General features: G+C 47.6%; 57 protein-coding genes, 1 pseudogene and 1 riboswitch (1 of these 59 running past the window's edge). Of the genes and pseudogenes, 3 read left to right on the top strand and 55 right to left on the bottom strand.

Annotated features, from left to right (window positions below; genetic code table 11):
- From P364_RS0130190 to pth, 28 genes are all read right to left on the bottom strand, one after another.
- Window positions 1-787 carry the 5' portion of an anthranilate synthase component I family protein gene (locus tag P364_RS0130190; RefSeq protein WP_024633738.1) on the bottom strand. It extends 785 nt beyond the left edge of the window, so 787 of the gene's 1,572 nt are visible here — the first part of the coding sequence; the start codon lies at window positions 785-787; its stop codon lies beyond the left edge, outside the window.
- A complete protein-coding gene (locus P364_RS38540; RefSeq protein ID WP_256984815.1) occupies window positions 784-915 on the bottom strand; it encodes a hypothetical protein in 132 nt (43 codons plus the stop codon). The genes P364_RS0130190 and P364_RS38540 overlap by 4 nt, the downstream gene beginning before the upstream one ends.
- Window positions 916-927: 12 nt before the next feature.
- Window positions 928-1,866, bottom strand: a complete 939-nt coding sequence (cysK, locus tag P364_RS0130180; protein ID WP_024633737.1) for a cysteine synthase A — start codon at window positions 1,864-1,866, stop codon at window positions 928-930.
- 339 nt (window positions 1,867-2,205) lie between these two features.
- Window positions 2,206-3,156 carry a peptidyl-prolyl cis-trans isomerase gene (locus P364_RS0130175; RefSeq protein ID WP_024633736.1) on the bottom strand — a complete coding sequence of 317 codons (951 nt, stop codon included), beginning with the start codon at window positions 3,154-3,156 and terminating at the stop codon, window positions 2,206-2,208.
- Between the two features lie 24 nt (window positions 3,157-3,180).
- Window positions 3,181-4,071 carry an Hsp33 family molecular chaperone HslO gene (gene hslO, locus P364_RS0130170; protein ID WP_024633735.1) on the bottom strand — a complete coding sequence of 297 codons (891 nt, stop codon included), beginning with the start codon at window positions 4,069-4,071 and terminating at the stop codon, window positions 3,181-3,183.
- A gap of 95 nt (window positions 4,072-4,166) precedes the next feature.
- Window positions 4,167-4,937 carry a type III pantothenate kinase gene (locus tag P364_RS0130165; RefSeq protein WP_024633734.1) on the bottom strand — a complete coding sequence of 257 codons (771 nt, stop codon included), beginning with the start codon at window positions 4,935-4,937 and terminating at the stop codon, window positions 4,167-4,169.
- Between the two features lie 6 nt (window positions 4,938-4,943).
- Complete coding sequence (nadC, locus tag P364_RS0130160) at window positions 4,944-5,810, bottom strand: carboxylating nicotinate-nucleotide diphosphorylase (RefSeq protein WP_024633733.1); 867 nt, start codon at window positions 5,808-5,810, stop codon at window positions 4,944-4,946.
- Window positions 5,807-7,426, bottom strand: a complete 1,620-nt coding sequence (gene nadB, locus P364_RS0130155) for an L-aspartate oxidase (RefSeq protein ID WP_024633732.1) — start codon at window positions 7,424-7,426, stop codon at window positions 5,807-5,809. Before nadB ends, nadC begins: the two co-directional genes overlap by 4 nt.
- A 36-nt stretch (window positions 7,427-7,462) precedes the next feature.
- Window positions 7,463-8,401: a quinolinate synthase NadA gene (nadA, locus tag P364_RS0130150; RefSeq protein ID WP_024633731.1), complete on the bottom strand. Its 939-nt coding sequence runs from the start codon at window positions 8,399-8,401 to the stop codon at window positions 7,463-7,465.
- Between the two features lie 297 nt (window positions 8,402-8,698).
- The gene (gene ftsH / locus P364_RS0130145) at window positions 8,699-10,744 is read right to left on the bottom strand and encodes an ATP-dependent zinc metalloprotease FtsH (RefSeq protein ID WP_024633730.1); all 2,046 of its coding nucleotides are present in this window, start codon (window positions 10,742-10,744) and stop codon (window positions 8,699-8,701) included.
- Between the two features lie 101 nt (window positions 10,745-10,845).
- A complete protein-coding gene (gene hpt / locus P364_RS0130140; protein ID WP_024633729.1) occupies window positions 10,846-11,385 on the bottom strand; it encodes a hypoxanthine phosphoribosyltransferase in 540 nt (179 codons plus the stop codon).
- A 53-nt stretch (window positions 11,386-11,438) separates the two neighbouring features.
- Entirely contained in the window at window positions 11,439-12,878 is a 1,440-nt protein-coding gene (gene tilS / locus P364_RS0130135) for a tRNA lysidine(34) synthetase TilS (protein WP_024633728.1), read from the bottom strand.
- Window positions 12,879-12,922: 44 nt separating this feature from the next.
- Window positions 12,923-13,870: a serine/threonine protein kinase gene (locus P364_RS0130130; protein WP_024633727.1), complete on the bottom strand. Its 948-nt coding sequence runs from the start codon at window positions 13,868-13,870 to the stop codon at window positions 12,923-12,925.
- A complete protein-coding gene (locus tag P364_RS0130125) occupies window positions 13,854-14,606 on the bottom strand; it encodes a VWA domain-containing protein (protein WP_024633726.1) in 753 nt (250 codons plus the stop codon). The genes P364_RS0130130 and P364_RS0130125 overlap by 17 nt, the downstream gene beginning before the upstream one ends.
- 85 nt (window positions 14,607-14,691) lie before the next feature.
- On the bottom strand, window positions 14,692-17,199 hold the full coding sequence (gene spoIIE, locus P364_RS0130120; protein WP_024633725.1) for a stage II sporulation protein E: 2,508 nt from the start codon (window positions 17,197-17,199) through the stop codon (window positions 14,692-14,694).
- Between the two features lie 501 nt (window positions 17,200-17,700).
- A complete protein-coding gene (locus tag P364_RS0130115; protein ID WP_024633724.1) occupies window positions 17,701-18,228 on the bottom strand; it encodes a S1 domain-containing RNA-binding protein in 528 nt (175 codons plus the stop codon).
- 198 nt (window positions 18,229-18,426) lie between these two features.
- Window positions 18,427-18,762, bottom strand: coding sequence for an FtsB family cell division protein (locus tag P364_RS0130110; RefSeq protein ID WP_024633723.1), 336 nt, complete (start codon window positions 18,760-18,762; stop codon window positions 18,427-18,429).
- Window positions 18,763-18,774: 12 nt separating this feature from the next.
- A complete protein-coding gene (gene yabQ / locus P364_RS0130105) occupies window positions 18,775-19,344 on the bottom strand; it encodes a spore cortex biosynthesis protein YabQ (RefSeq protein ID WP_024633722.1) in 570 nt (189 codons plus the stop codon).
- Entirely contained in the window at window positions 19,341-19,625 is a 285-nt protein-coding gene (yabP, locus tag P364_RS0130100; protein ID WP_024633721.1) for a sporulation protein YabP, read from the bottom strand. The genes yabQ and yabP overlap by 4 nt, the downstream gene beginning before the upstream one ends.
- 179 nt (window positions 19,626-19,804) lie before the next feature.
- Window positions 19,805-20,083: an RNA-binding S4 domain-containing protein gene (locus tag P364_RS0130095; protein WP_024633720.1), complete on the bottom strand. Its 279-nt coding sequence runs from the start codon at window positions 20,081-20,083 to the stop codon at window positions 19,805-19,807.
- Window positions 20,083-20,355 (bottom strand): HU family DNA-binding protein, encoded by a 273-nt coding sequence (locus tag P364_RS0130090; protein WP_017691362.1) that lies wholly within the window; start codon window positions 20,353-20,355, stop codon window positions 20,083-20,085. The genes P364_RS0130095 and P364_RS0130090 overlap by 1 nt, the downstream gene beginning before the upstream one ends.
- 299 nt (window positions 20,356-20,654) lie before the next feature.
- Window positions 20,655-22,145 carry a nucleoside triphosphate pyrophosphohydrolase gene (gene mazG, locus P364_RS0130085; RefSeq protein WP_024633719.1) on the bottom strand — a complete coding sequence of 497 codons (1,491 nt, stop codon included), beginning with the start codon at window positions 22,143-22,145 and terminating at the stop codon, window positions 20,655-20,657.
- Between the two features lie 252 nt (window positions 22,146-22,397).
- Window positions 22,398-24,215, bottom strand: coding sequence for a putative polysaccharide biosynthesis protein (locus P364_RS0130080; RefSeq protein WP_024633718.1), 1,818 nt, complete (start codon window positions 24,213-24,215; stop codon window positions 22,398-22,400).
- Window positions 24,216-24,404: 189 nt separating this feature from the next.
- A complete protein-coding gene (gene spoVT, locus P364_RS0130075; RefSeq protein ID WP_024633717.1) occupies window positions 24,405-24,947 on the bottom strand; it encodes a stage V sporulation protein T in 543 nt (180 codons plus the stop codon).
- A gap of 319 nt (window positions 24,948-25,266) precedes the next feature.
- Window positions 25,267-26,409 (bottom strand): peptidylprolyl isomerase, encoded by a 1,143-nt coding sequence (locus P364_RS0130070; RefSeq protein ID WP_024633716.1) that lies wholly within the window; start codon window positions 26,407-26,409, stop codon window positions 25,267-25,269.
- Window positions 26,393-29,920 carry a transcription-repair coupling factor gene (mfd, locus tag P364_RS0130065; RefSeq protein ID WP_024633715.1) on the bottom strand — a complete coding sequence of 1,176 codons (3,528 nt, stop codon included), beginning with the start codon at window positions 29,918-29,920 and terminating at the stop codon, window positions 26,393-26,395. The genes P364_RS0130070 and mfd overlap by 17 nt, the downstream gene beginning before the upstream one ends.
- A gap of 276 nt (window positions 29,921-30,196) precedes the next feature.
- Window positions 30,197-30,427: an anti-sigma-F factor Fin family protein gene (locus P364_RS0130060; RefSeq protein WP_024633714.1), complete on the bottom strand. Its 231-nt coding sequence runs from the start codon at window positions 30,425-30,427 to the stop codon at window positions 30,197-30,199.
- A 98-nt stretch (window positions 30,428-30,525) separates the two neighbouring features.
- A complete protein-coding gene (gene pth, locus P364_RS0130055; protein WP_024633713.1) occupies window positions 30,526-31,086 on the bottom strand; it encodes an aminoacyl-tRNA hydrolase in 561 nt (186 codons plus the stop codon).
- A 362-nt stretch (window positions 31,087-31,448) separates the two neighbouring features.
- On the opposite strand from pth, the gene P364_RS0130050 reads away from it, so the two are divergent.
- Window positions 31,449-31,649 carry a hypothetical protein gene (locus P364_RS0130050; protein WP_024633712.1) on the top strand — a complete coding sequence of 67 codons (201 nt, stop codon included), beginning with the start codon at window positions 31,449-31,451 and terminating at the stop codon, window positions 31,647-31,649.
- A gap of 109 nt (window positions 31,650-31,758) precedes the next feature.
- Here the strand turns inward: P364_RS0130050 and P364_RS0130045 are convergent, their stop codons facing one another.
- The 13 genes from P364_RS0130045 to P364_RS0129980 all read right to left on the bottom strand — a co-directional run bounded on the left by P364_RS0130045 (window position 31,759) and on the right by P364_RS0129980 (window position 44,747).
- Entirely contained in the window at window positions 31,759-32,712 is a 954-nt protein-coding gene (locus tag P364_RS0130045; RefSeq protein WP_017691370.1) for a ribose-phosphate diphosphokinase, read from the bottom strand.
- A gap of 101 nt (window positions 32,713-32,813) precedes the next feature.
- On the bottom strand, window positions 32,814-34,205 hold the full coding sequence (gene glmU / locus P364_RS0130040) for a bifunctional UDP-N-acetylglucosamine diphosphorylase/glucosamine-1-phosphate N-acetyltransferase GlmU (protein ID WP_442952314.1): 1,392 nt from the start codon (window positions 34,203-34,205) through the stop codon (window positions 32,814-32,816).
- 391 nt (window positions 34,206-34,596) lie between these two features.
- A complete protein-coding gene (spoVG, locus tag P364_RS0130035) occupies window positions 34,597-34,881 on the bottom strand; it encodes a septation regulator SpoVG (RefSeq protein ID WP_017691372.1) in 285 nt (94 codons plus the stop codon).
- Between the two features lie 188 nt (window positions 34,882-35,069).
- A complete protein-coding gene (gene purR, locus P364_RS0130030) occupies window positions 35,070-35,897 on the bottom strand; it encodes a pur operon repressor (protein ID WP_024633710.1) in 828 nt (275 codons plus the stop codon).
- A 98-nt stretch (window positions 35,898-35,995) separates the two neighbouring features.
- On the bottom strand, window positions 35,996-36,850 hold the full coding sequence (ispE, locus tag P364_RS0130025; protein WP_024633709.1) for a 4-(cytidine 5'-diphospho)-2-C-methyl-D-erythritol kinase: 855 nt from the start codon (window positions 36,848-36,850) through the stop codon (window positions 35,996-35,998).
- 149 nt (window positions 36,851-36,999) lie between these two features.
- On the bottom strand, window positions 37,000-37,173 hold the full coding sequence (locus tag P364_RS0130020; protein WP_024633708.1) for a small, acid-soluble spore protein, alpha/beta type: 174 nt from the start codon (window positions 37,171-37,173) through the stop codon (window positions 37,000-37,002).
- Between the two features lie 246 nt (window positions 37,174-37,419).
- Complete coding sequence (gene veg / locus P364_RS0130010) at window positions 37,420-37,695, bottom strand: biofilm formation stimulator Veg (RefSeq protein ID WP_024633707.1); 276 nt, start codon at window positions 37,693-37,695, stop codon at window positions 37,420-37,422.
- A gap of 153 nt (window positions 37,696-37,848) precedes the next feature.
- Window positions 37,849-38,745, bottom strand: a complete 897-nt coding sequence (gene yabG / locus P364_RS0130005; protein ID WP_024633706.1) for a sporulation peptidase YabG — start codon at window positions 38,743-38,745, stop codon at window positions 37,849-37,851.
- A gap of 60 nt (window positions 38,746-38,805) precedes the next feature.
- Window positions 38,806-39,708 (bottom strand): 16S rRNA (adenine(1518)-N(6)/adenine(1519)-N(6))-dimethyltransferase RsmA, encoded by a 903-nt coding sequence (rsmA, locus tag P364_RS0130000; protein ID WP_024633705.1) that lies wholly within the window; start codon window positions 39,706-39,708, stop codon window positions 38,806-38,808.
- A gap of 4 nt (window positions 39,709-39,712) precedes the next feature.
- The gene (gene rnmV, locus P364_RS0129995; protein WP_024633704.1) at window positions 39,713-40,258 is read right to left on the bottom strand and encodes a ribonuclease M5; all 546 of its coding nucleotides are present in this window, start codon (window positions 40,256-40,258) and stop codon (window positions 39,713-39,715) included.
- Window positions 40,259-40,413: 155 nt separating this feature from the next.
- Window positions 40,414-41,598, bottom strand: coding sequence for a 3D domain-containing protein (locus P364_RS0129990; RefSeq protein ID WP_024633703.1), 1,185 nt, complete (start codon window positions 41,596-41,598; stop codon window positions 40,414-40,416).
- A gap of 273 nt (window positions 41,599-41,871) precedes the next feature.
- Window positions 41,872-42,125, bottom strand: a riboswitch (cyclic di-AMP (ydaO/yuaA leader).
- Window positions 42,126-42,366: 241 nt separating this feature from the next.
- The gene (locus P364_RS0129985; protein WP_024633702.1) at window positions 42,367-43,137 is read right to left on the bottom strand and encodes a TatD family hydrolase; all 771 of its coding nucleotides are present in this window, start codon (window positions 43,135-43,137) and stop codon (window positions 42,367-42,369) included.
- Between the two features lie 329 nt (window positions 43,138-43,466).
- On the bottom strand, window positions 43,467-44,747 hold the full coding sequence (locus P364_RS0129980; RefSeq protein WP_024633701.1) for an HD domain-containing protein: 1,281 nt from the start codon (window positions 44,745-44,747) through the stop codon (window positions 43,467-43,469).
- A 318-nt stretch (window positions 44,748-45,065) separates the two neighbouring features.
- Between P364_RS0129980 and P364_RS0129975 the strand changes: the two genes are divergently transcribed.
- Window positions 45,066-45,320, top strand: coding sequence for an AbrB/MazE/SpoVT family DNA-binding domain-containing protein (locus P364_RS0129975; protein ID WP_024633700.1), 255 nt, complete (start codon window positions 45,066-45,068; stop codon window positions 45,318-45,320).
- A 287-nt stretch (window positions 45,321-45,607) separates the two neighbouring features.
- Here the strand turns inward: P364_RS0129975 and rsmI are convergent, their stop codons facing one another.
- From rsmI to P364_RS0129915, 12 genes are all read right to left on the bottom strand, one after another.
- On the bottom strand, window positions 45,608-46,489 hold the full coding sequence (gene rsmI, locus P364_RS0129970) for a 16S rRNA (cytidine(1402)-2'-O)-methyltransferase (RefSeq protein ID WP_024633699.1): 882 nt from the start codon (window positions 46,487-46,489) through the stop codon (window positions 45,608-45,610).
- Window positions 46,490-47,269 carry a tRNA1(Val) (adenine(37)-N6)-methyltransferase gene (locus P364_RS0129965; protein WP_024633698.1) on the bottom strand — a complete coding sequence of 260 codons (780 nt, stop codon included), beginning with the start codon at window positions 47,267-47,269 and terminating at the stop codon, window positions 46,490-46,492.
- Between the two features lie 85 nt (window positions 47,270-47,354).
- Window positions 47,355-47,723 (bottom strand): DNA replication initiation control protein YabA, encoded by a 369-nt coding sequence (gene yabA, locus P364_RS0129960; RefSeq protein ID WP_024633697.1) that lies wholly within the window; start codon window positions 47,721-47,723, stop codon window positions 47,355-47,357.
- Window positions 47,724-47,751: 28 nt separating this feature from the next.
- Entirely contained in the window at window positions 47,752-48,552 is an 801-nt protein-coding gene (locus P364_RS0129955) for a PSP1 domain-containing protein (protein ID WP_024633696.1), read from the bottom strand.
- Window positions 48,553-48,669: 117 nt separating this feature from the next.
- Window positions 48,670-49,641, bottom strand: coding sequence for a DNA polymerase III subunit delta' (gene holB, locus P364_RS0129950; protein WP_024633695.1), 972 nt, complete (start codon window positions 49,639-49,641; stop codon window positions 48,670-48,672).
- Window positions 49,642-49,650: 9 nt separating this feature from the next.
- Window positions 49,651-50,094, bottom strand: a complete 444-nt coding sequence (locus tag P364_RS0129945) for a YaaR family protein (RefSeq protein ID WP_024633694.1) — start codon at window positions 50,092-50,094, stop codon at window positions 49,651-49,653.
- 264 nt (window positions 50,095-50,358) lie between these two features.
- On the bottom strand, window positions 50,359-50,688 hold the full coding sequence (locus P364_RS0129940) for a cyclic-di-AMP receptor (RefSeq protein WP_017691391.1): 330 nt from the start codon (window positions 50,686-50,688) through the stop codon (window positions 50,359-50,361).
- Window positions 50,689-50,748: 60 nt separating this feature from the next.
- Window positions 50,749-51,396, bottom strand: a complete 648-nt coding sequence (gene tmk / locus P364_RS0129935) for a dTMP kinase (RefSeq protein ID WP_024633693.1) — start codon at window positions 51,394-51,396, stop codon at window positions 50,749-50,751.
- 225 nt (window positions 51,397-51,621) lie between these two features.
- Window positions 51,622-52,314, bottom strand: a complete 693-nt coding sequence (locus P364_RS0129930; RefSeq protein ID WP_024633692.1) for an LrgB family protein — start codon at window positions 52,312-52,314, stop codon at window positions 51,622-51,624.
- A complete protein-coding gene (locus P364_RS0129925) occupies window positions 52,284-52,661 on the bottom strand; it encodes a CidA/LrgA family protein (protein ID WP_268870915.1) in 378 nt (125 codons plus the stop codon). Before P364_RS0129925 ends, P364_RS0129930 begins: the two co-directional genes overlap by 31 nt.
- Before the next feature lie 103 nt (window positions 52,662-52,764).
- Entirely contained in the window at window positions 52,765-54,576 is a 1,812-nt protein-coding gene (locus P364_RS0129920) for an aminotransferase class I/II-fold pyridoxal phosphate-dependent enzyme (RefSeq protein ID WP_024633690.1), read from the bottom strand.
- A gap of 341 nt (window positions 54,577-54,917) precedes the next feature.
- The gene (locus P364_RS0129915; protein ID WP_024633689.1) at window positions 54,918-55,103 is read right to left on the bottom strand and encodes a sigma factor G inhibitor Gin; all 186 of its coding nucleotides are present in this window, start codon (window positions 55,101-55,103) and stop codon (window positions 54,918-54,920) included.
- Window positions 55,104-55,695: 592 nt separating this feature from the next.
- Here P364_RS0129915 and P364_RS0129905 point away from each other — a divergent pair.
- On the top strand, window positions 55,696-56,220 hold the full coding sequence (locus P364_RS0129905; protein WP_024633687.1) for a hypothetical protein: 525 nt from the start codon (window positions 55,696-55,698) through the stop codon (window positions 56,218-56,220).
- A gap of 301 nt (window positions 56,221-56,521) precedes the next feature.
- On the opposite strand, the pseudogene P364_RS38820 reads toward P364_RS0129905, so the two are convergent.
- Together P364_RS38820 and P364_RS0129895 are read right to left on the bottom strand one after the other, a co-directional pair.
- Window positions 56,522-56,611, bottom strand: a pseudogene (locus P364_RS38820) (dTMP kinase); the annotation flags it as partial.
- A gap of 359 nt (window positions 56,612-56,970) precedes the next feature.
- Entirely contained in the window at window positions 56,971-57,408 is a 438-nt protein-coding gene (locus P364_RS0129895) for a hypothetical protein (protein WP_024633686.1), read from the bottom strand.
- Window positions 57,409-57,671: the final 263 nt, after the last annotated feature.

Here is a 57,671-nt window from a genome sequence, read left to right as displayed (position 1 = left end):
ATTCCTGCACGGTACGTACTGCCTGCTCAAAATCTTCTTTCGGAAAAGAAGTATGCCACCCTTCGGTTTCTCGCTCCGAGTCCGCTGTCAGTGGAGTACGATGGATCTGACTGTTGCGATGCTCCAGTGCCTGCTGTTGATCTTCTGCCTGCGCAAATCCCAGAATAAGCAGCCAGCGCTGCTGCATGGCTGCTGCTCGCTCTTCTGCTTCCGTGTAAAGTCTGCGCAGATCGGCCTCCGTCTGATTTGGCTGCACAGGCATGTGCACCATACAGAACAAGGCCTGCTGCTCATGATCATATGCCCACACTTCTTCAAAACGCATCCACCAATAATCTGGCAGAGCCGGATTATCTTCAGCCAAGGTCGGCAGCTTCTCGAGGGATCTGGCTACGTCATAACTTAGATACCCTGCACAACCACCGCCAAAGTCTGGGGCACCGCTCACCTTTGGTGCGCTGTATGGCGCAGCCCATCTTTTTAATACTTCAAGAGGCTTACCCTTGTCTGTCGACGTGGATCCCTCTTTCAGATCGTGAATAACAGCTTCATTTCCTTTGCCGGAAATAACGGATACAGGGTGTAATCCAAGGAAGGTGTACCTGCCGCCCTTGCCGTTCTCCAGCACCATTGCATAAGGGGATGCCTGCTGCCAGGCCCCTTCCCACGTTAACGGTAAACCGCCATGATACGGCCCCTTATCCGACTTGATCATGTAAGGCATCATGGTCCAGCCTTGTCCTGCCCATTCGGTCCAGTCGGCGTATGTTGTCATCAGGTGTGTCATTGCGGTTTGCCGCCTCCATCTGTCGCTAGTTCTATTGTCTGATAGTATACTAAAGCACCGCTGCTTTTAAAAGCATTCAGCAAAAAATCCTCCACACCCGGCATGCGGGCAAGGAGGATTTGTTTCATCTCTTGTTAATCTTAAGATTCGAAGTTGTAAAGTGGTGTGCTCAGGTAACGTTCGCCGTTACTTGGTACGATAACCACAACACGTTTGCCTGCACCCAGCTGTTTAGCCACTTGCAGACCTGCACGAATGGCTGCACCGGAAGAAATACCGGATAGGATACCCTCTTCCTTCGCTACCTGACGAGCAGTCTCGAATGCATCATCATTTTCAATGTGAATGATTTCGTCATAGATTTCCTGATCCAGAATCTCAGGGATAAAGTTGGCACCAATCCCCTGGATTTTGTGAGGACCTGGTTTACCGCCTGCCAAGATTGGGGAAGCTGCTGGCTCAACAGCAACAATTTTAATCTCAGGGAAGGCTTCTTTCAACACTTCACCTGTACCTGTAATCGTTCCGCCTGTACCAATTCCTGCGATGAAAGCATCCAACGTACCGCCTACAGATTGAATTGCTTCAACAATCTCAGGGCCAGTCGTTTCACGGTGAATTTTCACGTTGGCTTTATTTTTAAATTGCTCAGCCATGAAATAGGATGGATTTTCCTTAAGCAATTCCTCTGCTTTTTTAACTGCACCATTCATACCTTCGGCTCCCGGTGTGAGCACAAGCTCAGCTCCGTAGGCGCGAAGCAAGTTACGACGCTCCATGCTCATCGTTTCTGGCATAACAATAACAGACTTGTAGCCTTTGGCTGCAGCCACCATAGCCAGTCCAATTCCGGTGTTACCACTTGTTGCTTCGATGATGGTATCACCTGGTTTCAGCTTGCCTTCTTTTTCCGCTTCTTCCACGATGCTAATCGCGATACGGTCTTTCACGCTTGAACCTGGATTCTGGTATTCCAATTTCACGAACACTTCAGCACTACCTTCAGGTACAATACGGTTCAGACGAACAAGCGGAGTACCTCCGATAAGTTCTGTTACGTTATTAACTACTTTAGCCATATGAATGCCCTCCTTAGTGGGATGAATACTACTTAAGTCCTGTTGCCATATACATGTGCGGCCGAGCAGCCTCTAGATGTTATAAAAGAACTACGGAAATCCGTTATTGGGTCTATTCCGTCTACAACAAACCGGACAGGGCCTGAGGTTTCCGAAGATTTCTTTGTTCATATAAATCGTTTTATTCCGAGTAAACGAGTAGGTATTTGATTATTTTTATCTTATCAACGTTATACCCTATTGTCAATATGAGTACTCAAAAAAATACTCTGCCCTGGGCCCTAAGGCCGTAGACAGAGTATTTTTATCACGATGCAGCAATACGTGCGCTTGCAGGATTCAGGATGCTGGAATCTCAGCGATGACGACAGCTTCATACTTGTTGCGCAGCCTTTCCTCCACCTGGGGCAGCGGATCAGCCTGGCTCAGAGCCAGCTGCATCCGAATCTCTTCGCGGACCTCTTCTGCAGGTTGCACCTGACGCTCTTGTTTGTCGTTCACTTTAATGATGGCGTAGCCCTCTTCCACCTTCACTGGTCCTGCAACATCGCCAACGTCCAGTTGAGCGGCAAGTTTGAGAATTTCTTCGGACTGGAACGGATCATTCTGCTCAATCCAGCCCAGCCGCCCGCCCGCATCGCGAGAATAGCTGTCCGTCGATTCACTGCGTGCAGTTTCTTCAAAGTCTGCTCCCTTGTCGAGCTCATCCAGTACCGATTCTGCTTGTTCCTCTTCCTTCAACACAATGATAGACAGATCGTATTTCTCCGGTGAAACATAGTCTTCATGGTGTTCGTTCCAATAACGCTCGATATCTGCATCCTTGATCTGGATACCGCTTGTGGCAATTTTCTCAAGCAGAAGTCGGTATCCCGCCTCCAACTCAAGATCCTGCCTGGATAAACCGAGCTGGGACTGCATTTCGTCAAAATAAGCCTTCTCCGAGTCATATCCATCCATGGCTGCAGCAATTTCTTTCGCAATTTCCTTGGGACTTACCGTCAGATTACGGTCCACCGCTTCTGCATAGACAGCTTTGCGGTTGAGCATCTGGAGCAGCAATTCACTGCCATAACGCCGTTTCAAGGCTTCAGTCCATTCCTTGTCCGTGATGACCTCGCCATTAATTGTTGCTACAGCACTTCCATCTTCCTGATTGGCATCCTGAGGGGAATCTGCCCCATCACGTCCAGTCCGCAACCCTTGCACAATCATAACCGAACCCATCACCAGCATTCCAAGCGTCAAGACAATTACAGCCGTCCATAACCCTTTTTCCTGTCTTGTCATTCCGCGTCCCGTCCCCGCATAGAATCAGTTCTTGGCTTGCTCTAGAATGGTCTCAAGTTGTTCCTTGTTAAAATCGTAAGCTTCGTTACAGAATTGGCAGACCACTTCAGCCTGGCCTTCTTCCTCAATCAATTGTTCCATTTCCGATTGACCCAGACTGATCAACGTTTTCTCTACCCGCTCACGTGAACACTCACAGTGGAAATGAATATCCATTTCGTCCATGATCTGTACATCCGGCAGTACGCGGCGAAGTAACTCCTCCAGTCCATGTCCCTCATCCAGCAGCGATGTTACCTGCGGCATTGTACCGATGGCCTTTTCAATCACGGTAATCTCATCATCCATCAAACCTGGCAGCAGCTGAACAATGAATCCACCGGCTACAATCACCGAATTGTCGGTATCCACCAGTACGCCAACACCTACGGCAGAAGGCGTCTGCTCCGATTTGGCAAAATAGTACGTAAAGTCTTCACCAAGTTCTCCCGAAATAATCGGTACACTGCCGCGATAAGGCTCTTTCAGCCCCAGATCCTTGGTTACGTTCACGAATCCTTCTGTTCCGACCGCGCCAGCAACGTCCAGTTTGCCCATACTATTGCTCGGCAGATGGACATGCGGATTGCTTACATAGCCACGTACTTCACCCTTCGCATTAGCATCGGCAACAACCTGTCCAATGGGACCATCGCCTTTGACCTGAATAGTCAGCTTCTCTTCTCCCTTAAGCATAGCACCCATAATGGCTGCTGCTGTAACCGTACGCCCCATAGCAGCTGTAGCCGTGGGAAACGTATCATGTCTTCTGCGCAGTTCCTCAACCAGTTCCGTCGTCTGCACAGCAAAGGCTCTAACTCGTCCATTCATTGCTGTACCGCGAATTAACCGGTCTTGCTTGTTGTTGTTTTCCAAGTCATTCAGCCTCCTTTGGCGTAATTGCCAGTTATAGAAAAAACGGCATAACATATACGACTGTATTCCCAGCCCGCTGTTTGCCGTCTCTGTTCTTACCTTTCCCGGTTCCGCTCATAAACGATACGCAGCCCTTCAAGCGTAAGCAGCGGATCCACTTCATCGATGCTGCGTGTTTCTTCTGCAATCAGCTTGGCAAGGCCTCCGGTTGCAATGACTCTGGGTTTGGCTCCCATTTCCTCGCGAATACGCTCCACAATGCCGTCCACCTGTCCTGCATAACCATAAATAATGCCGGCCTGCATGGCATGAATGGTGTTGCGACCAATAACTTTCTTGGGCTTCTCCAGTTCAATGCGAGGCAGTTTGGATGCTCGTTCATAGAGCGCTTCGGTTGCGATATGGATGCCGGGTACAATAGCCCCGCCCAGATAATTTCCTTTCTCGTCAATACAGTCAAATGTGGTCGCTGTACCGAAATCGACTACAACGAGAGGGCCGCCATACTTCTCGACGGCTGCTACTGCATTAACAATGCGATCCGCGCCAACTTCACGCGGATTCTCATACCGCAGGTTCAGGCCGGTTCTTATACCAGGCCCAACGAGTAACGGTTTTTTGCCTACGTATTTCTCACACATGGCTTCAATCACATTCACCAGTGGCGGAACCACCGATGAGATGATCACACCTTCAATGTCGCGTGTTGAAATACCCGACATATGAAATAAATTATAAATCAATACGCCGTATTCATCCACTGTCGACTGACGGGATGTGCTCAGGCGAAAATGGTGGAGCAACTCTCGGCCCTGATACACGCCGAGGACGATGTTGCTGTTGCCCACGTCTACCACAAGAATCAAAGAGGTTCACCCCTCTTTCTTTTCGTTTAAATCCAGGCTGATATCCAGGCTCTCAAAAGAGTAGGTTAACCTGCCAACTGAAATTACATCCACTCCGCTCTCAGCAATACCACGAATGGTATTTAGCGAGACGTTGCCCGATGCCTCAACCTTCACATGCGGAGCCTGCTCACGAATAAGAGCAACAGCCTCACGCATCCGATCTGGGTGCATGTTATCCAGCATAATGATATCTGCTCCAGCCTGCAAGGCTTCTCTGACCTGTTCCAGGTTTTCGGTCTCCACTTCAATGGTCATCGTATGAGGAATGACGGCTCGTGCACGCTGTACTGCTTCGGTAATCCCGCCTGCACCCTTAATGTGGTTATCTTTAATCATGACCGCATCATAGAGGCCGAATCGATGATTTGCTCCGCCACCAACCCGCACTGCATATTTTTCAAGCAAGCGGTGTCCCGGTGTTGTTTTACGAGTGTCGACCAGTCGTGTAGAAAGGCCTTCCAACGCATCCACATAAGTACGTGTGCGGGTAGCGACACCCGACATGCGCTGCAGCAGGTTAAGAGCCAAGCGCTCTCCTGTAAGCAAGCTATGTGTGCTGCCTTCTACCTCAGCCAATATCGTACCATGCGTAACTGTATCACCGTCTTTTACCATCGGTGTGAACACAAGGCTGGGATCCACTACCTGAAACACAAGTTCTGCTACCGTAATTCCTGCAATGATCCCATTGTCTTTGGCATGTATAACAGCTTTGGACTGACTGCCAGCGGGAATCGTCACACTTGTGGTAACATCCCCTGCACCGACATCCTCACGAAGCCAGTTTTTGATTGATACGATGAGTCCTTCATTATATCCGTTCAGTATCATGACATCAATTCCTCCACAATCGCTTGTTCTCGCTGCTGCAGACTATGCTTCTGCCACACGGCATCGTCACGCTGCGGGAAATCCTCACGGTAGTGGGCTCCCCGACTTTCCTCACGGTGTAATGCTCCCGTGGTAACCAACCAGGCACAGGTCAACAGGTTGGCATATTCCATCTCTTCTTTGTGAGTAAACTTCTGATCAAAAAAATGCAATTCCTGTTGCAGTTTCTCCAACGCTCCTTGCAGGTTTGCGCCATTCCGGCGCAGCCCCACCTGACGCACCATCATTTTTTGCAGACGCAAGCGTCTTTCGGACACCGGGTTCTGCTCTTCCTGTATTCCCCTGCGAATGCTTGTTGATGTGGGAACCCTTGTATGCAGTGAAGCAAGCGGAGGAAGGGATTGAATACGATCAACGATTCTCCGTCCAAATACAATTGCTTCGGACAGAGAGTTACTCGCCAGCCGATTAGCTCCATGTACTCCTGTAGAAGATACTTCCCCACAGGCAAATAACCTGCCGATGCTGCTCTCTCCGCTAAGATCCGTCTTCACTCCGCCCATCATGTAATGTGCAGCAGGTGCGACTGGAATCCAGTCTGTTGTCATATCCAGCCCATAACGCATGCAAGTCTCATAGATGGTAGGAAACCGATGTTTAATCATCTCTGTCGGCTCATGAGTGATATCAAGATATACAAATGTACTGTTCGTCGATTCCATTTCACTGACGATAGCCCGGGCTACGATATCACGGGGTGCCAGTTCAAGCTGTGCATGATACCGTTCCATGAAGCGCTCGCCTTTCACATTACGCAAATAGGCTCCTTCGCCACGTACAGCCTCGGACACCAGGAAACGTGGTGCCCCTGGATAACAAAGGGAGGTGGGGTGGAACTGAATAAACTCCATGTCCCGGACAACTGCTCCGGCACGATAGGCCATCGCCACACCATCTGCAGTGGCCACTTCCGGATTAGTCGTGTATCGATACAATTGCCCAGCCCCGCCAGAGCATAGTACGGTTGCCTCTGCCTTCACAAATACTTGCGAACCATCAGCCTTCTGAACCAACGCACCTATACATTCTCCCTGCTCTGTAATCAGGTCAATGACAAAATGCTCATCCCACACTTCAACTCCAGGGTGTTCATTCGCCTGTGCAGCCAGCGCACGTACAATCTCATATCCCGTTGCATCCCCATTGGCATGCAAAATACGGCGGTGGCTGTGCGCACCCTCCTGCGTCAACGCCAACTCGCCGTTCTCCAGATCAAACAAAGTACCCAGACGAATCAGTTCCTTCACTCCGTCCGGGCCCTCGTTCACCAATGCTTCTACTGCTTCGGAGCGGCATAATCCCGCTCCTGCAACAAGTGTATCCTGCAAATGGTAGGCAGGTGAATCATCCTCAGCAATAACCGCAGCAATGCCCCCCTGCGCATACCGGGTGTTACTTTCCAGTAACGACTTCTTCGTGATCATCAATACACTGCGTTGCTCGCTCGCCTTGATCGCAGTAAACAAACCAGCAATGCCTGAACCAATAACCAGCACATCCGTCTCCACCATCGGCAGCGCGGACAGATCAAAATCCACTAAATATTGCGGTATCATGTTATTTCACCTGTCTTGGAGCAAGAGTAGCGCATGCTACTTCACCAGTAACATGCGCTCTAGTGATTCTCTGGCTTTGTCGGCAACGGCTGGTGGCACGTAAATTTGCGGCTTCATCGTTTCCAGACATTTAACCAGCTTTTTCAAGTTGTTAACCTTCATGTTCGGACATACGAGGAACTTGGTAGCAAAGTGGAATTGTTTATCCGGGCTATCCAGACGCAGCTGGTATCCTGTACCATCTTCGGTGCCTACGATAAATTCCTTAGCGGACGAATTCTTACAATATTCCAGAATGGCGGTTGTACTACCTACGAAATCACCCATCTCGACAACTTCAGGACGACATTCCGGGTGAACAACGAACTCGGCATTAGGATGCTTCGCTCTCATCTCAACCACGTCTTTGACTGTCAGCATATCGTGGGTATTGCAGTAACCTTCCCAGATAATCATTTTCTTGTCTGTATGTTGTTGCACATAATGTCCCAGATTTTTATCTGGCACCCAGATGATTTCATCGGAATCAACAGATTGAATGACTCTGACAGCATTGGCCGATGTACAACAGATGTCGGTCTCTGCCTTGATCTCAGCTGAGGAATTGATGTACGTTACAACTTTGGCATTCGGGTGCTGTGCTTTCAATTTACGTAAGCCTTCAACGTTCACCATGTCTGCCATCGGGCAGCCTGCACGCTCGTCAGGGATAATCACTGTTTTGTTAGGAGCAAGAATTTTAGCGCTTTCACCCATAAAATGAACCCCACAGAAAACGATAACATCCGCATCGGTTTGAGCTGCCTTCTGAGCCAACAGGAATGAATCCCCCCGGAAGTCAGCGACCTCCTGCACCTCGTCACGTTGATAATAATGGGCTAGAATAATGGCATTCCGTTCCTTCTTCAACTCCATCAGCCGCTCGCGCAGCTCCCGGTTCATCTCAGCCTTGCGCTCTAAAGCCAGAGCTTCCACCTGTGATCCTCTCCTTATCGGGACAGCCTCATACGCTGTTTCATATGGCAAATCCAAGTCGTTATTTTCGCTTGAGAAACGAATCACAAGCGGTTTAACACCTAATGTACACAACGTTCACGACTCTGTCAATAAATGAAAACGCCCCAGAACAAGGGCATAACCGCCCATTTCCTACGTAGTACGCCCTAAAGCTCCCGGTTATCATTATCTCTACAATTTGAATTAATCCATAAAAAAAGAGAGCCCGCGGGCTCTCTTTGTCAGCTGTCACTATAGACAGATGGTTGTTATAAATTAAGATGTTGGCTTCGTCCCACCATCATCCGGGTCATTGCTGCTTCCTTTGTCCAGATTCGGAGCTTCGTTAGGAATATCTCCGGCTGGTGGTTCAGGCGTTTCATCTTTGCCTTGGATACGGACGCGCACATCACCGATGTTGTCGATGATCGCCTCTCCGCCTTCACTAGGCGTACCTTCTCCATCGTTGCTGTTCTCTTCTTTTGGAGTCAGGGAACCTGTTTCGATCAATTGCTTGATCTGATCCATTTCCAATGTCTCCACTTCCAGCAACGTTTGAGCGATCAGATGTACTTCTTTTGAATGTTTGACAAGCAAATCTTTACACTTCTCATAACATTCATTAATGAAGCGTTGCATTTCCTGATCGATCTCGTAAGCAATGGAATCCGAGTAATTCTGTTCGTGACCGATATCACGACCCAGGAATACCTGTCCCTGCGAACTACCGAACTGCATAGGTCCCAGCTTCTCACTCATACCGTACTCCATAACCATGCTACGGACAATACCCGTCGCTTGTTGGAAGTCACTGTATGCACCCGTACCGATTTCACCGATAAACAGTTCTTCGGAAACACGGCCGCCAAGGAGTCCAGTAATTTTGTCCAGCAATTCTTGCTTGGTAACAAGCATACGATCTTCTTTTGGCAACATGATTACATATCCACCCGCACGTCCGCGCGGAATAATGGTAACTTTATGTACCATATCGGCATGTTCCAGGAAGTAACCTACAATGGTATGGCCTGCTTCATGATAAGCAACAATACGTTTCTCGCGGTCACTGATAACACGGCTTTTCTTCTCCGTACCAACGATGACACGGTCGATCGCCTCGTCAACTTCTTTCATGGAAATATCTCTACGATTACGACGTGCCGCAATCAATGCCGCTTCATTCAGGAGATTTTCCAAATCTGCACCGGAGAATCCCGTAGTACGCTTCGCAATGATGTCCAGCTTCACATCTTTGGTAAGTGGCTTGTTGCGTGAGTGTACTTTCAGAACGGCTTCACGACCTCTCACGTCAGGGCGATCAACCGTAATTTGACGGTCAAAACGGCCTGGACGCAGCAAGGCAGGGTCCAGAATGTCTGCACGGTTCGTAGCTGCAACGATGATAATACCTTCATTGGCTCCGAAACCATCCATTTCAACGAGCAACTGGTTGAGTGTTTGTTCACGTTCGTCGTGACCACCACCAAGACCAGCACCACGCTGACGTCCTACAGCATCAATTTCATCGATAAAGATGATACATGGGGCGTTTTTCTTCGCATTTTCAAACAAGTCACGTACACGAGATGCACCGACACCGACAAACATTTCAACGAAGTCAGAACCGGAAATGCTGAAGAATGGTACACCTGCTTCACCGGCAACAGCACGAGCGAGCAAGGTTTTACCTGTACCCGGAGGACCTACAAGCAATACGCCTTTAGGAATTCGTGCACCTACTGCTGCGAATTTACGAGGATCCTTGAGGAAGTCCACGACTTCAACAAGCTCCTGCTTCTCTTCGTCAGCACCCGCAACATCTTCAAACGTAATCCGTTTCTTCTCTTCGTTATAAAGACGGGCACGGCTTTTACCAAAGTTCATTACTTTACCGCCGCCGCCTTGAGCCTGATTAAACAGGAAGAAGAACAGCAGGAACATAATGATCAAAGGAATAAAGGAAGTCAGCAACGTCAACCAGATGCTGTCACCTTTCATAGGTTCCTGATGATATTGGAATTTGTTTGTTTCGCTTGCAACTACAAGCTCACTAATTGCCTCATCCGTAGGAGGAATATACGTTGAGAAATTTTCTGATTTGGCTCCGTCAGGCTTCTCCCTGTATTGACCGGTCACGAGGTACGTCTGACCGTTGAATTGAACCGTCAATTCAGAGATGTTATTGGCCTTGATCGCCGTGCGCAACTGATCATATCTAGGATTATCGGTGGCTTCGCCGCCATTGCTGACGAACTGGACTATCCCCACCACAACTAAAAAAAGAATCAAATAAAAACCAGAATTCCGGATGAACCGATTCATCCCCTACCTCCTCTCGAGACACTTTAATTATTTTAACATAGCCCGACATAGCTTCTCAACAGAAGCCACCAACAGATATGGGCTTGGAACTAGCTTTAGCATTAGTTACTGTAAACTTCCGGTTTCAGAATCCCGATATAAGGGAGGTTCCGGTACTTCTCGGCATAATCGAGGCCGTAACCAACGATGAATGCATCCGGAATGTCAAAGCCGGTGTAATGGGCTTCAAGTTCGACTTTGCGACCTGAAGGCTTGTCAAATAGCGTAACCACACGGACGGATTCAGCGCCGCGGTTCTGCAAGAGTTCGATCAGATAACTGAGCGTGAGTCCACTATCAATAATGTCCTCTACAATTAGAACTTCGCGTCCCTCAACGGATTCATCCAGATCCTTAATGATTTTAACCACGCCAGATGATTTGGTGGAAGCGCCATAGCTCGATACTGCCATGAAATCCATCTCAACAGGTACCGTAATGTTTTTAACCAAATCAGCCATAAATATAAACGCACCCTTGAGCACACAAATGACCAAAGGATTGCGATTTGCATATTCGGCACTTATTGTTGCGCCTAATTCCTTGATTTTACTCTGAATTTCTTCTTCACTGATCAATACTTCCTGAATGTCGTTCTGCAACTGTGCGAACCTCCTAAGTTATACATATGAAAGCCTTACCTGAACCATAACCACTACCCCTGAATCGCTGAATCGCCTACAGTCATGTACAGGATTGCGGAAGTATCCTCCCTGACAGGAGCTACACTAGACCGGCGAACACCCGGTAACCAGATGATATTGCCTGCTCCATCACATACCACGGGAACCCGTGAACGGACAGAAGGGGGAATTTTCTCATCGATGAAAATATTTTTCACCTTTTTGCTTCCGTTTAATCCCATCACTTTCATGGTATCTCCAGGTAACCGTGAACGCACAACCAGCGGCATAAGCAGTTGATCCGCATCAAATGCGGCATGATTCGCCGATTCCGGTACATGATAGTCCTCGGGACTCATCGGAACGAGCCGAACATGCCGGTCGATTTCCGCGAGAGAAAGCTCATAAGTTCCGCTCCATTGAGCAAGACGATATTCGTAAGATTGATCCTGTACGTCAGTCCGTATGCCGAAAGAAATCAGATCATACTCCCGGGTGCAGGCGAGTGTCTGTCCTATATCCAGGCTCCAGGTCGTCGCATCAGGCTGAATAACCTTGCGGCGAATGGTTTCAATACGGGTAAAGTCGACAAAATCACTGTCCAAAGGCAGATAATTCAATATTAGTTTAATCAACCTTCGTTGTAAAGCGACATGTAACTTCAAAAAGGAAGGCACCTCAAAGGTTAGCCTTCCGCCGTTCGCCTGCACTAGACACCTGTATGCGTCATATGCACCTTGTTCCATGAAATCGTCTTCATCACCCACAATTTCGGCAAGTCGATTCAAAGACGGCGTCAACTGTCCATTATATTGCCCCAAAAAAGGAAGCACATCCAAGCGAATGGCATTACGCCGATATTTACGCAGGGAATTGCTTTCATCATTAAAATACAGAAAACCCTGGTTATTACAAGCTTCTACAAGGTCTGTCTTGTTTATACGAAGGCATGGACGAATAAGTTCCACATTTTTTTCTCGCCTTTTAAACTTCATTCCCGCGAGACCGGAAAGACCACTACCACGCAGCAAATGGAGCATCACGGTTTCTGCCTGATCATCGGCATGATGGGCCAGTGCAATGCTCGCCGCATCATATTTGGCTGCCACTTCATGCAAAAACGCATATCGCTTGTTGCGCGCAGCCTCTTGAGGACCTTGACCGGTAAGCTTCATATAAGAAGGTACATCGGCCTTCACCCATTCAAAGGCAATGCCAAGCCGGTGTGCAAGTTCCTTCATCATCTCGGCTTCATGATCGGATTCACTCCGAAACCCATGATGTACATGGGCGCAAATCAATTCCAGCGGGACATGCCTGATACTGATCTCATGCATGATATGCAAAAAAGCTACCGAGTCCGGCCCGCCCGATACTGCGACGACAATCCGATCCCCGGGAACCCATAACTGATGCTCTTCCGCTGCATCCAGCACGTTATTCACCAGCTTGTTCCAGCGTAAAGCCTCCATACCTGTTCCTCATTCCTTACGTTATGTATATGCACGCTCACAGGTCAGAATCGCAGTGCATAGATGAGTACCCCAATAAGTAATATAACGGATACAGCAAATGCATTTTTGAGCCAACGCGGTGTAGTACTTTTGGAACGGCGACGAAGAGGAGAAGGGCGTGCCATCATCTCTTTCCAGACTTTAGCCGCGTGTCCCGCATCCTGAAACTGACCTCGTAATGCCTGAATGGTCCAGTTTCGAAATGGACGCAGGCGTTCGCTGCGCTCCACGAGGGCTGTGAGCTGGTTCACACTTCGAAGTTGTGGTAATCCTTCTGCAGCCAGCGCTTTGAGTGCATCGGCTTCAAGTACATGAATGAGTAATAACGCAAAAGCAAACACATCATAGGTTCCATCTGCTGTCCGGCTACCGGCATTCCAGAATCCGCGATCATACCATTCCGTGAACTGCTTAACGCTCCGGCCAATTGAAGTCACTCCACCATAGTCGATAAGCTCTACCTGCCCATAATCGGATACCAGTACATTTTGGGGTTTAAGATCGCCAAATACCCATCCAGCCTGATGCAATTGAGCCAGCTTCTGCAAGAGTCTGAGCCCAACCAGAAGTGTCCAGTCCGTTCCCTGTCGCCGAATAAAGTGGTGCAGAGACTCCCCCCGAACGTAACGCATCACATAAAAGGGAATGTCACGACCACGAATGGCGTAGTCATCCACATCTTTCAGATAGGAAGGAATACCGCTCTGCCGAAGGGCCTCATGATTACGCTGTAATTGAAAAGATTTGAGCACATTAATTTCCGATTGCAAATCTACAGGGTCAAATCCCATTTTAAGCGCATAATGTTTGCCATTTTCACCCCGCTGGACAAGAAAAACGATGCCGTTGGCTCCTTTGCCCAGCAGCTTCCGAATCGTATAACGGCTGCGATTCCATTTCCCTGTTATGACTGTTCCTGGCGGGAAAGAGGCGTCAGACAACGTTGTCACCGAGCATCCCTTCTCTTTCAATGCGATAGTTCCCTTCTATTTCCTGCTGTCCCTCCAGTGTACCATAACGGTAAAAATCAATCACCCTTTGAATCGCAGGACCTGTCGGCGTCGCTCCCTTCATTTGCAAACGTCCAAATAGCGAACGAACACGGCTCAGATCAACTGTCCAGTCGATATCCATGACAGCTTCTTCTCCGCTATGTCGTCCAGGAAAATGAAAGACGGAAAGATGGCTCTGACCCATACGTGCCTGCAAGCTAAGCATTAAATCCCGAATTCCTTCCTCCACAGCAGCCAGCTTCGGCTTCATACTGGCACTTACGTCAATGAGAAGCACGACTTGAAGTGGTGTTGTCTCGGCCATATCATCCATCACTTCAACGACCTGCGCACGTTTTGCCGGTTCAAGGTCTGTTACCGTTTTCGGCTCGTATTCTCCCAAAATTTGTGTTAATTCTCTATTAACCGCCTGTTGAATGGTCTGAACCACCGTTTTTCTTGTCATCATCTGCATCGTATGAGCAAGCTGTCTTGTGCCTACGATCTGACTGATTCCACCTCCGGCTTTGGCAATATCCTCGATCTCCCGACTGCCCAACTCACCAATAGTTCCATAATCAATAACACCGACCACGTTGACCGTAATTCCCTCTTCCCGCGCTTCCGCAGCAGCCAGAACTGGGCTTGTGCCTACATTGGAACAACCGTCGGTGATCAACAAGATTTGTTTCATCCGATATCCCTCCGTTTTGGGTTACTCTCCAACTCTATGACTAGCATTGCCAGAATGAAGAGACTTCAAACAGAGGAATATGCAATTAACTGACGGTGCGCGGACGTTCCATCCGGCTTATTCCAGGTACTCTCAATGTGGCCCACTCCGGGCGATAATGTTCTATTTTGCCTACAATTACAGTCATATCATCATAGATCTCATGCTGCTGATAACGAATAACACTTTCAAGCAGGCAGTCTGCTACCTCCTGAGGATCATCGCTATCAATTTCCTGAATGAGCCGCTTCATCCATAACTCTTTATTGACGGCATATCCCGGCGCGTCATAGATGCCATCAGTCATCATAATTAAAACATCCCCTGGCTGAAGCTGTACGGTTACCAGATCCACCTCAATATCTTTGATAATTCCAATCGGCAGATTGCTTGCCGAAACCTGGATAACCTCCTGCCCCCGTTTAATAAAACTTGGAGTCGAGCCGATTTTCATAAATGTGGTCTCTGCCGTATATTCATCGATCAGAGCCATATCGACCGTTGCATACATTTCTTCAGGAGAACGCAGCAGCAGAACGGAATTCACCGATTTGATCGCCAGCTTCTCATCCATGCCCGACTGTAACAACTGCTCCAGTATATTTAGCGCAGCACTGCTCTCCATCCGTGCCCGTTCCCCATTGCCCATGCCATCGCTAAGCGCAACCGCAAATGTACCATTGCCGAGTTCAACCGTACTGAAGCTGTCCCCGGACATCACATCTCCCCCTTTGGCAGCAGCAGCAACACCCGTTGTTATTTCAAACGTTTTGGCAGATCCAAAGGTGACTGTCGCCAGCCCCTGGCGAGGATCGAGCATCGTCTCATTCAAGACGGCAATATGCTCGTCCAGTACATCCGAGATCAGCGGAGCAATCATTTTCCGGCATTCGTCAAATCCGCGTGTATACGCATGAACAATCTCAATCTCCACATTCCCCGCTTCCAGATTAATGATTTCAATAGAATGTATGGACAGACCCAACGATTCAAGCGCATCCCGAATCTGTTCCTCCTGCTGCACCATCTCATCACTTTCCCGTTGAATTTCTTTCGCCAGGTCCTCCATCACCTGGGATACTCCTGATAATTGCTCTGCAACCAGCTGTCGACTATCTATAATCTGACGTTTCCATTGCATGTTATGTTGATGCAGACCATACTGGGCGCGCATCACTTCAAGTACCTCCTCCGGTTTCGCACATACCCTGTTCCATTCCACCGGAATCTGCTTGCCTGACATCTCCGGGTTGGCTTCAATGGAACTCATCACATCCGTCATATATTTATAGGTTTGAATAAACTTCGCATCCCAGCATTGGGCCTTCTTAAAGCAACCCGAACATGTCCCTTCGGCTACGGCATTCATGAAATGCTCCATCCCGCCTTCGTTCTGTACCGGCTCCCCCGCGCCGGACATCTGATCGAAGCTGCGTGACAGCTGACGGAATACCTGCGAGAAGCGGGTAACCCGTTCTGCGGTGACATCCCGTATTCTCTTCGCATATTCATGCTGCGATTTTGTGTGATCCTGTGTACCAGGAACATATTTGGATATGGCCGTCAGCATGCTTTTTGGCGTCAGCATAAACAGAACGATGGCTGCACACGTTTCCCATAAGGAGTTCATGACATCTCCCGGACCACCCAGATAGATGGATAGAATGGAGGAACCCAGCAGCATACCTAACGCGACCGCAGCACGTTTCCCCTCCCGGAGCATACCCGCAAGCATGCCTGCAAAAGCAAGCAGACTCATCTGATATACCGCCGACATGTCGGCCAAACTCAGAATGAGGCCAGTAATGACCCCAACCGAGGCTCCCAGGGGGGCTCCGCCCACCAGGGCAAAGATCAGAATGAGATACCGGGAGAGCATATGCTCGACGGACAGGGACTGAATCGTCCAGCCCACGGCTCCCGTCATCACGGAGGCCAGCAAGATGATTAGACAGAGGATCTCCTCGTTCTTTAGGTTGAATTTTTTTTTGCGATACGTGAAGATCGGTATGGCTTGTATGAAAACCAGGGTGAGCACGAAGCTGAGTATGGAATCCATGGTCAGCATCAGCATCGCGTACCAGCTGAAAGACGGCCCTATCACGACGGCGAATAACTTGACCATAAAAGTAGTCGTAAACACCATCGTTGGCGCATAAGATAATTCAGCGCGGTCATAAGACTCCAGTCCTCTGAACAACAGATAGAAGATGGCGATCTCCGAAGCAACAATCAGTGGAACTGGAAACGGGGCAAAGAGACTGCCTGCCAGCAGCGCGGCACCTACCGGAATAATGTAATCCCTGCGCATGAAGGCTATTACCGCAAAGTAAGCAATCGCAAAGGGCGATAATTCATTCAGAATCATGGCCTTGCCCAGCAAAAATCCCATAAAGGTGAGAAGCAGCACCCATTTACGTGCAGCAACGATCTGGACAGCCTTGCGGGAGCTAATCCACTGCTTAAGACGTACTGACAGCTCCTCCCGAGCTTCCGTACCTCCTTTACCAGCTTTCATTCCCGGAAATTGAATGACATTCCACTTTTCCATCATCCTCAAGGCACCCCATTCGATTAATTTAATTTTCGTGTTTCGTTCTCGATGGTTCTGATTATAGATAGAATAGAAGACGTAGTTTGTCAGAATTGGTGGGCAGGCTTCAAAAACTTTACGACAAAAGAAACAGATGCGGCGCGGTGGTGCGGATCCCCCGGCCTTATTGTGGTTTCATCCATTTGGCAGATCCCCCGCCGACAAGGCGCTTGTCTGATTTTGAACTAGAAGCCCTTCGGCTTCGCCACGATATGAGCAGGATACCTGTGGAATGCCACGGAAACCTGTCGGTAAAAAATGGTAGACGACAAATGTTCTTATGTACTTTTTTCCTGTGCAGAAAAGCTGGGGATATGGAGCTTCACTTTACAAAAAAGGCTAAGAATCCGGTCTATTGTCTATAACTGACCCGTTAAACTCCAAAATTAAAAACAAACGCAAAAAAACCGCCAGCCCCAAGGCTAACGGTTTTTCTTATATTTTAAATCAGGTTGAACCAGATTAAACGCGCTTGGCTCCACGGCCACCACGTTTGCCTTCTGTGTTCTTCTTCAACGAAGAAATCCGTTCTTCGCTATCTTTCAGGAAGCGTGACATTTTATCCTCAAATGAAGGTTTGCCTGCTGCGGGCTTGAAAGAACGGCCTCCGCGGTCACGGTTAAATCCACCACCACCGCCGCCACGACCTTGGCCACCACTTGGGCCTCCGCCGCTGAATCGTTCGCGATCTCCTCCACTGCGTTCCGGTCTAGGAGCTCTTGGGGGTCTGGACTGTGTTTGTTGCTCAACCGGTTTGTCAACAGCTTGCTTAATGGAAAGCCCAATCTTGCCATCCTTGTCAACGTTGATGACCTTAACGGTAACGAGGTCATTAAGCTTCAGGTGGTCGTTGACATCTTTGACATAATTGTCGGCGATTTCCGAGATGTGAACGAGACCCGTGACACCTCCTGACAGATCCACAAATGCTCCAAAATGCGTGATGCCTGTCACCTTGCCCTCTAACTTGGTGCCCACTTCAATTGCCATAGAATAAAATGATCCTCCCTTAAAAATATACAACCCGATTTTTTGAATGCCAAAATCAATGCTGTGCTAATTTAATTATACCTTATGCCGCAAACCAAGGTCAACTGAGCACTACCCCTGAAGGCAGCCTATTTTTACCGGTATAACGGCTTCAGACATATAGATAACAATCCTTGCTCGATAATGAGCCAAATTACATCAGTTCCCTGACTCTTCAACCTGAATTGGTGTTTCCTCAGGCAGATAGTATCCTTTTTTTCGAGCCAGCTGTCCTATGTATTCGGGATCCTTCAACCGGCTGACTTCATACTTCAACTGATCCAGCTTCTTCTCTGTTTCTTCCTTTGAAGCTTGCTGTGCCGCCAGGTGAGAACTCTTGTCCGAAATTTGTGCAGTCTGCACAAGGAACGTATACCCTGCCCAAATGATAAACACAACCATAAAAGTCATCCAGAGCATGAGACGCCTTTTGGCACCAGCAGATTTTCCTTGGCCTGCTTGTACTTTTGATTTGCTCATAGGTGTTTTACCCATTATCGGACCTCCTTAAAACCAGCGTTTCCACATCGCTGCGATACTTGAACCCGCACGGATCAGGAAGCGTGGCGTAACCCAATGTTTTAGGATTGGCCTAAACATCCAGCGGAACAACTTGCCGAAAGGTACCAAACATTGCAGCACCAGCTTACCCAGGAATAACAGTATGGCGAGTACAAAACCAAATAATACGCGCACTAACTTGTAAAGTCCTTTAGCGGGCATAACGATCAGGATGTTAAGGATATGTCCACACCAATGAATCAGCGTTCTTGCGAGTTTAATTAACATTACCACAAAACGCTGAGTTGTAACACTTAAAAGCCAAAAATAGAAGCAAACCCCTATAATCAGCCCCAAAAAGACATAAAACCGCAGCTGTCCGTGGTTCCCGGCATACAGCATCCGGAAGACGAACAGCGCGGAGGCGACCCAATACAACAGATCTAACGTGTGGACGCTCCATCTCGGGAACCGCAGCTGACCGGACAGTACCCGGTAACTGTCGTAGGCCATCCCCATCACGGCTCCCGACATTAGCATCCACATCAATGTGATCCATTGAGTATCCGGACTCATCGGAACATCTTGCCGAACAGGCCTTTACTGTTCTTCGACTGGGAACCGGGGTCCAGGTATTGAAGAGAGCTGACAGTGCCCTCGATGGATAATAAACCGTCCTCCAGGCTTAAGTTTTTGATATGTAAATTGTGCCCCCGGATGGTCAGATGCCCAAGTTCAGTTTGCAGCAAAAATTCCTCACTGTCGAAGCTCTCCACATTGGAGACACCTGTCAGATCCAGCAGTTTCCGATTCTGCATGCTCAGATGATGCTGTTTCATCTTACTTTGCTCAACCATGGCATGTACCCCTCCTTCTTACCCCTAGCTTATGGATCAAAAGTACAGAATAGAACCAAGGTTGGATGAAACCGAATGTCTGGATAACAGATCAACACAAAAACGCCCTTCCCTGTACGGGAAAGGCGCTTCTCTTCATTTTGCAATGAATGGGTACAAACGTATATTGGGCATCCCTGTTACCAGTTCAGCCCGTTATCCTTGGCGATCGGCTCTTCCTTAACCAAGGTGTAGAGGCTGCTCGCCTCATCCTTCTTGGTACTCTCGGCAAGACGTTCCACCTTCACAGTGACCAGCTTTTGACCGAACTGAACCGTCAGCTCATCGCCCACTTTGACAGCGGCGCTGGGCTTCGCTTCACGTCCGTTCACCAGCACACGTCCCTGTTCAGAGACGTCCTTTGCTACAGTGCGGCGTTTGATCAGCCGGGAGACCTTCAGGAATTTATCAAGACGCATTATTTTACGGCTTCTTTAAGTTTGTTACCTGCTTTAAACGCAGGAACGGTGGACTCAGGAATCACGATTTCATTCCCTGTTTGCGGGTTACGTCCGGTACGACCGGAACGTTTGCGGGTCTCAAAAGTGCCAAAGCCGATCAGTTGTACTTTGTCTCCGCTGGCAAGTGCATCTGTAATTTCTCCCAAAAAGCCGTTCAATACGGACTCAACGTCTTTTTTAGTCAAACCGCTTTTGGTGGAAATGTTGTTAATCAGATCTGTTTTGTTCATTTTTAAAAGCCTCCCAAATTGAAAAAAAAGTATCTGCGAATCCATAACAACATATCTGCTGCTGGCTCCGCGCAAGGTTACTACACATGTATTCTGGCTTGGCATCTGAAATCCTGCCTCGGTCTTCGACTTTTTTCACTTTTTGTCGGTCCTGCCCAAGAACAGTCTAAGTCCAGTACCCGAAACACCTCTTCGTTAATCACACGCTTTCTCGTGCAACCCGTCCGAGATGCTTCGACGACACGATACGCATGATGCAACTAATGATATCGGATCATCGTCCAAAATGCCAGAGTCCTTTACAATCCAGCCTTCTTCGCTGCCTGCCAGTATTGCTCCATTTCATCAACATTACTGTCTGACGGAGTTCTTCCCTGTTCACGCAGACGCTCCTCAATATACTGGAAACGCTGAATGAATTTTCGATTCGTGGCGGCAAGCGCCTCCTCCGGATCTGTATCAATAAATCTCGCTACATTGGCAGCCGCAAACAATAAATCGCCCAGTTCAAGCTTCCGCTCTTCCGCAGACTGATTATGCTGTACTGCTTCTTTCAGCTCGGCCAGTTCTTCCTCAATCTTGGCAAAGACACCATCCACGTCATCCCAATCGAAGCCGACTTTGGCCGCTTTTTTCTGTAATTTATACCCTTTCATCAAGGCAGGCAAGTCACGCGGAATACCGTCCAACACGGAAATCTGCTGATCCTGTCCCTTGCGCTTTTTCTCCTCTGCCTTCATCTGTTCCCAGTTTTGCAATGCTTCATTCGCATTCTCTGCCTGTTGTTCGCCGAATACGTGTGGATGACGGAAAATTAGCTTGTCGTTCAATCCTTCAATAACGTCATACACGTTAAACGTGCCAACTTCTTCTTCCATCTGGGAGTGCAGCAAAATCTGCAACAGGAGATCACCTAGCTCTTCCTTCATGTGATCAGGGTCATCCTCATCAATCGTTTCAATGACTTCATAGGTTTCCTCGATCAGGTTTTTGCGAATCGACTGATGGGTCTGCTCCTGATCCCAAGGACAGCCACCTGGACTGCGAAGAATATTCACGATTTCATGCAGTCGTGCGAAGGAGCGTCGACGAAGCGCGTCATCCGTATTTTTTGGCACATATATTAATGATAAATTACCGTAACCTTCAATCCGGTCCAGATCATGCAGCGGTACCTTGTGAATGATCTCCTGTCCCTGTACACCCAAGGCATGTCCGACAAACACCGGATAATCGTCAGGGTAAACGTCCATCAGGCACAGTTTTACGTCGGAAGCGGTAAACACATCATAGACTTGTCCAATCAAGGTATGGAGCTGTGGCTGAACCAGTTCCGTATTCAGACTGCTGGCATCGAGAAGCTGAAAACCTTCAATAGGATCAAATCCAAGACGAATAAACGCTTCATCCAGGAAACTCTCGCCGCCCATGACACGCAGCGAAATGCCCATTTGTGGGCAGCGCTCTTTCAACAGGCGCACACTCGCTTCTGCGACCATGGGATGGCCTGGCACGGCATAAACAATCTCGGTACCCGGCTCGCCCTTGCGTGCGGCCTCAATCAGTCGTTCTGCAATTTCGTCGTACACTTCCGGAAAAGAATCCTTCGCCTCATAGATGGCATCAAAGGATGTCATCTCCAGCCCTTCCTGCTTCAGATCATTCAATACGGGATGATCCAGTGTCCGCACATACAGCGTCGCTGCATGTTTCATTTTTTTGATGATTCCTACCGTCAGCTGATCTGCATCTCCAGATCCAAGACCGACTACTGTCAAAGCTGCACTCATGTTTATAAGCCTCCATCCGAACTTTCCTGTTCCGACTCTCCATCCTTTGTCAAACCAATCGTAGATGGGCCATACATAAAGCAGAACAGGGCTCTATAATTACACGTATTATACCAGAATTAGACGTTATCCTATAATTGCATTTGCATATGACACGGTCTGACTCATTCAATCTCTGCTGCTCCGCTTAAGAATGTGAGAGCCGGGATGAATGGACGGCGTAGCGCTAAGTGTAGCAGCGCAACGCAGGGTTTAGCGCAGCACACGCAGTCTGCGCAGCAGCTTGGCCAGCAGCGGCCCCAGCTTCGGCACAGCCGCCAGCTCTGTGGCGGTCAGCAGCCCCGTCCGGGCCGCTAGCAGCAAGAACACGGCTGAGCCTGCGGCTATGCCAAGCAGGCTCACGCCCATCGCGGCCAGCCGGCGATCGGCCGCGATACCGATGCCGCCGAGCAGCGCTTCGGCGGCCCAGGCCGTGCCTGCCGCCGCCAGGCTCATGGCGGCGATTACCAGCGCCGGCTTCGCCAGGACGGCGCTAGGGGCCGGGCGCAGGGCGACAAGCCGCGCCAGCAGCGCCACATTCAGGCCAGCCGCCAGCATGTAGGCGACTGCGCCTGCCAGGGCCGCGCCGCTGATGCCCAGCGCCGGCACAAGCATGACGTTCAGCAGCGCCTTGACGCCTGCGGCGGCCAGCATGCTGAACGCGGGTGCGCGCACGGCGCCGAGGCCTTGCAGCAGCGCCGCCGCGATAATGCTGACGGTGCTGCCCGCTGCCGTCAGCGCCATGTACCGCAGAGCTTCGGTGCCTGCGGCATCCCCGTACAGCATGCGGTTAATCGGCTCTGCCAGCACCGCCAAACCGGCGGATGCCGCCAGACCGATCAACCAGAACCAGCGCAGCGCAAGGCCTGCTTGCTGCCTCACGGCTCCCGGCCCGCCCTTCAGCCGGGCTTCGGCCATCGCCGGAATAAAGAGCACAGACAGCGACGTGGCAAGCATCGTCACCAGCTGAACCAGCGGCAGACCACGATTGTATATTCCGAAGGACACCATGGATTGAAGCTCATCCAACCCTTCTCGTCTTAACAATCGAGGCACCGTAAAGGTATCGACCAGATTCATCAATGGCACAGCCAGTGATCCGAGACAGACCGGAATGGCATACATCAGCAATGTTTTGATCCAATCACGGTTGGATCGGCGCTGTTCAGGAAGAGGGCTGCTGCCTGTGGTGCTGTATTCTTTTGTTCCCTCTATCTGTACAAGTAACGATCCATCTGTTGCAACTTCATTGCTCCATTTGTCCCCTTTAACGCCGCGCGAGGATTTCTGCATTCCCTCTCCGCCTGGAACAGCTGTCGCATCAAGCGGTTGTCCCGTTACCGATTCAGCACCTTGCATAACAGCGAGCCGTTCTCTGTTTTTCCGTCGATGATGGTACACATATCCAAGCATGGTGACTAACCCGGCAAACCCGCCTGCCACTGATCCAAGCATGGCTCCAGCCGCTATAGTCTCCAATGAGGCGTCTCGCCCCATGAGCCACAACAACAGAACAATCATCACGGTGACCCGAACAGTCTGCTCCACCACCTGGGATACTGCTGTAGGCACCATTTGCTGCAAACCCTGAAAATATCCGCGCAGCCCTGTCATCACCGGTACAAACAACAAAGCCATAGAAGCTGCCCGAATGGACGTAACGACACTTCCGTTGCCAATCCATTTGCCGATAAGAGGTGCGCCAGTATACATCAATAAAGCCAAGATCAGTCCAATCCCACCGAGCAGCATTGAGGATAAACGGATAACTCGTCTGCCCTCCTCCGGTCTGCCCAGAGCATTCTGCTCTGCTACGAATTTGGATACAGCCACAGGCAATCCGGCGGCGGCAACGGTAATGATGAGCATATAAAACGGGTACACCGTATTGTAGATGCCAAAAACACCGTCTCCCCCCAGATTCTGTAGCGGAATCTTCTGAAAAGCACCAATGATTTTGGATATAATGGCGGCAAGCCCAAGCACAAATGCACCCTGAAGTAATCTTGAGCCTGTAGACGACTGATTCATATGACCCTCCTGCGTATGTCCATGCATTCTTTCCTTCAACGTATACCTAGCTATTATACCTGTCCAAAGGCGCACAGACTAACCCTTCAAGCCATCCTGCCCTTCAGGATATCACTCAGACTGTCTACTGCTTCCTAAAATGCAAAAAACTCCTGTATACCCTCAGGGCACCAGGAGTTAATCTGCTGTTTATTGCTCCATCTGTTTGCCAAGGAACCCGGCAGCCGTCTCGGACATTTTAATTTCCATCTGAGACATCTTCACCGATTCATCCTTGTTGAAAAGGATAACCGTTCCGATGGGGTCACCACCCGAAATGATCGGGGCAATAACAAACGATGATAACGTCTCGTCATGATCTTTGCTAAGCTCATAAGAACCATTGTTGGTTTCCAGGATTGTCTTGCGATTTTCCATGCAACTCTCCAGCAGCGGCCCTACCTGCTTATCCAGATACTCTTTCTTGGAGCCGCCTGCCACCGTAATAATCGTATCACGGTCAGAGATCATCGTTACATGGCCTGTGCTTTCATACAGCGATTCTGCATATTCTTTGGCAAAATCACCAAGTTCGCCAATTGGCGAGTATTTTTTAAGAATAACCTCTCCATCGCGGTCCACAAAAATCTCAAGTGGATCGCCTTCACGGATACGCAACGTACGGCGGATTTCTTTCGGAATGACCACTCGACCAAGGTCATCAATACGGCGGACAATACCAGTAGCTTTCATTTCACATGTTGCCCCACTTTCTCGAGAAGATTTTTCAACTACTGTTCCTTAATGGGTAGAGGAAAGTCCCAGAACGTTTAGTGTGATATCTTGACAATAGTATTTATCTGTTCCCATTTCCTTATACATACTTTGGAGAATATAGTTGTGTAAACTTCCACAGAAGGCGACCATGTACCCACTTCGCTCCATAGATACAAGGAAAAGCAAGAGGCAGGCCTTAAGTCCCCCTCTTGCTTTTCTGTATGGTTGTCCATATTTGAAGCGTTCAGTGTATCATCCAGACAAACGTATTTGCTGAATGTATGCACTCGCTATCTTATTTACCGCTTGTATCTGTACTTTCATCTGTTTTTGTTTCCTTGTCGGTTCCAGTTGTTCCTTGATCCGTTTTGGTATCTGTACCCGCATCGGTTTTTTCACCCTCAGTACCCTTTTCCGTTCCAGTACCGGTTGTGCCTTCAGTCGTGCCTTCTTCAGCCTTGTCTGTTTTCGGCAGGTTTACTTCTTTTACGATTTTATCCAGTTCGCTGGTCATGAATGTGTCGATCTCAGCAGCAGCCAATTGACTTTTCAGTGTTTCTTTTTGTTCAGCAGTCAATTTCGCGTAGTCCGCTTCTGTGCGTTTCTCTACCTTCATGACGTGATAACCATATTCAGTCTCTACAGGATCACTGATTTTGTTCAATGGCAGCGTTTTGGCCGCTTCCTTGAACGCCTCTACCCAGCTGGCTACAGGTGTATCTTCATACAAGCCGCCGTTTTCTGCAGAACCTGTATCTTCGGAGTATTTCTTCGCAATTTCAGCAAAGTCTGCTCCGCCGTCCAATTTTGCTTTCACTTCTTTGGCAAGTTTCAATGCATCTTCTTTTTTACGCTCTTTTTGCGTTTTTGGATCAGTAAAGTTGATCAATACGTGACGAACGGAAGCCGTCGTGAACTGATCTTTATTTTTCTCGAATTCAGCTTTAATCGCATCTTCATTAACGCCTGTTTCTTTGTCCTTAATTACCGTCATGATGCGAGTCATGTAATCCTTGATGTTCTGGTCTGTCAGATTCTGAGCTTTCAGCATCTCAGTCCATTGGTCCGCTTGAACAGAAGCTTTCATTTTGTCGAATTGCTCTGTCGCTGTTTTGGCACCCTCGGTTTTGGCTGCATCACTTGCTTTTCCACTCAAATATTCATAAGCAACTTCCTGTTTCACCAGGTATTCCTTGAAATCATCCATATCCATCATTTGTGCATATTCCGGATAGAGGAATTTCATGACCCGTTGCTCCATGTCAAATTCATTGGCTGTAATTGTACCGCCTTCATACGTAGCGACTACAGCACTTGTATCCTTTGTTTCCGTTGTTGCTTCTTCCTTCTTGCCACAAGCGGCAAGCAGTGATAAGGACAGTACTGCTACCATACTCACAGACAGTACCTTCCCTACTTTTTTATACTTTGCTAACATCCTTTAGTTCCCCCTTTGATTTAAAAGCACTTTTCATGGACTCCAGAAATTTCTCTACCAGCTCCATCAGTTGCTTGTCCCCAAGCCCTTTGCCTTTGACATGAATAAGCATATGGGGTCCTTGTTCAAATTGTACACGTCTTTCGAACTGATTTCCAATGTGTGCGATTTTGGAGAGCTCAAAGGCATGTTCACGACCTTCGTAGAACTTCACTGTAAGATCGTCACCGCGTTGGGAAATTGACTCAATACCGTAGATCTTGCCATAGACTTTCATTCTGGCCACCGCCAGCAGGTTAATCACGGCTTCCGGAAGATCGCCGAATCGGTCAACCAATTCGTCTTCCAGTTCCATCGCATCATCGAAGGAGGCAATAACCGCCACTTTTTTGTAAATCTCAATCTTCTGAATACTGTCATAAATATAATCAGACGGCAGGTACGCATCGATACTGAGATCCAGCGTTGTATTCCACTGATCGGATGGCACCGGCTCTTCGCCGAGCATCGTAACTTTGCGTTTGTTGATTTCCTCTGCCAGCATCTGAGAATACAGATCGAATCCGACAGATGCAATGAAGCCGTGCTGTTCAGCTCCGAGCAGATTGCCTGCGCCGCGGATCGACAAATCGCGCATCGCGATCTTGAATCCGGAGCCCAGCTCGGTGAATTCCTTGATCGATTGCAGACGTTTCTCAGCGACTTCGGTCAGCACTTTGTCCCGTTGGTACGTGAAATAAGCATACGCAATCCGGTTGGAACGACCCACTCGTCCGCGCAGCTGATACAGCTGGGAGAGCCCCATTTTGTCCGCGTCATGAACGATCAGGGTATTTACGTTTGGAATATCCACCCCGGTCTCAATGATGCTTGTGCTGACGAGCACATCATATTCGCCATCCAGGAAGTCCAGAATGGTCTTCTCCAGCTCCGTTTCCGACATCTGCCCATGTCCCACACCAACCCTGGCTTCAGGAACCAACTCGGATATCTCCGCGGCCATCTCCTGAATTCCCTGCACACGGTTATACAGGTAGTAGACCTGACCGCCACGAGCCAGTTCACGTTCAATGGCTTCGCGAACAAGCGCCTGACTGTGTTCAACAACATAAGTCTGGACCGGAAAACGATTTTCTGGCGGTGTCTCGATAACCGATAGATCCCGAACGCCCAACATGGACATGTGAAGGGTACGCGGAATCGGCGTCGCTGTCAGTGTCAGCACGTCCACGTTTGTTTTCAGCTTTTTCAGTTTTTCCTTGTGCGTTACACCGAAGCGCTGTTCTTCATCTACTATTAAGAGTCCAAGATCCTTGAAGACCAGATCCTGTGATAATAACCGATGGGTACCGATGACGATATCGACGGTGCCTGCCTTAATGCCTTTGGCCGTCTCATTCTGTTCTTTACGTGAACGGAATCGGCTAAGTACATGGATGTTGAATGGATAACCGGAGAAACGCTCACGGAACGTTTCATAATGCTGCTGTGCCAAAATCGTTGTAGGGACTAACACAGCAACCTGTTTCCCTTCAATGGCAGCCTTAAATGCAGCACGAATAGCGACCTCGGTCTTACCGTAACCGACATCTCCACACAATAAACGGTCCATCGGTCGATTTTGTTCCATATCCTTCTTGATTTCTTCAATTGCACGCACCTGATCACGTGTCTCATCATAAGGGAACATGTCCTCGAATTCCTGCTGTTCCGCAGAGTCTTTGTCGAAGCCAAAACCTTTGGACGTCTGGCGTTCCGCATAAAGCTTGATTAGATCATCAGCAATATCCTGAACAGATGTGCGGACTTTATTTTTAACCCGTGTCCACTCATTACCGCCCAGCTTATATATTTTCGGCTCTTTCTCTTCTGAACCGACATATTTCTGAATCAGATCAATCTGCTCAATCGGTACAGACAGTTTGTCTCCACCCGCATAGAGAATATGCATGTAGTCCTTGTGAATACCGCCAACCTCAAGTGTACCGATCCCGAGGTACTTACCAATCCCGTGGTTTTGGTGAACGACATAATCGCCCACTTTCAGCTCACTATAGGATTTAATTCGTTCAGCATTGTCCACATTGCGAACCGGTTTGCGCACTTTGCGCTGCTTCTGCGAGAACATCTCGCCTTCGGTAACAACAGCCAGATGAATAGAAGGCATTTCAAATCCAGTTTGCAGATTGCCAATCAGCATTTCCGGCTCAGGTATATCATAATCCATCAGTACCCGGCGCATGCGATCAAGTCTTTCCTCACCGTTGGCCAGCATGAGCACCTTAACTCCGGCTTTCTGCCAGCGCTCCATCTCTGCTTTGAGCACGTTCATCTGACCATGGAAGTCCTGCATACCGCGACTGATAAAATTGAGGATGTTCTGCGGTTGGGTATGAGGAACCTGACGCAAAAAGATGGACATAAACAGCGTTTGGAAAGGACGCTCGTATATCAGATCATCTCCATCGGCTGACAGATGCAGGTCTGGAAGGGTCTTCCCATTTTGCATCAAATGCAAATTCCACTCCGACTCATCCCGGTCAAGCTGTTTCGATGTCTCCGCCAGCCTTGCTGGCTCGTCGAGTACAAGCAACGTATCTTCCGGCATGTAGTCGTAGATGGTCTTATTCTCCGGATAAAGCGGTGAAATATATTTATACATTTCAGAGAAATACACATGCTCCCGAAGAAGTTCGATCTCGCGATGGATTTCTTCTCGCAGACGAAGCTTCGCCTGCCGGTCTGTCATTTTCTCCAACTGCTGCTCAAGCAAAATAACAGCTGCATCCGCAGCCTTTTCCATACGTTCGCGATCTGCAATTAACTCTTTGCACGGCAGTACCGTGACTTCGTCAATTCGTTCAATGGAACGCTGGTCTGCCGGATCAAATGTCCGGATGGAATCGATCTCATCGTCGAATAGTTCCACACGATACGCAATGGACGATGTGACTGGATAGAAATCAATAATCCCACCACGTACACTCATCTCGCCGCGAGATTCTACACGTTCCACGCGTTCATATCCGAGCTTCACCATCTCCAGCAGGAATGAATCCAGCTCAAGCGTGCTGCCTTGTTTAATTGTAATCTGAGCATTAGCCATCACTTCCGGAAGTGGAACATAGCGCCGTACCCCGGAAAAAGGAATAACAACAACGCCCCTGAATCCCTGGGCGCAACGGACCAACACATCAATACGCTGTCCCAATGTTTCTGGACTGGAGACAGCAGCCTCTGCGGCAACAAGTTCGTTGGCAGGATAGAGCAGCACCTGATCAGGTGAAAGCGCTTCCTGTAAATCTTCTGCGATTTTTTGAGCGGAAAACATATTGTGTGTCACAACGAGCAGGGGACGGTTCATTTCCTGATGTAGGGCAGCCAGCATAATCTGACGCGCCGATCCGGATAAGCCCGAAACCAATTGCTCCTTCATGCCGGATGTAATCCCGGTCGTAATGGACCCGAAGTCCGGATCTTTGGAAAAAGCTTGTATAAGTGCTTGTAACAAAAGGGGCACCTCTCTTATAACTTACTTGAGTATCTCACGCCTGCGCGCAGTTCATCATATTAAAATTGGATACAAATTCCTTTTTGTCCTGTTTCATCATAAAGGATTAATCGCTACTTTGCCACATCGGTTTGATGTGGCTGAGCGCGAATTAGGATATAGTCTGGTTTCGTCCCAACTGAAAAGAAGCCTCAGCAGGCTGCCAAGGCTATAAAGGTGGAGCGGTATTCCGCAGCCGCCATCATCTGTCATAAGTTCTTGCTGCAGGCGAGATCGTTATTGAAGCGGGCTCGCAAGCAGGCTCAGCTCAGGATTGAATTCCAGAGCTTCTTTGCAATAATCACATGTAATCCGGACAGTAATATCACCACCGGAATTATACGCTATTATATCCCTCCGCTCGTCGGGGGTCAAGAAATGAAAGCCCAATTGCGCTTCCGTTATTCGGGCAGAATCGATTCGTCCAATAAAAGTACGGCAATGCCTGCACACATAATTCACTGACATGTTTATGCCTCCTGAACATGGTTTATACGTTCAGTATGCCCATTAAGACCGAATCGAACCCGAATCTTGATCATTTTTCCAGCTTCACTTGCAACGGTTTACCCGTTGAACTTCGCCATCGTTTGCTCAAACGTATGATCCAGACTATACTCCAATGCATCACAAGTCTGTTCAATGGTTTGATCGAGCGCTTCCTTTTCGTTCTTCATAAACTTCGACAGCACGTAGTCTACAATGGCATGTCCCGGTTCTGGTCGGGATATTCCCATCCGTACCCGGTTAAACTGCTGTGTACCGGTATGCTGAATAATGGATTTGATTCCATTGTGACCACCCGCACTGCCCTGGTATCGCAATCGGACTTTGCCTGTTTCCGTGTCCATGTCGTCATAGACGACAATCAGGTCTTCCAGGCTAACTTTATAAAAATCCATATAGGCCCTTACCGATTCACCGGAAAGGTTCATAAACGTCATTGGTTTAATCAGCACCGTTTTGACGCCACCAATTACACCTTCTCCAATCAGCGCCTTGCATTTGCTCTGTGTTATGGAGATATGATGACGCTCTGCAAGTCGATCGAGTGCCATAAAGCCGATATTATGACGGGTTTTAGCGTAGTTCGGGCCTGGATTCCCGAGGCCGACAATCCACTTCATCTTGTTCCCTCCTTTGGATCAGCCTAAGGTGAAGCATAGACTTCGATTGTTATATTTCATATAATATCAACAAAGTGAGATTCGAATTGGTTATATAATTTGAACGATTATTACACCTAATCACTCCGATTGCAGTACCATCTTTTGATCGCTCTTATCCCCAGATTTTCTTTATTCCCTTGATCCAAGGGAAAAATCCGGTGATAGCATGTGCTTCCGAAGTAGCTTTCTTGCAGAAAGCTTTCAGGCGTACGCTCCGCTTCTTCAGATTGGTTCTGCACTCTCCGTGTTGGTGTAAACGTAGTTTCAACTTATATCATGTTTATAGCTTTTATTCATCAACCCAGGAAGGTGAGCGGGTTTTGCGCGAAGACAACGGACAACTGACTCAACATAGCGATTTTATCTATCATCTGGAATATCACGTACCTGTACAGGTATATGACCGCGACACCCATATTGAGATCGGACTAATCACACGTTTCGATAATCAATTTGTCGAAATTGCCGACACTCTTTTTCATCGGCGCCGGTTCCGTTTTATCTCCCGCCCCGGATACTGAAATTCGGCAGGCACCTGTTTTCACTTCCCATATAACGGCACGCCGACAGGGGTTACATTTTCCATTGATCCGGAAAACGTAACCCCTCTACTACTTTATGCAGACATCCTTATTCAATTTCAAACAGCTTGCTGATTGACAATTCCTCATGAACCCGGATAATGGCTTCTCCGAGCAAAGGTGCAACAGACAACACTTTAAGTTTGCTTGTCGGGTTAGCATGCGTAATCGGAATGGTATCCGTTACAATGACTTCCTTCAGCGGTGCATTCTCCAAGCGTTCCATCGCAGGTCCGGACAATACCGGGTGAGTACAGCAAGCGTATACTTCTTTTACGCCGCCTTCCATCAGAGCATTCGCTCCCAGTACAATCGTTCCCGCCGTATCAATGATGTCATCGATCAGAATTGCTGTTTTACCTTCGATGTTACCGATAATGTTCATCACTTCGCTGACGTTCGGCTCTGGACGACGTTTGTCGATAATTGCGAGAGGTGCATTCAGGAAGTCCGCCAGTTTCCGAGCGCGTACTACGCCGCCGTGGTCAGGCGATACAACAACCGGATTTTCGATCTGTTTCGAGCGGAAATATTGAGCCAGGATCGGCACGCCGAGCAGGTGATCAACCGGAATGTCGAAGAATCCTTGAATCTGCATGGCATGCAAGTCCATCGCAATTACACGGGTTGCACCCGCTTTTTCGATCAGGTTGGCAACCAGTTTGGCTGTAATCGGGTCACGCGAACGTGCCTTACGGTCCTGTCTGGCATAACCATAGTAAGGAATGACGACGTTAATCGTCTTGGCAGATGCCCGTTTAAGCGCATCAATCATAACGAGCATTTCCATCAGGTTGTCATTAACCGGCAAGCAAGTAGACTGCACAATATAGACGTGACAGCCCCGAACACTCTCAGAGAGTTTCACTTGGATCTCACCATCACTGAAGCTGGTTGTGTGAGATTCACCCATAGGAATTCCGATATAATCAGCAATTTGATGGGCAAGCTTGGGGTTAGAATTGCAAGTAAATATTTTTAATTTCGAATCAAAATAAGTCATAAAATAAAAACCCTCCGTGCTGGTTCATTGGAATCTATAAGCGTCTGCGACATGTCGGCACCCCCCGATGTTCGGAAGGCAATACTTAATATCAATACCCCTTATTCGGGTTTGGCATTTTGTTTCTTGGCTTTGGCACGACCGCGAATTTTCTCCGCATACCCAGGTTTGTTCTCTTGGCGCGGGCGGGCAATCGCAAGATCGTTGTCGGGAACAGAATGGGTAACGGTAGAGCCCGCAACAACATATGCGCCTTTTCCTACCGTGACAGGTGCAATTAGATTGACGTTGCTGCCTACGAAAGCATCATCTTCAATCGTCGTTACAGCTTTATTATATCCATCATAATTCACCGTTATTGCCCCGCATCCAACATTTACGTTTTTCCCAACTTTAGCATCACCAATATAACTGAGATGAGATACTTTGGAGCCTTCATCAATTGTAGCATTTTTCACTTCAACAAAGTCACCAATTTTTACGTTGCGGCCCAGTTTGGTGCCTGGACGTAAATAAGCAAATGGACCTACGGTTGCTTCTGATCCAACCTCGGCCTGAGACAGTACAGAATGCTTGATTGTTACCAAATCCTGAATGGTACTGTCTTCGATATCTGCCTGCGGACCAATATGGCATGCTTCACCAATAGTAGTCATACCTTTGAGTATGGTACCCGGATACAATACTGTATCTGATCCAATGGTAACATCCGCCCCGATATATGTCGATGCCGGATCGATGATCGTAACACCGTTCAACATATGTCTTACCGCCAAACGTTCACGCATGAATGCTTCTGCTTGTGAAAGGGCAAGACGATCATTAACCCCGATGGATTCCGCAATGTCATCTGACATATAGGCTTCTACCACTTCTCCATCATTACGGAAAATGCCAACCACGTCAGTGAGATAGTACTCTCCCTGCGCATTTTGATTCGTCACTTTCTCCAATGCAGCGAACAACTTGGCATTATCGAAGCAGTACGTACCTGTGTTGATTTCGTTCACAGCATCTTCCTGCTCCGTGCAATCCTTCTGTTCCACAATGCGCTGTACAGACCCATCTTCTCCGCGAATCACGCGGCCGTACCCTTTGGGATTGTCCAGTTTTGCTGTGAGTACCGTTGCTGCTGCTCCGCGACTCTCATGGAGCTTCATCAGTCCTTCCAGCGTCTCGCTGGTCACAAGTGGTGTATCTCCACAGACAACAATGGTAGACCCTGCTTCACTGCCGAGCAGAGATTTAACCTGCTTCACCGCATGCCCTGTTCCCAATTGTTCAGCCTGAAGCACGTACTCTGCTTTGGAACCCAAAAATGACTGCACCGCTTCGGCTCCGTGGCCGACCACAACTACGCTGCGTTCAACGCCTGCGCGAAGAGCTGCATCCAGCACGTGACCCACCATCGGTTTACCGCATACGGGATGCAGTACCTTGTACAATTTCGATTTCATCCGTTTGCCTTGCCCTGCTGCAAGAACGATTGCCATTCTTTTCAAAATTTACGACCTCCTGTTCTGAAAAACCCATCGTTTTGACCTTACCTGTATATATCCGATGAGTAACGTTCAGCCGGCTTTTGCCGGTCTTGTTCATCGCCTGCTGTCTCTGTAATCACGCGTAACAGCGGACACCAACAAATCGTGACCTATATGTATACGCCGTGTACCTGCGAGCTTAACCGAATCCCATGATTCCTAAGATGCCGCCCTGTTACCAAGCGCACGCTGCGCTTTTTGTTCTTTCAACATTTTGCAGCATTCAAGCTGCGTACATGCTCTTCTGTGAATAAACTCAATACTGAATATATCTTATTCCGGTCAAAAAGAAAAGAGAGCCATAAGACATGGCTCTCTTTTCCTTCGAACCCCAATAATGTTCTCAGGCACCTTCTTCAATGACTTCTTCCTCAGTTGCTGCGCGATCATACTCAGTCAAAACAGCTGCTTGAATCTTCTCGCGAGTACCGGAAGAAATCGGGTGGGCGATATCACGGAATTCTCCGTCAGGAGTCCGCTTGCTCGGCATAGCAACAAACATTCCGTTATTGCCATCGATGACGCGAATGTCATGAACGACGAATTCGTTATCGATGGTAATGGATGCGATAGCCTTCATTCTCCCCTCAGAGTTAACACGGCGGAGTCTGACATCCGTAATTTGCATGTGTGTGTTCACCACCTTTTTCCATCAGAACTTGGTGTATAATTCCACACAGCCTATACGAACTCCTTCTTTTTATAACCACAAAAATGTCCTAATTTCAGGAATTTTTTTATTTAATACACAATTCGACAACGTTAGTGCCAGGTCGATGGAAAAGACCCTTTCCCGACATGTAATTCGTCATAATTCTACAGGTCAAAATAGTTGCCAGGCTTGACGGAGATATGTCTGCTCTTCGCATCAACCGCCGTCAGCTTTGCCAGAGATATGTAATCTGTCAGCAGTCGTTCTTCCGAATCAACCGATCCAGATTCTACTAATACGCCTACCCCGGCTACGGTTGCATTAAACTCGGCCAATAGGTCGATCATCCCTTGAACAGTTCCCCCGGCTTTCATAAAGTCATCTACAATGAGTACTCTGGAGTGCTCACGCATGGCCCTCCGAGATAGGGACATGGTATGTAGGCTTTTATGGGACCCGGATACATAATTGATACTTACGGCCGATCCCTCCGTAGCCTGATGGTCCCTGCGCACGAGCACTACAGGCAGGTTGAGCTGGGCCCCGGTCGCATAAGCAAGCGGAATCCCTTTAGTCTCGACCGTCATCACCACATCAATATCCATATTGCCAAAGGCCGTTGCAAAAATCTTGCCGGCTTCATTCATCAATGCGGGCTTTCCAAGCAGGTCGGACATGTACAGGTATTCACCAGGGAGTATCCGATCTGGCTGTGCAAGCTGGGTAGAAAGTCGTTCCGCAAAAGCCAGTGCCAGTTCTCTGGACACCTTTGGAATCCACTTTACTCCCCCGGCTGCTCCAGCCAGTGTATGCAGTTCTCCCGAACCACCTTCTTCGAACACTTCCTTGATAATCGCCAAATCTTCACTGATCGACGACTTCGCAGCTCCATAGCGTTCGGCAAATGTAGTCAACGGAATAACCGTATGCGGTCTAGACAATAAGTACTGCGTCATTTCAACCAGCCTTGCGCTTCGTTTTAATTTCTTCACAGAGATCCATCCTCACGATCACGGAAAACATCCAAATCCGAATAATTATTTAAAAATATACCACCTTTATACGTGTTTGTACATTATAAAAGCGAATTTTAAGTTAGCATACGTACAGCATATACTTCTTTACAGAAGCCTCGAAGTCCATTGTAGATCCGTGCAACCTTGGACTCCTTAGAGACCAACCCAAACACAGTTGGGCCGCTACCAGACATTAATACTCCGTCTGCTCCGAGCCGAATCATGGCATCTTTCAGATGCTGAACTTCCGGATACAGCTTCAAGGTTACATCCTCAAGCACATTTCCCATCTGCCCGCATACTTCGGCAAAAGATTGATTGCGAATGGCCTGCTCCATTTTGGCAGCACTCGGATGACGAACAATCTTGTCGCTGCGGAAACGTCCATAGACATCGGCAGTGGATACATTGATCGGCGGCTTGGCCAAGATCACCCAGCATTGCGGGGGATTGGGCATCTGTGTGAGCTTCTCTCCACGGCCTGTGGCGAGCGCTGTTCCGCCTGTAATGCAGAAAGGCACATCCGATCCCAGTTCGGCTCCAAGCTCCTGCAGCTCTTGATCCGGGATGTTGAGACGCCAGAGGCGATTCAATCCACGGAGCGTTGCTGCTGCATCACTGCTGCCACCAGCAAGTCCAGCGGCCACCGGAATTTTTTTGTCCAGATGAATATGAACTCCGGTTCTCACGTCATAACGCTCTTTAATAAGCCTGGCTGCCTGAAAAGCCAGGTTCTTCTCATCCAGGGGGATATATCCCGCCTGACTGGAGATAAAGATCGTGTCACGAGGAAGCTCAGACATCTCCAGTCGATCGGCAAGATCCACCATCGTCATGATCATCTCAACTTCGTGAAATCCATCTCTTCTTTTATGTAAAACGTCTAGCATCAAATTGATTTTAGCAGGCGCTTTTTCGTAAATTTTCAAGGCGTTCACCCGTCCTCACCTTTTCCCTAAGACAACTTAACATATTATATCAAAATGGGGCTGTCAAGTCATTTCTATTCCGCATCCATGGGGAAAAAGCGAGGTCATTCCTGCCGGATTGCCCCGCTCTCCAAACCGATTGAACCGGATTACGATTTGCGTGCCGCTTCTTCCGCAAGTTGAATGGCCCGTTTTACCATATTGCCTGCATCCTTGGCTTTGATCCCGCCCCAGCCTTCTTGCTGAACGGTATCATAGAACCCTAGGTCTTTCGCCAGTTCATTCTTGAGTTCATCCGACATTACACTTCTTCTCCGGCTCATTGGATCATCCTCCTCCAAAATGTTTATTCATGATAAGTCCAGTCGTATTCGGGACTATTTGCCCCCAGGCCAGGCTCATTTCCTTTGAGCTACTCCAGGAAAATGCCTTAAACCTGTTCAAATAGTATGCCGCTTCTTCCCTAGACTCATTCCTGATCATATATGGCTTCCCGATGAATTGAGCATGACTTCCAAAAAATAAAAAAAGCGACCTGCCCGAAGGGCAGAATCGCCGTAAATCGATACTTACGTCTCCATGTAGGGGCTATGCGTCTGGCTGCCTGGATCAAATACCATGACTTCCACCGATTCCGTAAGTATATCAGCATAACTGTAGGATACTCGCTTGAAAGTTTCTTGCTCCTCATCAAGCTTAACAATAAAAACAGAAGGGTACGTTTCTTCCAATACACCCGTACGCTCAATGGTCTTACGGCGGCCACCATTAGCCCGCAGCATAATTTTCTGACCGATATGTGCATCGAGATTGCGTTTGATATCCAATAGCGTATTTTTAGCCATTGTCGACGACCACCTCTTTTCTTGTCCATTATACCGGATTTTACAGTCATTGTCAAATCAAAACTAATTATTATATCAGTATCAAAAAGTTGTTGTCAATGAATTTTTTTGCAAAGAAAAAAAGCCCCAAAAAGGGACTTTATTCTGCCATCTTTAGACGGCTGACGGATTCACTTTTAACGTAGATAAATCATTTAATCCCGGCAGACCTACCCGATAACTTCCCCTTGTCTCTACGCCGCCCACACCTTGACTACCACTGATCGTGTTATGCAGAACGTCGTTCATGTTCACCGTTTCCCGCACCGACGTGAAGGCCGCCTTGGCTGCCACATAGACCGGGTCAAGGGCATGAATGAGAATTCTGCCTGGTGAACTCGCAAAGTTTGCCCCTGCCCGCAGTAAGGCTTCAAAATGGGACTGACACGCGCCAGCTACAATCGTGAGCGCATCCAGATGACGTTCATATTGCCTAGCCACCTGAATGGCTGATACGAAATTTTGTGAATTCTTGTAGCTTCCCAGACTATATAAGTCATAGGGCTGACGAGTCTTGAGTACCCCGTCATGGCCGGTAATGACGACGATATCGGGACGCACTTTGGGAAGCAGACGATATAAAGTGTCCGCCATGGCAGACTCGTGTACATATTGCCCCTCTGCGGGAACACGAAGCTGCTCATAAAGATTCATGCTTTTTTTCAGATAATTGGGATCGCCATCCAAGTGCAGCACTTTGCCAGGCATCTCGAAATAAGCAGGGTCTTGTTGGACAGACCATTCCTGTACCAAGCCTTCACGATTGCGCTCGGCCTGTTCCATCCGATTCTGCTGCAGGCGCGAAAGCGTCTGATGTGCCTTCACATGGGCCTGCCTTGTCTTGGCACTCTGCGGTTCATAAGGAACCTGTATCAAATCGTCCACAGGGGAATCGGCTAACAGCCGGAACTCGGTCCCTTTAATGATGGCACTGTCCGACTGGAGGCCTTCCACCCGAAAAGTCACATCTCCACCGTATGACTTTCGAACGACCAAGTCTCCGATATTCATCAACATAATCACCTCTACCCCATCGTATGGGCAGAAACCCGGATTGGTTCATCCGAATTTTTACAAAGCTGCGCGTACCCCTGCTTCCCACATTACGGTACTGAGTGTCGCGTATTCCTGCAGACTCAATGTTTCTCCTCGTCTCGAAGGTTGAATGCCAGCCTGCTCCAACAGCTGATCAGCCTGTTCTCTGTTCTCCTTTGTGAAGAAACGAGCTTTCAGATTATTCGAGATCGTTTTTCTACGCTGAGCAAAAGAAGCCTGTACCACTTCGAAGTAATGTGCCTCGTCGGGAATTTCAACCGGCGGCTGCTCACGCACCTTCAGCTTAATTACAGCCGATTCCACATTAGGCTGCGGAATAAAGACTGTAGGCGGTACAATGCAGACCAATTCCGGCATACTGTAGTACTGAACCGCAATGCTCAGACTGCCATAGTCCTTTGATCCTGGTGCAGCAGCCATACGTTCCGCCACTTCCTTCTGGATCATGACCACAATGCTGTCCACAGGCAGCTTCTCTTCGAGCAGCTTCATCATGATTGGCGTCGTTACATAATAAGGCAGATTGGCTACAACACTCACTTTATCTACCGTTCCAAAATCCGTACGGAACAGCTCAGCCAGATCCAGCTTCAGCACATCCCCGTGATGCACACGAACGTTCGGATAAGGCTCCATCACTTCCCCCAGAATCGGCAGCAGTCGCTGATCAATCTCTACAGCCGTTACAGGCCCGGCAACCCGAGCCAGACGTTCTGTGAGTGCACCAATACCCGGTCCGATCTCAAGTGCGCCTTTGGACTCGTCCAAATCAGCTGCATTTACAATTTTGTTCAATATATTTTGATCGATCAGAAAGTTCTGACCCAGGCTCTTCTTGAATGAAAATCCGTGTCTTTGAATAATTTCTTTGGTCCGTTTGGGTGTTGCAATCTCTATGGTTTCTTCCATGCCCTTCATACGCTCACAATCCTTCACGTTCAATTTGCGATAATGCTTCGGAGAACTCTTCCCGGGTAATCTGGAATACACTTAACCGCTTGTGGAACTGCTTGCCGTTGCAATAACCAATGCCCAGCAAATTGCCCATCTCCATGCGACGTGCAGCAGCCTGTGGGTGCACAATCAGTCCCGCCGCAATCAGATCCTCCCAATCGATCAGACTTGGTGCGCCTTCATATGACGTATGCACACGAGCCAGTGCATGACGAATCGCCTCCGGTGAGGCGTTCTCCACTCCGATGTCGCCTTTACGCGTAGCATCCGCCTCCGGAATGAAGGCATGCTTGCAACCAGGTACTTTATTGGCAATGATTTTACGAATACGTTCACCCGCGTGATCCGGGTCTGTCAGTACGATGACACCACGTCTCTCTTGAGCAAGTGCAATCCGCTTTAGAATGCGCTGGTTGATGGCCGATCCACCGGTCTCAATTGTATCTGCCTGAACCGCACGGCGAATGGCTACGGTGTCATCACGGCCTTCCACCACGATCACTTCTTTTATCATGTTCCATTTCTTCCTTTCTAACGCAAAAAGAAGAGGAATATCCTCTTCTCTGCCAAACGGCGGGGGAGACTGAATTCAGACCCCTCCGCCGCATATTCCGCATGAATCATTCATGCTTATATTTTATAGCATTCCCATTTCAAAGTAAAACGATTTTAGTTTGCTTCCGGCTTCACCGGACCAATCACATATACCGTCTTGCCTTTCTTCCGTCCGAAGTTCAGGGCATGCTTCACACTATCATAATACACATCAATTTTGTTGCCTTTAATGGCACCACCGGTGTCTTCCGCACGACGGAAGCCAAGGCCCTCGATATACACCCACCAGCCAATCGGAATGATTTTGGGATCAACCGCAATGGTACGTCCCTCGGTTACCCGAGTGCCTGATGCTGTTTTTGTGCCGATACCGGGCTCTTCAGAAGAGTATGCCGTCATGGATACATTTTTCAATACTTTTGAATATTTAAAAGAATTGCCTGAGACGGTAATTACTTTGCTACCCGAGGCAGCCGTTTTCTTCGAGTTCGTGGTTGTTGCTGTTTTGGTTGTGGAAGTCTGCGCCGATACCGTCTGAATCACTGGCTCTTTCACAACAGGTTTTGCTTTGGTGCCAACGGCGATAACTTTATCAACGCGATTCGTTGCGATCGATTTACCCACCATTTTTTTGGAGACCAATTCTCCATCCTGGAACACTTTTTCAATATGCTTTACAAGTGTGCCTTCTTTACCGCTCACAACGACACGATTGTCGCCTTTGTATAAGCTAGGGTCGGCTGTTTTGATCACTTTATAAGCGATCGGCTGTTCCACTTCCACCGTACGCTTGGTTACACGCACTACACGAATTTTCATATCCGCTTCAACAGTGGTTCCCAGCGCAGGATACACTTTGTCTTCACTTGCAATCTGAATACCTGATTTTTTAATCGCATCTTTTACCGATGAATCGGTTGTATACAGAGTCTTGGTGTCTCCGTCTGCCGTAATCTTAACTGGAACTGCCCGCTCAATAACGATGCGGTCTCCATCTGTGATCGCCCCGTTCAAGGGCATGGATACCTGATCGTGAGGGCTGACTGTGATTGACTGCTCCTCCAGCATTTCCTGAAGCATTCCTGTACGAGTCTCTACCGCTTGAGCTTTGCCATCAATAACCAGTGAAATTTGTTTCCCGGCCTGACCGTAAACGACTAACAAGATCATGATTGTAAGCGCAATTGAGAAAATCGCGATCAATGCCATTTGACGCAAGTTCTCATGCTTCCACCGCAACGCGAAAGACTTACTGGATGATCGTGACTCATGGGTCTCTTCTGGTTGGAATGTGCCCACTTCTCCGTCCTCCTTCATAGCCTCGCCGTCTAAAGTAATGCATGATGTCTTTGACGCGACTATACCAAATTTTCTACAGAACACAGATCGGACCAACATAATCCGGTTCTGCACCATGAATCACTCTTCGCAACATGATGTCATCCTCCTGAATACTTACCGTATGATGACAGTATTTCTTTTATTCAAAAACAAAAAAGCCAAAGAAAGAGTTTAAGAGGAACTCTTTCGTGGCTTCCGAATGATTCTGAATATCGGAAATTCATGCACGAGGTTGCCTCTCTTTTTCCGCTTGCGAGGTTAGCTGTCGGGTTCGGGCGAAAGAGAGCCGCCCTATCTCCGGTCACCCGCTCATGGCGGACGCCCTTGAATTCACCCCGAGACCCAAAGAAGAAATCAAATACGGCTTCGCAGATTTATACGCTGCTTTTGGGTCAGCGCATATTGCGCATCGGCTACAATCACCGATGTTTAAGCCCTATTGGTTCCCCCGCTCTCCGTTAACGGAGACTCAGCGAGACTGATTCATGAAAGTAATGTTGTTTCATCGGAAAGTGTCCCTTTGTTCATCCCCCGAACATCTGTCCAATTTTCCGCACAACAATTCACTGAAAAGATGATATCCTGTTTCTATGCATGTTGTAAAGCGTTGTTCAAGTACGTTTTTCTAAATATTTGGTTAAAATATTGTAATATTCTTGATTTATTTGGATCAAAAAGCAAATTAACTCCGTCTAACTCACTTTTTCACCCGTTTTGCTCGATATTTTAACGAATCCCAAATCGTTCCATGGCATTTCTGGTCGTTATTGCTGCAATTTCCTCTACCGAAATGCCTTTAATTTCCGCAGCTGCTTCTGCAACCAGACGTACATGCGCTGTCTCATTACGTTTTCCACGATAAGGGTGAGGTGTCAAATAAGGAGCATCGGTTTCGATGAAAAATCGGTCCATAGGAACCTTCTCAAGTACCTCTTTCGGCTGCTTCGCATTTTTGAACGTGATTGGCCCTCCGAAGGAAAGATGGAAGCCCAAATCTAGGCACATTTTTGCCGTTTCCCAGCTGCCAGAGAACGAATGCATGACACCGCCTACTTCTCCAGCCTTTTCTTCACGCAGAATCTTTACAATATCCTCATGCGCATCCCGGTTGTGAATGACAATCGGCATATTCAACTCACGGGCCAGTCCAATCTGTTGTCGTAATATGCGATGTTGAACCTCTTTTGGCGAAGTGTCCCAATAATAGTCCAGACCAATTTCACCAATGGCTACCACTTTTTCATGCTTGCATAAAGATGCAATCCATTCCAGATCACCCTCCTGCATCGTGATCGCATCTACAGGGTGCCAACCTACTGCCGCATATATAAAATCATAGGTTTCAGCCAGCTTCATCGTGGTTGGAATGGTCTCCCGGTTAAAGCCTACGTTAATCATGCGGCCAACGCCTGCATCCACAGCACGCTGAATCATTTCCTCGCGGTCCTCGTCGAATTGTGGAGCATCCAGGTGGGTATGTGTGTCGAACAACATCATTTTGTATTTCTCCCTTCGTGTCGAATCAACGACAATCTCTTCTTTATCCACTCTGCAGATCTTAACCAGAAATAAATATTACTAATTAGATCGTGCTTTTATCTATATTTCATTTCATTCGTTCATTGAGCACAACATGTAGAGTGAAAGAGTTCTTTCATATCTATATGTTGCTTAATTTTAGCTGACTGAGTTGTATTCTAATTGCTCTGATTACAAAATTATGTCGATCTACATGTACTCTCCATTAAAGCAGATTACTGTATCATGAAAATAGCTCTTTTAGAAAGCCTTTTGCATCATGACTCATCAACAGCATTGCACACCATTTAATGTGAGAAATAGGGGCGTATATGGGACGGTAATTCATGAACAATCGCATCCACCTTATTTTGCGGATAATACAAGTGATGTTTTCCCCGATGAAGACCACTGATTGAACGGACGATGTCGGATACCTCTGACAACTCATGTAACTTGTCTTGCCGATCAAGCAGCAGAATTTGCTTGTCCGTCGATTCATCCGGACGAAACACATCATACGGATTATCCGATGGAAAATCAATTTCCAGATCATACTCGGGATTGAGACCTGCTACAGTGAAGGCTTCCCGAATCTCTTCAATCATGTTTACGTCGATCTGTTCAATCTCTACATACTTATATAATTTGCGATCTATAAAACGTTCGCATAACTCACTTAGAACAGCATCGTCCTCTTTGCGCCACTGCATAAATGCCGTCTGAATCAAAGCTTCGTCCAGTTGTAAATATTCGTCCACCGATAGATCTCCCTCGAATAACTGGGGCAGTGGATCGATCATGAAGCGGAATTGGAAACCTTGCTGTATGAGACTTTTCGCCCGCTTAAATATTTGCCGCAGTATAATTTCCGAACTTCGGGTAACCGGATGAAAGTAAATTTGCCAGTACATCTGGTACCTGGACATCAAGTAATCCTCCACGGCATGCATGCCCGACTCCTTAACCACGATTCGTCCGTGATATGGACGCAGCATACGCAGGATACGGTCAAGGTCGATCGTCCCATAATTTACACCTGTGAAGTAGGCATCCCGCAGCAAATAATCCATGCGGTCCGCATCCAGTGGACTGGTGACCAAATTAACAACAATGGGCTTTTCATACGTTTTTTGAATAACTGAAGCCACTTTCTCGGGGAAATCGGGAGCATACCGTCTTAAGATCGCCCCTACTTCGGTATCACCTGTAATGATCCGACAAGTCCAATCCTCATGATTCATATCGAAAGCTTCTTCTATAGAGTGAGAGAATGGCCCATGTCCAAGATCATGGAGCAATGCTGCGCAAAGGGCTACCGTTTTTTCCTCCTTTGGCCAATCTGAATAGTGACTTCTTTCGAACTGGGAAATAATCTTACGCGTAATTTCGTAGACACCCAGGGAATGTGAGAAGCGACTGTGCTCTGCACCGTGGAAAGTAAGAAATGATGTTCCTAATTGACGGATTCGGCGTAAACGTTGAAACTCGGGCGTGTTGATCAACTGCCATATAATCGGATCTTGCACATGGATATAATTATGTACCGGATCTTTAAACACCTTTTCTTCCGTTAAACGCTGTTCCATGTCTATTCACTCCTTTAAATATCGTTTGTAGTTGTCGCTTTTAAGTATAATACTACCAAGGATTCGACATGCTTTGACGAATCTTGTCGAATAAGGTAATTTTGTCGTTTTCCAAATCGACAAAGCTGTCATGGATGTTTAAATACGAAAAATAGCTTCCAATCCCTTACCACTCGTAATCTTATCAAAAACAGCCTTTATTTTAAGCTAATTTTAAGGTTGACTGTTTTGGGAATCGTTGGTATGATGAGTATCATAAAACATAAAATAATGTCGAATAATGACAATGATCGTTAGCTGAGAGGAGCACTGATTATAATGATGAAATCAACAGGTATTGTAAGAAAAGTGGATGAACTGGGACGGGTAGTTATTCCAATCGAATTGCGCCGTACGCTCGGTATTGGTGAAAAAGATGCTCTTGAGATCTATGTTGACGGCGAGCGTATCATGTTGAAAAAATACGAGCCAGCTTGTATCTTCTGTGGCAATGCAGAAAACGTTACTTATTTCAAAGGTAAAATTGTTTGTAACGAATGTATTTCCGAAATCCCTGCACCTGTGACAAAATAAGAAATATCAGGTATACTGGTCTTATTAAATTGTTATTTCTAACCTTTTTATATTCCTTGATCGCCTTCCCGGTGTGAACCCCACCGCTGGAAGGTATTTTTTTGCTTTATTATGGTTTTCATTACCCAATAGATTAAGCTACGAGTCTGTTTAGCTTCAAAAAGAAGAGCGGTGACGTTTGAAATAAATTTTCTCCGCTCTGCTTATTTTCATAATCCGTTAAGGTTGGGTCTAAGGTTCCTTTAAGTTTATGTTCCCTATTCCAGTAGATATTTGTTGATCCGTTATTAGATTAAAGCATTATACACATCTCGTTTTGTCAAACCACGATCCGTTGCCGTTTTCTTCATCGCATCTTTCCGACTAAGTCCTTCATTCTCATAATGACTTACATGATCCTCCAAAGACAGCAGTTGCCACCAGGCTTCCCGCTCGGCCTTACGCTCCTCTTCCCTGATGCCTTCTACAAGCAAACAATATTCCCCAAGTGGTGGATGTTCCTCAAGCCAGTCAATGCACTCTTGGATACTGCCTCTTGCGAACTCCTCATGACGTTTCGTCAGCTCACGTGCCAGTACAATCGACCGATCACCCAGAATCTCTTCGAGATAGGCCAAAGTTTTGCGAATACGGTGAGGGGATTCATAAAATAGTAAAGTACCGTTGGACTCATTAAAAGCTTCCATCACTTTTCGCATGTCTTTTTTCTCCCGCGGCAAAAAACCGCCGAATGTGAAACGCTCCGTCGGTAAACCGGATACGATTAGAGCTGATAACGCTGCATTGGCTCCAGGAATGGGAATGACCGTAATTCCGGCTTCAAGTGCAAGTTTTACAAGATCGGATCCAGGGTCCGAAATGGCCGGCAGACCGGCATCACTGACGAGCGCCAAATTTTTTCCTTCTATTATATAGCGTATTAGTTCAGGCCCACTGGCTCCCTTATTATGCTCATGGTAACTGAACAACATCGATGGTGTAATTTCAAAATGGGTGAGCAGCTTTCGGGTCTGTCGTGTGTCTTCTGCTGCAATGATGTCACAGCTCTGCAATGTTTTGATTGCTCGAAATGTCATATCGTCCAGATTACCAATCGGTGTTCCTATCAGATATAATTTTCCGGCATCACCCGACTGCTCCGCGTAGCTCTTCTGAATATGCAATGTCATCTATAACCCTCCTTCCGTTGTATGTTGTACATGCTGTGCCCCGTAATATATGTCCATAATTTCTTCGCAGTATTTCCCCTCTTCATTGTAGACAATCAGCGGTGGAAGCATGCGTACCTCCGGTTTTCCATCCTTGAGTGCTTCAATCAACACCATATTGGCTTCCAAATGAGCACGGGGATGTACCATCCGAATTCGCTTCGGTTCAAGTTTGTACTCACGCATCAGAGAGATGATCTCGCCTAAACGCTGCGGGCGATGAACCATGGATACTTTACCGCCATTACGAACCAGCCGATTACAAGCCTGAATGACTTCCTCCAGCGTACACCCGATTTCATGGCGTGCCATTGCCTGATGGTTGTTCATCTTGAGATCACTTCCATTCAGCGGCATATACGGAGGATTAACTGTTATGGCATCGTATACCGCATGGCCCGTTTCTTTCACAAGTTCACGCAGATCACCTTCATGAATCGTAATCGATTCCTCCAATGCATTCAGCTGTACGCTCCGGCGTGCCATATCCGCTAATCGTGGCTGAATTTCAATGCCCTCCAGACTCGCCTGCGTTCGTGTGGTCAACAGGATGGGAACAACCCCATTACCTGTACACAAATCAAGCACACGACCACGCTTGGGTACTGAAGCAAATCGGGCCAATAATACCGCATCCATTGAGAAACTAAACACTTCATCACTTTGAATAATCTTCAAATCATGAGAGAGCAGATCGTCGATTCGCTCCGAATCTTGCAATTTTACTGATTTTTCTGTCATATGATACACTCATCCTCCGGTACTCTATATCTCAGACAAGGTTCTTAACCTTGAAAAAAAACCGTAGGGGATCCCTACGGCCACTTCATTTATTCAAAAAAGACAGGCAGAACAGACAATCGCCTTCCGTCCGCAAATGTCCATAATAGACATTGCAGATATGGAATCCTTCGTGATACAACCGAGCCAGATTATCATACCCTTCACCTACAACATCTTCACCAGTAGCCGGACCTGCAGGCCTTGCTACCGGAGCTAGCGCCGATGCGATGGGCAAATCTGCCGGTGCCTCACGCTTCAGCAGTTTGCGTAACTGCTCATTCTCGATGGTAAGCCGCTGATTATCCTCAAGCAGCTCTTTAACAATCATTTTTAACTCTCCTAAATCACTGTGCAACTGACCCAATTGGGTTTCCATTTCATGAATGTGCGTAAACAGATTTTTCTTTTCCAAGTTTCCACCCCGAAGCAACCTTTATGGTTTACTTGATAACGACGTCATCCAGCGGAAGTTCTTTGACTTTACTGATGTCGAACAGTTGAACATGGACTGTGCGATTACCGGCATTGATGCCGACAACTTTTCCTTCACCCAAAGAGGTGACGACCAACTTGCCTACAGCCGGCAATTCTTCTCTCACACTTTCATAGTTATCATGCTCAAATTTCAGACAACACATGAGTCTTCCGCACAACCCGGAAATTTTCGTCGGATTCAGTGACAGGCTCTGATCTTTAGCCATCTTGATTGATACCGGCTCAAAGTCTCCCAGCCAGGAAGAACAACATAATACTCGGCCGCAAGGTCCAATCCCTCCAAGCATCTTTGCTTCATCACGTACACCGATCTGTCTCAGTTCGATCCGTGTCCGGAAAATGCTTGCCAGATCCTTGACCAGCTCCCGGAAATCCACTCTTCCTTCAGCTGTAAAATAAAAAATAATTTTATTGCGATCAAACGTAAATTCCACATCGACCAGCTTCATTTTGAGGCCATGGTCTTTGATTTTATTTAAACAAGTACCGAATGCTTCTTTTGCTGCACGCTTGTTCTCATCTACAACACGGGCATCTGTCTCGCCCGCAACCCGGATGACCTTTTTGAGCGGCAACACCACATCAGACTCGCCTACTTCTTTCTTGCCAACGACAACCTTACCGTACTCTACCCCCCGCGCTGTCTCCACGATAACGCAGTTTTCTTTTTCAATGGGAAGGTCCAGGGGATCGAAGTAATAAATTTTGCCCGCTTTTTTGAAACGGACACCCACTACACTGTACAAAAAATTAACCCCCTCGTAAGCCAATCCCACTTCGTCTGAAGCCCTGTCTTCTTAGGGAACCCGCCGAAGTTATAACCGTTTGCATATGATTGGAACAAAATCTGTCCTCTCCCACTCTTATGCCAAACCGATCAAAAATTGCTCCAGACAAAGCTGGCCATTGACATTGAAACGCAATTTTTTTCTGCATGCTGCGGCCATATCCATATAGGAAACCCACTGCTCGGTGCTGCGGGTATGAGCCAACTGAGACAGCATGTCCAACTGATCTATAAAAACGATATGTTCATGCCTACCATACTGGACATACAGCATATCCCTGAACCATAAATGGAACAGGCTAAGCATCGTATCCAGGTGTTCTGAGAGTCCGGTTTTAAAAAGCTTCTGCTGTGCAGAGATCAATGATGTACTTCCTCTACCCAGGGACTCCTTCCCTAATTGTAACATTACGTTTCTAATTTCTGCAAACCAATTCTGCTGGAGAATTTCTCTACATGCTTCCAGTCCTGACGCTAAATGGACGGCAGAGCGAGCCAGATTGCCAGGGTGCCCTTCCGCAATCAGTGATTGCAGCATCTCTTCCGGATTCAGTGCACTGAAAGGAACCGATTGAGAGCGTGAACGGATGGTAGGCAGCATTGCCTGTCCGTTATCCGTAATCAATATGCCTACCGCGGGCACTTGAGGTTCCTCCAGAAACTTCAGCAAGCTGTTGGCCGCCTGTACGGTCATCTTCTCGGCTTGTTCAATAATATATACTTTGGGATGCCCTGCCTCTGAACGGTACGAAAAGATACGCTGCAGATCCCGAATTTGATCAATTTTAATGTTATTTCCATCCGGTGCAAGCATAGTTAGATCCGGATGATTTCCATGTTCCACCTTGCGACATTCAAGACACTGTCCGCAGGCATCATCTTCAAGCTCTGTACAGAATATCGCTTTGGCAAATGTTATCGCCGCCTGCAATTGTCCACTGCCGGATGGTCCGCTAAACAAATAGGCATGACTTATGGCATGACGTCTCAAACTACTCTGTAACATCTGCTTGGCTGCCTGTTGACCCATAATTTGTTGAAAGGACATACTTCCTCCTCAGAAGCTTAAATTAATAAGCATTCCCCGAATTTCTCCCACTTGCTGTAATAACGTAATCTTGCCTTCCTCTGTTTCCAAAAGCTCGTCCGCCATAGATAATAAGGCAGAGTCAATCTCATCAATTAGCTTGTAACGCTTCCCTCTTCCCCGACGATCCCATCCTCGCGTCTCTTTCATGGACACACCGCGGCGGACCGTTTCCTCCAGAAATCTTTTTACAAGCTGCTTGTATGCTTTCAATTCACGAATGGTCATGGAACGAGACAGACGGTCACCCTGCATCTGGATCTCACTTAATCGGCGGGTAAGTTCCGCCTGTGATGCCCGTTCACCCTGGTGATTCATCATATCAGAGAAATTTTTGGATTGAACCGGTTTGGAGCCGGAATCGGAAGAACTGAGTCCACTCTGCATCGGTCGGAATCCAGGGTTGATTTTCATGGAAACGCCTGCTTTCTCTCTTAGTAGGCCAATCGCCCATCAGCACAGTGCGCGTTGCGCCTGTGCGTGGAGGAGACCTTATATGTGCTACATCATACTCTATATATAATAGTAGTTAAATATCACCACATGGATCTGTTCGTTGGTTAGTCAGCCTCTGTCCGAAATAAGATCTTTCCCTGATAGAAAAGCTTTCTTCCGGACAGAGAACGCGATTCTTGATATCAAGAAGGACGCTCCATTGGATTTATGCGTAATGCTTCATTAAAAGTGTTCGAATCGATCTACTGGAAGAACAAACACGGTAGCTCCGCCTACTTGAACTTCGACAGGCAGCGGCAGGTAAGAGTCGGTTGTTCCGCTCATCGGAGTGACTGGAGTCACGAGCTGTTCACGAACCTTACAGCTGCTGCGAATGACGTTCATTACGGACTCGACCTGACCATCATCGACACCGATCATAAACGTCGTGTTGCCTGCCTTCAAAAATCCACCGGTACTGGCCAATTTCGTAGCCCGAAAATTTGCTTTGACCAATGCGCTGGATAATCGGTTGCTGTCTTTATCCTGTATAATCGCAACAATCAGTTTCATCCTGCATAACCTCCTTAAGAATAAGCACCTTGTGAAATGCCCTATCTATATATTAGACAATTACTCGCCAAAATCCTTCAAAATCCCTGTCTCAAGCGACAAAATCATTGCTGCCAAAACCTCTTCCGGCTTTTGAGAAGCATCGATGACCTTGATCCTGTCAGGAAATTGCTCCTTCAATAGAAAATAGCCTTCACGCACTTTGCGGTGGAACTCCAGACTTTCGAGATCCAGACGATTAACCTCACGTCCATCATGAGCATCAATACGGGCGAGACCTGCTTCCGGCTCAATATCCAGATAGAGTGTGATATCAGGCATCAGCCCACCTATTGCAAACCGATTGATAGCCCATACATTGTCCACGCCTAGACCACGAGCATACCCCTGATAGGCCAAACTGCTGTCGACAAAACGGTCACAGATCACTGTCTTCCCTGCCTTCAATGCAGGCTCCACCTTTTCCGCCAAATGCTGACTGCGTGCAGCTGCATAGAGCAGCGCTTCGGTCCGTGCATCCATTGCCGTATGAAGAGGATTGAGGATGATGGCACGTATTTTCTCCGCAATTTCAATCCCGCCAGGTTCCCGAGTAACTACATATGGTATACCCTGTTCTTCAAAGTAAGAACCTAGCTTGCTGATCATCGTTGTTTTGCCGGACCCTTCTCCCCCTTCCAACGTAATGAATTTACCTCTGCCCTGCATATGCTTCCCTGCTTTCTATATCGATAATTGCTCCTAATTGTGCTGCGATAACTACGGGATCGATCCTCTCTTACTACAGACTATGAATTAGTCTGCCCAGAGGTGTATATTCACGATTACTCCATAGATTGGTTCGAGTATGGTACAAGCTTCTTACTATAATACTATACATGATCCAGCGTTACCGGTCAGCTATTCTCCAATATTTCCGATAAGGCGGCCTGATCAGCCGTATATCATCCACACCCATAGAGGGAGCATGACAGAACCGGCAATAGCACTGACAATCATTGATACCGAACTCAACGCTACTGCATTTTCCCCATATTCAAAGGATCTTGCCATCCCCAGTGCATGGGAAGCAGAACCAAGTCCGATCCCATACGCATTTTTGCTGTTTACTCTAGCCCATCTCATTATCATGGGTCCCAATAATATCCCCGAAAATCCGGCTATCATCACAAATAACGAAGTGAACGATGAATTACCTCCCACCTGATCAGCTAGTTGAATGGCAACGGGGGTCGTAATGGATTTGGGCAATAATGCAATAACAATTTCTTGCGGATAACCCAGCAGCAGAGATATGGCGGCCCCTGTGGACATACCAACGATGCTCCCACCCAAAGTCCCACCCAAAATCGGAAAGATATTCCGTTTCAGTACATCAAGGTGTTTCGCCAAAGGGAATGCCAGGGAAACTACAGCCGGACCCAATAGCTCTTGTATCCATTTGCCACCGAGCATGTACGTTTCAAGCTTTATACCGAAAATGAGCAGGATCAGTACGATGACTGCCGTTGCCGTCAATACGGGCATAAGAATCGGCCACTTCAATTTTCTATATAAATGAGTCGCCGGGACATATATAGCCAAGGTCAGGGCAATCATTCCGATTCCGAGGATGAATGTGAGCATGGGATCGCCTCCTTCTCGCCTTGATGCGTCGATCTCCAAGCCATGAGCCATTCACTGATTTTTGCAGACAACAGACAGGTAACTAACGTACTAACCATCAATCCCAGAACAAGCAGCAGCGTATTGGCTCTAAAAAAATCAAAATGATTGATAATGCCCACTGTGGGAGGGATAAATAATAACTGCAAGTTCGATTGAAGCCAGGATGATCCTTCTTCGCCCCAGCTTATTCTGATCCATCCCAATTGAATGACGATGAATAGAAGTAGCATCCCGACAATACTTCCTGTTAACGGCAGATGTAGTACAGCCTGAACTAGGTTTCCTATCCAATAAAAACCGTACATCAGTATGACTTGCAGGATTATTCCCGTATATTTTTTTAGCGGAATATCCAAGGTTCGTTCCCTTCTTTCTTTATGTCCAGACAACAATGATGTCCTAAATTGGTTATTCCCTAATGATTTTCAATGATTGCAGCGAAGTATCGGATACGCCATGGAACCTTGCTCCTTCATCTCTCAGCATCTTAATACGTGCTGCCATGGACGCGCTTATTCGCTCACCAGCGTACACAAGAGGTATGCCGGGCGGATACGGGATGACCATCTCCGCAGAGCGAAGACCCACACTGTTTTCGATGGAGACCTCTGTCGTATCCTCCTCCATAATCGGCTGCAACGTGAACGGAATGGGCTCCGAAAAAGGAGGTCCTTCTTGAAAATTGTTCCACGTGGAAATATAATTTTCAGCCTCTTTTGTAAAACGCTGAGATTGCTCATCAAAAGCTTGGCTCTGCTCCTGCTCAAGGCTGATTTGCCGCAAAGCCTGCAGCAGATGCTCGGCATCGCGCAGCGACGAGCCCAGACTAAAGAGCAGGACGACGTATCGTTCGTCGCTCATTTCGGGCACGCAGCCGCGCGCTTCCAGCTGCTGCTGCAGCCCATAACCGCTCAGCACCCCTGTGCCGTCATAAATGACGGCCTTGAACGGGTCCTGAGCGGTATACCCCGCGGCTGAAGGCAAAGCCGCCGCGGGCACTTCTTCAGGCCGCCCCGGTGCAGCGGCGGCCTCGGACTTTCCGCCAGCTGGCGGCTCTTGCTGCAGCAGCTGTGCCGGCTGCAGCAACCGAAAGCGCGGCAGCTCCGCGAGGCCGCGCTTAAAGGCATCCACGGCGGCAAGCCCCGCCGTGAAGGCATTCGCGCCCTGCGTATGCAGTAAGCGGCGCGCCAGATCAAGCGAAGCCATCACCGGGTATGATGGGCTCGAGCTTTGTACCATGGCCAGACGCTGACGCAGCAGGGATCGGTTTAACCGTGGTCCCTGAACGTGCAGCATGGCTCCCATGGTGAAAGCAGACAGCATCTTGTGGGTCGACTGCACCACACCGTCTGCTCCGCAGGACAGCGCAGAGGCTGGCAGCTCCGGATGCTGCCCATAATGCGCGCCATGCGCTTCATCCACGAGCAGCGGCATGCCGGCCGCGTGGCAAAACTCAGCAATGGGCGTCAGATCAGCGCCCATGCCGTAATAATTGGGCAACGTCACAAGGACTGACTTTGCCTCAGGATATGCCTGGACAGCAGCCTGCACCGTCTCAAGCGACGGCATCACCGCAAGTCCACTCGCAGGATCCACCCATGGCTCCAGGAATACAGCCCTTGCGCCTGCCAGCATCAACCCGTGGATGACGGACTTATGCACATTGCGCTGTACCAGTACAAGGCTGTTAGGTTCATTACATACGGTCAGCAGCAAAGACAAATTACCAGACGTGCTGCCTCCGACAAGGAAGAAGCTCTCCTCTGCCCCAAAACAATCGGCTGCCAGCTGCTGCGCCTCCAATATTGCTCCTTCTGGATGATGCAAGTCGTCCGTCCCCAAAATTTCCGTCACATCCAGCCGCATCATCTCCAGAAACGCATTCACCGGTACAACAGCTGCTGCAGATCCGTCACTTCCATGCCCGTCCGGAGCTGTCAGCCCGCCAATTTCATTGCCATCCCTTTGTTTCTCAGCTTGTCTGAAGCACTCTTCCCCATCATGTACTGAATGTCCCATACCTCGTTTTCCCTTTGCCTCACCCTCATTCCGGTGATCGTCAACGACTCCTCTATCTGACTGCTGCTGATCCACTTGCTCCAGTAACCTGCGATAGACTTGTCCATTCTTGTGTCCAGGTACATGAAAAGAACGCTGCCCCGAATCACGATACGCAAGCAACGCCTCATATAAAGGTGCGGTATTTGATTTATGCTCCATTGAATAATCATCCTGTACATTCATAAATTTTGATACTGCCGTACCAATGCTCTTTCTATAACAAAAGCGACCTTCCCACTCTTGTTCTTCTCCCACCATCTGCTGCATTCAAAACTTGAAGGTGAATCACTTCTCATCTCATTATATCAGGAATTGTCCAGCACCCGTGCAAATCAGCGTTTTACCATTGGAGCATCCTCATATCCTGTCACACACAGGTACTTATCATGTCCATCTTTCCCCTTCTTCTTTCCCCGATAAAAACAGAAAAAGGCCCCTAGGGCCTCTATGCACATCGATACAAATCAATGTGATGTTTCACGAATATGATTTAACGCGCTTTACGCGTTCTTTTGCACCCAAATCTGCTTCATTTGATGTATAAAATAATTGTACTTGGCATCCTGTGCATCCGTATGAACCATTTCTGCTTCACAAGCGTCACATATAAATTCAGATACAATAAAAATGCCTTCTCTTTTTGTCTGTTCGCAGATAATGCATGTGTGTTCGGCGTGTCCTTCCATCAACCATCCCACCTTGTTTTACGTATTACTATCAGTATTGCACAGTTTCTATTATTTTAAACCTTTTCATAGTGCTTTCTTTCTATAAAATATATATATTCGCCTACCCCTCTATGGGTGTCTGTACCGAAAACAAACATAAGAAAATGCCTTTCGTTCTATACTTCCGTGAGACAGCCTGCATTTGGAAGTCCTTTTCCTTGCCTGATTACGCAGCAACAGCCTCGCAGATCTGCAACTTCTTCTATTATATGAAAACCATTTCTGGACGGCCATTACAAGAAACGTACCCGCACTTCATTGCATTTTCCTCTGTGAATTATCACTCCCCCTGCTGCTCCAAAAACTTATATTCTATAATCTTAAAAAAACTTGGATTTTCAGCCGATATATAATACATCACCAATCGGAACCTGACAGCCAGATCGTTCGACGGTATACTTGTATAAGAACAATCTACTTTCATATCTTGTACATCAATCTGGAGCACACAAGGTTCATATACGCATCTCTGCATCACCTGTCTCCTTATTCATGAAAACGAATACCTTTTGCAAATGAACGTGATCCCAGAAGGAGGATTTGTAATCGTATGATCGCCGAACCGGAGAATAAAGTCACTTTTTATCAATACCGGCTTCTCAAAAAAAAGGCCATTGCCCGCAGCGTGATCTTCAGCTATTTGTGTCTGCCTGTAATTATGCTCCTGTTTAACCTATTGGCATTCTCCTGGACCGGCCTCTTCTTCTTTATCTTGGCAGGCCCGATTACGCTTTGGATTCATTATGTCATTGCCAGAACCATATTACTGTTGGTCCGTACCTCTTATGCACGGCGCTGGCGATGGAACCTCAAAATGCCGTGGTTCGGCTATATTCCAGATCAGCATTTTAGCTACCGCATGTTCGTCCGGGTCCACCTCAATATGAGCTGGATTGGGCTATGTATCATTACCGTCTGCTTAATATGGTCACCCTTGTCCTTTACCCTATCGCTGATTTTCTGGCATCTGTGGCTGCTTGTACCGCGTCTATATGTTGTTCTTGTGCTCTCACGCGAACGCAAGGACGGACTTATCAAACTAAATGAACAAGATGTTTCATACTACCTGCAATAATCGTTCTCGTTCTATCCTTCAACCTATAACTTGCCACATGCAATGTATATTGAACCCGGTAATACATAATCGCTAAAGCTCGTCCATATGTTCTACCCAAATCGACGCAACCACACCTTTGACACTCTTCTATACTTACTGCGTTGTACTTCCTATCCTTAAAGGTTATCCACAGTGGATAACCTTTTTTACGTTCCCTCCTTTTCTCCCTTATCCACAGCATGGGTATAGTTAAAATGGTTATCCCCAAAGCAGTATACTTATCTCCGCTCCATTACACGCTCTGGCTCGTTGAACACCTCTCATCAATACGGGCGAGACCTACTTCCGGTTCAATATCCAGATAGAGTGTGAGATCAGGAATCAGCTCACCTATTGCAAACCGATTGATGCCCTTGAATACATATATGAGGCTCATAACATGCTTTGCTTTCTTTCCGGTGTCTATTCCCCCTCTTCTACTGCTGAGTTACTCTACGGACGACTGAAACCGGCCTAACCGACCTCTACAAGGAAATACTATCGATGCCTCATGTCTTCTATGTGAGTGATATAACCCTGTTTATCTAAAGCTCCTGGTCAAGTCACCACCAAAAGACAACGTCACACGCTCCAAGCCTCGTCCAATATGGTTCATAACATACACAACTACATACAAAAAAAGCTCCCGATCACTAATCGGGAGCCTTTACTATAATACGGACCATTACACCGTTAATTGTTAAACCATTACATCAAAACACAACCCATTCAATCATCATCATCAAGTGATTTTACTGTCGTCTGGGCAGCTTCACTTTTCGGAACCATTACCGTGAAGAACCCATCATGTACAGCTAACTGTACAGTATGCCCTTCTTTAGCAAATACACGTAGGGAACTTGAGTCATTGGATGTACTCTTGGCTTGCTTTTCTGTCCAGCCCCAGCTTTTAATCTCGTCTAGATACACCTCAGGTAAACTAGTGCTCTCACTAATACCAGACAGCGTATATCGAACATAATCCATATCCGAATTGTTTTCAGACTGGTCAGATTTATTCGCCACTTTAGGAACCGGGAAACCCTTCTCGTTTACCGCTCCTTCATAAGAAGTCCATGCAGATCCTGCTTCACCGCATCCTACAAGCACGCCAATCAGACCGAGCAAGAGAAATGAATGAAGAACTAGTCTTCGCCAACTTATCACACACACCCTCCTTTTCACAGCTGCACATTCCAGCTCTGTGGTCAGGTACTTTTAGCATATTTAACATAGTCCTATTATACTGGTTTCGAATGCGTTTTCCGTAACAAAAATGTTACCTTCATTTCAAGACTTTTATATGGCCTCACTTACCCTCATTTGTGAGTCAAATCGTCTGCACTTATCCATTTGGGTCAGCTATCAAAACCAGATATCAACGCATCTTTATCTTAGTTAATTATTCAATCTTCCTTATAAACAAATAA

The organism is Paenibacillus sp. MAEPY2, assembly GCF_000499205.1.
In the GTDB taxonomy this organism is placed as follows: domain Bacteria; phylum Bacillota; class Bacilli; order Paenibacillales; family Paenibacillaceae; genus Paenibacillus; species Paenibacillus vandeheii.
The sequence above is the reverse complement of the archived record's forward strand: the minus strand, read 5'-3'. Positions and strand labels throughout refer to the sequence as shown.

What these genes read in the sequence shown, in the direction of transcription:
- P364_RS0130070 (WP_024633716.1), bottom strand. Translation starts at nt 26,409, where the DNA reads ATGTTAGCAAAGTATAAAAAAGTAGGGAAGGTACTGTCTGTGAGTATG.
- P364_RS0129925 (WP_268870915.1), bottom strand. Translation starts at nt 52,661, where the DNA reads ATGTACGGTTTTTATTGGATAGGAAACCTAGTTCAGGCTGTACTACAT.
- P364_RS0129930 (WP_024633692.1), bottom strand. Translation starts at nt 52,314, where the DNA reads ATGCTCACATTCATCCTCGGAATCGGAATGATTGCCCTGACCTTGGCT.
- P364_RS0130045 (WP_017691370.1), bottom strand. Translation starts at nt 32,712, where the DNA reads ATGACTTATTTTGATTCGAAATTAAAAATATTTACTTGCAATTCTAAC.
- P364_RS0130090 (WP_017691362.1), bottom strand. Translation starts at nt 20,355, where the DNA reads ATGAACAAAACAGATCTGATTAACAACATTTCCACCAAAAGCGGTTTG.
- pth (WP_024633713.1), bottom strand. Translation starts at nt 31,086, where the DNA reads ATGAAGTGGATTGTCGGCCTCGGGAATCCAGGCCCGAACTACGCTAAA.
- yabP (WP_024633721.1), bottom strand. Translation starts at nt 19,625, where the DNA reads ATGGTTGAGCAAAGTAAGATGAAACAGCATCATCTGAGCATGCAGAAT.
- rsmI (WP_024633699.1), bottom strand. Translation starts at nt 46,489, where the DNA reads ATGACATTGCATATTCAGAAGAGCTACGCGGAGCAGTCGGGTGATGCC.
- P364_RS0130175 (WP_024633736.1), bottom strand. Translation starts at nt 3,156, where the DNA reads ATGACAAGACAGGAAAAAGGGTTATGGACGGCTGTAATTGTCTTGACG.
- nadC (WP_024633733.1), bottom strand. Translation starts at nt 5,810, where the DNA reads ATGATACTGAACGGATATAATGAAGGACTCATCGTATCAATCAAAAAC.
- P364_RS0129975 (WP_024633700.1), top strand. Translation starts at nt 45,066, where the DNA reads ATGATGAAATCAACAGGTATTGTAAGAAAAGTGGATGAACTGGGACGG.
- holB (WP_024633695.1), bottom strand. Translation starts at nt 49,641, where the DNA reads ATGTCCTTTCAACAAATTATGGGTCAACAGGCAGCCAAGCAGATGTTA.
- P364_RS38540 (WP_256984815.1), bottom strand. Translation starts at nt 915, where the DNA reads ATGAAACAAATCCTCCTTGCCCGCATGCCGGGTGTGGAGGATTTTTTG.
- cysK (WP_024633737.1), bottom strand. Translation starts at nt 1,866, where the DNA reads ATGGCTAAAGTAGTTAATAACGTAACAGAACTTATCGGAGGTACTCCG.
- yabG (WP_024633706.1), bottom strand. Translation starts at nt 38,745, where the DNA reads ATGAATATCGGAGACTTGGTCGTTCGAAAGTCATACGGTGGAGATGTG.
- rnmV (WP_024633704.1), bottom strand. Translation starts at nt 40,258, where the DNA reads ATGATAAAAGAAGTGATCGTGGTGGAAGGCCGTGATGACACCGTAGCC.
- glmU (WP_442952314.1), bottom strand. Translation starts at nt 34,205, where the DNA reads ATGGCAATCGTTCTTGCAGCAGGGCAAGGCAAACGGATGAAATCGAAA.
- P364_RS0130020 (WP_024633708.1), bottom strand. Translation starts at nt 37,173, where the DNA reads ATGAGCCGGAGAAGAAGTGTAATGTCGGATGAACTCAAGAATGAACTG.
- ftsH (WP_024633730.1), bottom strand. Translation starts at nt 10,744, where the DNA reads ATGAATCGGTTCATCCGGAATTCTGGTTTTTATTTGATTCTTTTTTTA.
- P364_RS0130125 (WP_024633726.1), bottom strand. Translation starts at nt 14,606, where the DNA reads ATGAAACAAATCTTGTTGATCACCGACGGTTGTTCCAATGTAGGCACA.
- P364_RS0130115 (WP_024633724.1), bottom strand. Translation starts at nt 18,228, where the DNA reads ATGGCAATTGAAGTGGGCACCAAGTTAGAGGGCAAGGTGACAGGCATC.
- P364_RS0129945 (WP_024633694.1), bottom strand. Translation starts at nt 50,094, where the DNA reads ATGAAAATCAACCCTGGATTCCGACCGATGCAGAGTGGACTCAGTTCT.
- nadB (WP_024633732.1), bottom strand. Translation starts at nt 7,426, where the DNA reads ATGATACCGCAATATTTAGTGGATTTTGATCTGTCCGCGCTGCCGATG.
- P364_RS0130095 (WP_024633720.1), bottom strand. Translation starts at nt 20,083, where the DNA reads ATGCGTCTTGATAAATTCCTGAAGGTCTCCCGGCTGATCAAACGCCGC.
- P364_RS0130060 (WP_024633714.1), bottom strand. Translation starts at nt 30,427, where the DNA reads ATGTCAGTGAATTATGTGTGCAGGCATTGCCGTACTTTTATTGGACGA.
- veg (WP_024633707.1), bottom strand. Translation starts at nt 37,695, where the DNA reads ATGGCTAAAAATACGCTATTGGATATCAAACGCAATCTCGATGCACAT.
- spoVT (WP_024633717.1), bottom strand. Translation starts at nt 24,947, where the DNA reads ATGAAAGCTACTGGTATTGTCCGCCGTATTGATGACCTTGGTCGAGTG.
- P364_RS0130080 (WP_024633718.1), bottom strand. Translation starts at nt 24,215, where the DNA reads ATGAATCAGTCGTCTACAGGCTCAAGATTACTTCAGGGTGCATTTGTG.
- yabQ (WP_024633722.1), bottom strand. Translation starts at nt 19,344, where the DNA reads ATGAGTCCGGATACTCAATGGATCACATTGATGTGGATGCTAATGTCG.
- rsmA (WP_024633705.1), bottom strand. Translation starts at nt 39,708, where the DNA reads ATGAAGGGCATGGAAGAAACCATAGAGATTGCAACACCCAAACGGACC.
- P364_RS0129940 (WP_017691391.1), bottom strand. Translation starts at nt 50,688, where the DNA reads ATGAAACTGATTGTTGCGATTATACAGGATAAAGACAGCAACCGATTA.
- mazG (WP_024633719.1), bottom strand. Translation starts at nt 22,145, where the DNA reads ATGAGTGCAGCTTTGACAGTAGTCGGTCTTGGATCTGGAGATGCAGAT.
- P364_RS0129905 (WP_024633687.1), top strand. Translation starts at nt 55,696, where the DNA reads ATGATCGCCGAACCGGAGAATAAAGTCACTTTTTATCAATACCGGCTT.
- spoVG (WP_017691372.1), bottom strand. Translation starts at nt 34,881, where the DNA reads ATGCAAATTACGGATGTCAGACTCCGCCGTGTTAACTCTGAGGGGAGA.
- P364_RS0129920 (WP_024633690.1), bottom strand. Translation starts at nt 54,576, where the DNA reads ATGGAGCATAAATCAAATACCGCACCTTTATATGAGGCGTTGCTTGCG.
- P364_RS0129980 (WP_024633701.1), bottom strand. Translation starts at nt 44,747, where the DNA reads ATGGAACAGCGTTTAACGGAAGAAAAGGTGTTTAAAGATCCGGTACAT.
- P364_RS0129965 (WP_024633698.1), bottom strand. Translation starts at nt 47,269, where the DNA reads ATGACAGAAAAATCAGTAAAATTGCAAGATTCGGAGCGAATCGACGAT.
- P364_RS0130110 (WP_024633723.1), bottom strand. Translation starts at nt 18,762, where the DNA reads ATGGGTAAAACACCTATGAGCAAATCAAAAGTACAAGCAGGCCAAGGA.
- tilS (WP_024633728.1), bottom strand. Translation starts at nt 12,878, where the DNA reads ATGGAGGCTTTACGCTGGAACAAGCTGGTGAATAACGTGCTGGATGCA.
- spoIIE (WP_024633725.1), bottom strand. Translation starts at nt 17,199, where the DNA reads ATGATGGAAAAGTGGAATGTCATTCAATTTCCGGGAATGAAAGCTGGT.
- P364_RS0129985 (WP_024633702.1), bottom strand. Translation starts at nt 43,137, where the DNA reads ATGATGTTGTTCGACACACATACCCACCTGGATGCTCCACAATTCGAC.
- P364_RS0129915 (WP_024633689.1), bottom strand. Translation starts at nt 55,103, where the DNA reads ATGGAAGGACACGCCGAACACACATGCATTATCTGCGAACAGACAAAA.
- tmk (WP_024633693.1), bottom strand. Translation starts at nt 51,396, where the DNA reads ATGCAGGGCAGAGGTAAATTCATTACGTTGGAAGGGGGAGAAGGGTCC.